Here is a 55,957-nt window from a genome sequence, read left to right on the forward strand (position 1 = left end):
CTCGGAGATCGCGGCCGTTCTTGTTTTCAGAGCCGTCAGTTTTCAGGGCCGTCAGTTCGGCGGGGTCCCCGCAGGCGGTGCGGGTTCGCCTCCGGGCGGAGTCGCATCCGGGGGAGTCGCGCCCGGTGCCGGGGCCGCCGGGGCTGCGGGGGATGCGGGTGCTGCCGGAGCCCTCACGGAACCGTCACTGATGTAGATCGTGACGGTCGAACCCGGGATCGCGGACCCGGACGGCGAAACTCCGGTAACCGTTCCCGCCCGTGCTCCGGACGCCGTGGTCACGGAATTGACCGTGAAGCCGGACGCCTGCAGGCGGGACGTCGCGGCCGACTGGCTCAGGCCGACAACCTCGGGAACCTGGCCGTTCTGTGATCCCCGTGCGTACTTCTCGTCGATCGGAGGCAGCGAGGTGGGCCCGAAGTTGTTGGCGACCGGGTTCATTGCCGCGAACCAGGATCTCGCCGGTTCGGTACCGCCGTACAGGTTGCCGCTGTAGCAGGGGCGCAGCGGGCTCGAGCAGATCTCGCCGGGCGTCGGGGAGTCGCCGAAGATGTAGACGGCTGCGGCGAGGTTGTTGGTGAAGCCGAGGAACGCCGAGGACTTGTGGGTCTCGGTGGTACCGGTCTTGCCCGACATCGGCAGGCTCCATCCGGCGCTGCTCGCGGCACCGGCCGACGTACCGGCGCCGACGTCGTCACGGCTCATGGCGTTGGCGAGTGTGTCTGCCAGGCCGGGCTCGACAACTTGCTCACAGCCCTGCTCGGTGACGGCCACCGGCTTGCCGTAGCGGTCGAAGACCGAATCGATGGGACTCGGCGGGCACCACTTGCCGTGCGAGGCGAGGGTGGCCGCGACGTTGGAGAGTTCGAGCGGGTTGATCCAGGTGGGGCCGAGGGTGAACGAACCGAGGTTCTGTTCCTTCTGGAAGTCGGCCATGCTGCGCTCGTCGAAGCCCGAGGTGTTGGGATCGGCGTACGAGCGCATGCCGAGACGGACAGCCATGTCGACCGTCGGCGTGACGCCGGTCGCCTCGATGAGCTTGACGAAAGCGGTGTTGGGGGACTGTGCCAGTGCGTCGGTCACGGACAGCGTCGGTGGGTAGTTGCCGGCGTTCTCCACGCAGTACGTCGAGACCGGGCAGCCGGCCGCACCACCGCTACCCATGCCCTTGGCTTCGAAGCGCTTGGGCACGTCCAGCGTCGCGTTGATGCCGAGGCCCTTCTCCATCGCCGCAGCCGTCGTGAAGATCTTGAAGACGGAGCCCGCACCGTCACCGGCGAGGGAGTACGGCTGCGCCTGGACGGTTTCGTCGGCGTCGGCATTGAGACCGTACGTGCGACTGCTGGCCATCGCGATGACCTTGTGTGAATCCTGGCCCGGCCGGATCACGTTCATCACGTTCGCGATGCCGTCGAGGTTGGCACTCGCGTTCGCATTCAGGCCGGCCTTGGTGGACGCCTGGACCTGCGGATCGAGAGTGGTCTTGATGAGGTAACCACCCTCGTTGATCTGGTCGCGCGTGATTCCGGCGTCCGAGAGGTACTTCAGTGCGTAGTCACAGAAGAATCCGCGATCGCCCGCAGCGATGCAGCCGCGCGGCAAGTTGTTGGGGGTTTCCAGGACGCCGAGGGGCTCTTCCTTGGCTGCGCGGAACTCGTCGGCACGATCCGGAATGTTCGTGATCATGGTGTCGAGCACGGTGTTACGACGCTCGGTCACGCCCTCGACGTTCGTGTACGGGTTCAGAGCGGAGCTGGACTGAACCATGCCGGCCAACATCGCCGACTGGGGAACGGTCAGATCTGCGGCATCGACGCCGAAGTAGGTCTGGGCCGCATCCTGGATGCCGAAGGATCCGTTGCCGAACGGTACGAGGTTGAGGTACCGGGTGAGGATCTCGTCTTTCGTGAGTTCCTTGTCCAGCGTCAGGGCCATCCGGATCTCGCGGATCTTTCGGGCCGGAGTGGTCTCGATGGCGGCGCGGCGCTCGGCATCCGTCTTGGCCACGACCAACAGCTGGTAGTTCTTCACATACTGCTGATCGAGTGTCGACGCGCCCTGCTGCACTTCACCGGTCGTCGTGTTGGTGAGGAAGGCGCGCAGCGTTCCCTGCCAGTCGACGCCCTTGTGGTCGGGGAACCGGCGGTCCTCGATGGAGACGATCGCCAACTTCATGTTGTTGGAGATCTTCTCGCTCGGGACTTCGAAGCGTCGTTGGTCGTACAGCCAGGCAATGGGATTGCCTGCCGCATCGACCATGGTGGACACCGCGGGGACCGTGCCTTCGACCAGTTCGGCCGAGACGTTGTCGACGGTATCGGCAGCGCGATTGGACGCGAATCCGAATCCGCCGGCCACCGGGAACATCACCCCTGCGACCAGGACACCCGCCAATGCGGAGCTTCCGGCGAGCTTCGCCACTGTTTTTGCAATCGACACGATCTACAGAGTACGTGTGCCCACCCATTGGAACCGGTTTCAGTGTTTTGGGGGTGTTCAAAACCTCCTGAACACGCGCTTTGTACTGCCGTACCAAAAAATGCCCCCGACCGTCTTGCGTTAGGGGCGTTCTTTACCTAAATTGTGATCAGTGTGATCGACGTAACACTCGATCACGAATGTGTCTCAGCTTTCACCGTGCTACCGCGGGGACGGCTGAGATGGTGCGCTGCTCGCCTCATGGCGACGGTCAGACTTTGTAGAGGGGACCCAGAATGTACACAGCCACCCCGAGTAGCCGTTTGGACATCGAGCAGGCCGAGGCACGAATTGCCTGGGTAACTCAGGCACGATGCCGCGAGGTCGAACCCGACCAACTTTTTGTTCGTGGCGCCGCGCAGCGTAAGGCAGCCACCATCTGCCGTCACTGCCCGGTCCTCATGCAGTGCGGAGCCGATGCGCTCGACAATCGCGTCGAGTTCGGTGTGTGGGGCGGAATGACCGAACGTCAGCGCCGTGCGCTGCTCAAGCAGCACCCCGACGTCGACTCCTGGTCCGAGTTCTTCGAAGACCAGCGCCAGCATCACTCAGCAGTCTGATCCAGGTCGATCGGGGGGATCAGCCCTTACGAGTGAGCTGATCTCCCACCGCGCGCAGCGCCTCGAGGTCCGAGACCTCGAACGGTAGCGACGGAACACCGATCAGCGGCACCCTCGGGTGAGCTGCGGTGAATCGACTCAGCAAGGCGATTTCTCGCTTCGCGATCACGGCCCGATGGGCATGGATGCGGAGAACGGCTGCGGTGAGGGCTTCGGCCTCGGTCGCATTTTCCTTCGCTTCCAGTTTGTCGGCGGCGGTCACTGCATGATCGGCAGGCAGAGCCGTCAACGTCGGGTGCGTGCGGTTGAGAACCAAACCGGCCAACGGCATCGAATCACCCGCAAGGCGATCGACGAAGAACGCCGCCTCGCGAAGAGCGTCGGGTTCGGCCGCTGCGATCACCAGGAAATGAGTCCCCGGCTGACGCAGCAACTCGTAGGTCTTCGTGGCGCGTTCACGGAAACCGCCGAACATCGAGTCCAGCGACTGTACGAATGCCGATGCATCCGAAAGCATTTGGCTTCCCACGATGGTCGAGACGCCCTTCAGTGCCAATCCCATCGCGCCGGCCACGAGCCTGGTCAGGCCACGGCCGGGTGCCGAGAGCAGCCGGATCATCCGTCCGTCGAGGAATGTTCCCAGCCTCTGTGGAGCGTCGAGGAAGTCGAGCGCATTGCGGGACGGCGGGGTATCGACGATCACCAGATCCCACGCGTCGTTCGACGCCAGCTGCCCCAACTTCTCCATCGCCATGTACTCCTGCGTTCCGGAGAACGATGTGGCAACGGTTTGGTAAAAGGGGTTCGCCAGGATCTGCTCGGCCTTCTCAGGGCTCGAATGTTCGATGACCATCTCGTCGAAAGTCCGACGCATGTTCAGCATCATCGCGTGCAGTTCGCCCGTGGCTTCGGGACCCAGCTTCACCGGCTGCGGAGTGTTGTCGAGTTCGGCCACACCCAAGGCCTGTGCGAGGCGACGGGCCGGATCGATGGTGAGTACGACTACGCGTCGGCCCTCTTCGGCGGCACGCAACGCCAGCGACGCCGCCGTCGTGGTCTTGCCGACGCCACCTGCGCCGCAACACACCACGATCCGGGCCGTCGGGTCCTTGATGATCGCCGAAATATCGAGGGCAGGAGCTGCGCGTCGGCCGGTCCTGGAACTGCCGACCGTCACGTTCTCGGTGGTCTCGGTCATCACACGCCCTGTTCCGTGAGGTATTCGGCAAGTTCGTACAGTCCACCGAGATCGACGCCGTCGGCGAGTGCGGGGAGTTGCACCCGAGCCCCGTCGATCTCGCGGAGCTTCTCGGCGCTGGATTCTTGAGCTTCGAGCACCGACGCGTGTTCGATCGTCTCGGTGAGCAGGCCGGCGAAGTCGTCGTCCGACAGATCGATGCCGACATCGGAGAGCGTCGACCGGATCGAAGCTGCATCGATATTGCCGGCTGCAGCACCGGAGAGTTGATCTTCGGGCAAGAACCTCGGGCTGGCGCGGTTGACGATGATGGCACCGAGGTTGAGGTCGTCACGCGCCAGTTCTGCGGCAGCGTCGGCAGTTTCCTGAACGGGCAGCGCTTCGAGAAGTGCAACCAGATGTACGACGGTCTCCGGCGAGTGCAGCAGCCGAACGACGCCTTCACTCTGGGAGTGCACCGGGCCGCCCTTGGCAAGATCGGCCATCGCCTTGGTGACGTCGAGGAAGCTGCCGATTCGTCCGGTCGGGGGAGCGTCGACGACAACGGCGTCGTACACGCGTTTGCCGGTTCGATCGGTGCGGATGACGCACTCCTTGATCTTGCCGGTGAGGAGAACGTCGCGAAGGCCGGGAGCGATGGTGGTGGCGAATTCGATGGCGCCGAACTTACGCATCGCCCGGCCGGCGAAGCCGAGGTTGTAGAACATTTCGAGGTATTCGAGGAACGCGGTCTCGATGTCGACGGCCAGAGCCATTACTTCACCGCCACCTTCGGCGGCCGCGACCTTGGTCTCCTGCGGTGGAAGCGGCGGTACGTCGAAGAGCTGCGCGATTCCCTGGCGGCCCTCGACCTCCACGAGGAGAACGCGCTTGCCGCCTTCGGCCAACGCAAGCGCCAACGCAGCGGCAACCGTGGACTTACCGGTTCCGCCTTTACCTGACACAAAGTGCAGGCGGGCCTTCGTCGCGGACTCGGGCCAGGTCCTGCTCAGCTCATCTTGGGATGCAACCACACCGCGAGCCTATAAGTCTGGGGCCGAAGATGTACGCGGGATAGGCTCACCGCATGAGCGAAATAACTTCCTGGGAATACACCGTGACTCCGTTGCTGGTCCACAATCCGAAGGCAATTCTCGACAACTGGGGTGTCGACGGCTGGGAGCTCGTCGCAGTCCTGCCGAGCGCGTCGGGCGAGCAGCACGTCGCGTACATGAAGCGTCCGAAGGGCTGAATCACATGGCAGAGGCAACACAGACCTGGTCGGAGCGTCTCGCCGAACTGGGCATTGCACTTCCCGCCGTCGCGGCACCCGTCGCTGCGTACGTTCCCGCGGTTCGCAGCGGCAACCACGTGTACACGTCGGGTCAGCTCCCGTTCGTCGACGGAAAACTGACGCTGACCGGCAAGCTCGGCGCGGGCGTGTCGGATGAGGACGCCAAGGCCGCGGCTCGCACCTGCGCGCTCAACGCTCTCGCTGCCATCGACGCCCTGGTCGGCATCGACAACGTCGTTCGTGTCGTCAAGGTTGTCGGCTTCGTGGCATCCGCCGAAGGATTCACCGGTCAGCCCGGCGTGATCAACGGCGCTTCCGAATTCCTCGGCGAGGTGCTCGGCGACGCCGGTATCCACGCTCGTTCGGCAGTCGGTGTGGCAGAACTTCCCCTCGGCTCTCCGGTCGAGGTGGAACTGATCGTCGAAGTTCGCTGATGTCGACGGTCCATCCCGCCTACGCGCAGCTTCGCCGCGTCACCGACATCGCTTCGGTCTTGCTCGAGAACAATCCGGGCATGATGACGCTGGACGGTACGAACACCTGGATTCTGCATGCTCCCGGCAGCGTCGAGTGTGTTGTCGTCGATCCAGGCGACAACGACGAGGAACACCTGCAACGTGTCGCTGGTATCGGTCCGGTAGCACTGACCTTGATCACGCACCGGCACTACGACCACACCGGCGGGGTGGACCGTTTCCATGAATTGACTTCGGCTCCAGTGCGTTCCGTCGACCCCACTTTTCTTCGCGGGGGCGCTTCGGCGCTTGTCGACGGTGAAGTGATCGAGGTGGCGGGCCTGAAGTTGCGGATTCTCGCGACGCCGGGCCATACCGCCGACTCGGTGTCGATAGTCGTCGAGAACGACGCGAGCGTGCTGACGGGCGACACCATTCTCGGCCGCGGCACGGCAGTCCTCGACGATTCCGACGGTGATCTGGGGGACTACCTCACCTCGCTGCGATCCCTGGCCGCACTCGGCGAAGGACTGACGGTTCTGCCCGGGCACGGTCCGGACCTACCCGATCTGCAGACGATTTCGCAGCAGTACCTGGCTCACCGCGAGGAGCGTCTGGACCAGGTGCGAGCCGCTCTGTCGACGTTGGGGGAGTCGGCCTCGGTTCGCGACGTTGTCGAGCACGTCTACTCCGACGTGGACCCGAAGCTGTGGCCGGTGGCGGAGAAATCCGTCAATGTGCAGTTGGCGTATCTGCGTCGCTGAGGCGTTCGGCGCCGACATAGCGGGCTGAGTTGTTTGACCGAACTGCCGCCATCTATGCCGATCGAGGTATAGCTGGCGGCAGTTTTTGCATTTGTTTGATATGGGTCACGGGCCAATAGTTAGTCCATGACCTCACAATGCGACGGATGGATCCGCAATTACGTGGACGGCTCCTATGTCGAACCCGACGAGTCGTCGAGCTTCGATCAGGTCGACCCGGCAACGGGCCGTGTTCTCGCCCGGGTCCACGAGGCCGACAAGGCCCTGGTCGATCGGGCCGTGACTTCTGCCAGACGCGCTCTGGGCAACGGTTGGGCCGATACGCCGGTTCGAGAGCGGACGGCTCTGCTGCGACGCGCCGCCGACCGGATCGAGGAGCGATTCGAAGAGTTCGTCGCCGCAGAGATGGCGGACACCGGCAAGCCGATCACGCAGGCACGCGAACTCGACGTCGCGCGCGCCCTGACGAACTTCCGCACCTTCGCCGACATCGTCGCCGCAGCGGGACAGGAATCGTTTGTCACGGATCTCGCGGGTGGCAAGCAGGCGCTGAACTACGCGATCCGCAAGCCGCTCGGCGTCGTCGCCGTGATCGTTCCGTGGAACTTGCCGCTGCTTCTCCTGACCTGGAAGGTCGCGCCCGCGCTCGCGTGCGGAAACTCCGTGGTGGTCAAGCCCTCCGAGGAAACCCCGGCGACTGCGTCGTTGCTGGCCGAGGTACTCGAAGAAGTAGGCCTGCCTGCCGGCGTCTACAACGTCGTCCACGGGTTCGGTGCGAACTCCGCCGGCGAGTTCCTCACCACGCACCCCGGCATCGACGGCGTCACCTTCACCGGATCTTCGGCAACGGGTTCGCATGTCATGAAAACCGTTGCGCCGCGGGTCCGTCCGGTCTCGTTCGAACTGGGAGGCAAGAACGCCGCGATCGTCTTCGACGACGTCGACATCGACGAAGCGTTGACGGGTCTGACCAAGTCGGTGTTCACCAACACCGGCCAGGTCTGCCTGTGCACCGAGCGGGTGTACGTGCACCGCAGTATTTTCGACGACATCGCCGGTGGACTCGTCGAGCGGGCAGCAGGATTGCGTCTGGGCGACCCGACGCTCGATGCAACGACGACCGGACCGCTCATCTCGCAGGCGCACCGGAAGAAGGTTCTCGACTACTTCGAGATCGCCGAGCAGGAGGGTGCGAAAGTGCTTACCGGTGGCGGCATTCCGGATCTCGGGCAGGAGCTTGCCGGCGGGTCGTGGATCGAACCCACCCTGTGGACGGGTTTGACCAACAAGGATCGCGCCGTGCGCGAGGAGATCTTCGGACCCGTTGCGGCACTCATTCCGTTCGAGACCGAAGCCGAGGCGATCGCACTGGCAAACGACACCGAGTACGGCCTCGCTGCCTCTGTGTGGACCAACGACCTGCGCCGTGGACACCGCGTCGCGCAGAAGATGAACGTCGGAATCTCCTGGGTCAACACGTGGTTCACCCGTGAACTGCGATCTCCCTTCGGCGGTATGGGCTTGTCCGGCATCGGACGTGAGGGTGGCGAGTCCTCGCTGCACTTCTACACCGAACCGACGAACGTATGTGTGCAACTGTGAACATCGAAACCGCAAAAGTTTTCCAGAAATGAGCGAGGCGTGATGACAGCCCAAGAAGACACCGTATCCGCACTCGCACGTCGCCTCGACGACGCTCAACAGAGTCGCACCGACACCCCGAGCCTCGCCGACGAACACACCATCGACATCGACGAGGCCTACCGGATCCAGAACGAACTCCTCGAACGACGCACCAGCCGTGGCGAATCGATTGTGGGCATCAAGCTCGGCTTCACCAGTCAGGCGAAGATGGCGCAGATGGGTGTGTCCGAAGTGATCGTCGGTCAGCTGACCGACACGATGTGCGTGAGCAACGGCGGCGAAGTCGACCTGAGGACGTTCATTCATCCCAAGATCGAACCCGAAGTGGCATACCGGCTGTCGAAGGACGTCGATCTCGACGATCCGAACGTCGACATCGAAAGCTGTGTCGACGCGCTGGCTCCGGCGATGGAGATCATCGACTCGCGCTACCGCGACTTCCGCTTCACCTACACCGACGTCGTCGCCGACAACACCAGCGCGGCCGGATACGTGATCGGGCGGTGGCTGCCGCTGCAGAACGTCGAGGACCGTTCCGTGCGTATGGAAGTCGGCGGCGAGACGGCACGCGGAACCACGGCGGCCATTCTCGGCGATCCGGCGCGAGCTTTGCATGCACTGCTCGACATCGCGCGTCGACGCCGAATTCCGTTGCGCGCCGGTCAGGTAATTCTGGCCGGTGCCGCCACCGCAGCTGTGCGACTCGACGAGGGCGTCGCCCAGTGCACCATCGACGGCCTCGGAACCGTCACGGTCAAAGGTGTGAAGCGATGAGTGGGGCGCAGGTCATCGAGAAGCTGGCAAAGCCGCGCGGAAAGTTCCCGCATGTCAAGGTGGTCGGTGACTTCGTCTACGTCTCCGGTACCAGCTCGCGTCGGCCCGACAACACGTTTGTCGGCGTCGAGGTCGACGAGATGGGGACGACGGCGCTCGACATCCGGGCCCAGACCCGTGCCGTCATCGAAAACATCGCGGCAATCCTCGCCGAAGTGGGCGGAGAACTCAGTGATCTGGTTCAGGTCACCTCCTACCTGGTGTCGATGAACGACTTCGGCGGATACAACGAGGTGTACGCCGAACTGTTCGACGAAAACGGTCCGACGAGAACGACTGTGGCTGTTCACCAACTGCCCCACCCTCACCTGCTCATCGAAATTTCCGGCGTGGCGTACGTGCCCGCCTCCAAGCGCTCGGCGTCCGAAGATACGGAGAATGCATCATGACCACGATTCCTCCCGTCATCGACTTCAAGAAGTGGATCGACGACAACCGCCACCTGCTGCAGCCGCCGGTGAACAATCAGACGATGGCGCTCGGAGACGACTTCATCGTGCAGGTCGTCGGCGGCCCCAACCAGCGGACCGACTATCACCTCGATCCGTACGAGGAGTGGTTCTACCAGCTCGAAGGCGACATCCACGTCAACGTGATGACCGAAGACGGTCCTCAGCGTGTCGACATTCGGGAGGGCGAAACCTGGTTGCTGCCAGGAGACATTCCGCATTCGCCCCAGCGTCCCACCGCGGGCTCGATCGGCCTGGTCATCGAACGCGTCCGCAAGGAAGGCACGCTCGAGAAGTTCCAGTGGTACTGCCTCGAATGCGACCACAAGATTCACGAGGTCGAACTTCAGGTGCGCGACATCGTGGCCGACCTGCCGCCGGTGTTCGTCAAGTTCTACGAGAGCGAAGAAGCCCGCACGTGTGACAAGTGCGGCACGCTCCATCCCGGCAAGGGCTGAGCTATGAGCAACCTGATCGACATCCACACCCATTACGTGCCCAACGGGTGGCCGGATCTGACCGAAGACGCGGGGCCGCAAGCGCCGTGGCTGAAGGTCGAGTCGGAAACCGAAGCAATGATCATGATGGGCACCAAGGAGTTCCGCCGCATCCAGTCCGATGCCTGGGACGCCGAGGTGCGGCTTCGGGACATGGATGCCGACGGCGTGCAGACGCAGGTCGTCTCACCTACTCCGGCGTTCTTCAACTACGGCCGGAGCGGTGAGCAGGCAAGCCGCATTGCACGGATCTTCAACGACCTCGCACTCGAGATCGTGGAGCCGGCGAAGGATCGGTTGATTCCGTTCTGCCAGGTGCCTCTGCAGGACACCGACGCAGCGTGCCGTGAGTTGGAGCGGTGCATCGCGAACGGGCACCGCGGTGTCGAGATCGGCAATCATGTCGGCGATCTGGACCTCGACAGCGAGGGCGTGGTGACGTTCCTGCAACACTGTGCGTCGCTGGACGTGCCCGTCTTCGTGCACCCGTGGGACATGGCCAACTCCCCGCGTCTCGACCGGTGGATGGCGCAGTGGCTCACCGCGATGCCGGCCGAAACGCACCTGTCGATACTCGCACTGATTCTCGGTGGAGTGTTCGACAAGATCGACGATCGCCTGAAGATCGGATTTGCGCACGGTGGTGGATCTTTCGCGTTCTGGTTGGGACGGATGGAAAACGCCTGGCACGGCCGCAACGACATCATCGGTACGTCGGAGTTCCCTCCTTCGCACTACCTGGGAAGGTTCTACGTGGATTCCGTCGTCTTCGACGAGCGTGCGCTGCGACTGTTGGTGGACACGGTGGGGGTGGACCGTGTGATGGTGGGTAGCGATTACCCGTACCCCTTGGGGGAGCGTCCGGTCGGTGAGGTGGTTCGCAAGAGTGAGTTCTTGGACGATACTGCGCGCCAACTGATTTCGCGGGGGAATGCCGAACGCTTCCTGGGTCTCGCCTGAGGCCCCGGCTATACCCTTTCCGGTATGGCGGACGGTGAATTCGGCATTTGTGAGTCATGTCTCGAGCGAGCACAATTCCAAACACAACGATCGACGACGCTCGTGATGCCGACAATCCCGAAGACGGGGTCGGTGACTACAGATTTCATCGTCCGCCTGCCCCATCCAATCGATAGGTTCCGCGATGTCAGACAAGATATCCAACAGCACGACGAGTGACGGAAAGCCGTTGCCGGAGAAAGCTGCCCGCAGCCGAGTTGCCATGGCAACCCTGGCCGGCACAACTCTCGAATGGTACGACTTCTTCCTCTACGGCACAGCCGCCGCGCTGATCTTCAACAAACAATTCTTTCCGAGCCTGAGCCCCACGGCCGGCACGCTGGCTGCCTTCAGCACCTTCGCCGTCGGGTTCATCGCACGGCCGGTAGGTGGACTCGTGTTCGGGCACTTCGGTGACCGCATCGGGCGCAAGGCCACGCTCGTGGTCTCGCTGGTGATGATGGGCGTCGGGTCCACACTCATCGGCCTCATCCCGAACTACGACTCCATCGGGTTCTGGGCACCCGTCCTCCTGGTGGCCATGCGCGTCGTTCAGGGCATCGGTCTTGGCGGTGAAGGCGCCGGCGCGACACTCATGTCGATGGAGCATGCGCCGGCCGGGCAGAAGAATCTGTATGCAGGTTTCCCGCAGATGGGCACACCTGCCGGACTAGTTCTCGCCAACGGCATTTTCCTGACGACCAACGCCGTGATGTCGGACTCCGCATTCGCGTCGTGGGGTTGGCGAATCCCCTTCCTGCTGAGCTTCGTTCTGGTGGCGATCGGTTTGGTGATCCGCCTGCGCGTCACCGAGTCGCCGTCATTTGCCGGGGTCATGGAGAAGGGCGAAATAGTTCGCTTCCCGCTGCGTGAGTCGCTCAAGGTCGGCTTCCCCCGTTTGTCTCTCACGCTTGCCGCGTGCTTGGCGAACTCCGCCGTGGCGTACGCCTTCATGGTGTTCACTCTGTCGTACGGCACGCAACATCTGGGCTACGACAAGCAGTTCCTCGTGCTCAGCGTGACCGCTGCCGCAGTCCTGTGGTTCCTTTCCATCCCGTTCTGGACCAAGATCGCCGACAAGTACGGGCGTCGACACATGTTCATCGGCGGATCAGCCGCAATCCTGTTGTGGTGCATCGTGTTCTTCCCGCTCCTCAACACCGAGAACAAAATGGTCGCCGTCATCGCGTTCCTGGGTATGGGCCTGATCGTTCCGGTCACACATTGTGTCCAGGGCAGCATCATCGCCGACACCTTCCCGGCCAAGGTCCGCTATTCCGGCTCGTCTCTGATCCTCCAGAGTGGTGCGATTCTCGGCGGTGGACTGGCACCGATGATCGCCACGGCTCTGCTCGACGCCACTGGATCTTCGGCAGGTGTGACCTGGTATCTCGCCGGGGTGTGCACGATCAGCCTGGTCGGCGCCATCGCCCTGTTCAAGATTGTCCCCGATTCGTCGCGGGGCTTGGAGCACGAGGAAATTCGCGTCTCCGAAAACGCCTGAGTACCGGATTGATCCGATCGGCCCGTTCCCCCTGGAGGGAACGGGCCGATCGGCGTTTCACGGTCGCATGAGCTCGGCTGCAAAGGACTCCAGCGTCGCGATGAGGGCCTGAGCGGACGGACTCGACGTGCGAGTCGCCGACGATGTGATGCCGACGCTGTGCCCGATCGGATCGAGTGTGATGGACAGGGTGGTCAAGCGCGCGTCGTCGCGGGGGATGAGGCTCGGCAGTACCGCGATCATGTCGGTCTCGACCAGCAGTTGACGCACGGTGAGGAAAGAGGTTGCCTCGACCCGATTTTCGGGCAACGGCAAGCCGTTGCGGGCGAAGAACTCCTCCAGCTCGCGGCGGAGCACTGTCTCGACCCCGGGCAGGATCCAGGGGAAGCCGCGCAACTCTTCGAGTTGGACGTCCTCACGAAGAGCGAGCGGGTGATCCACGCGGGTGACGAGTTCGACGGATTCGGCGTAGAGGTTCCGTCGTATCGCGGTGTCATCGGTAGGTGAGGTGAGCCGGCCGACGATCAGGTCGATTCGGCCCGCTTCCAGATCGGTGAGCAACTGTTCGGGCGTACCTTCGCGCACGACGACGGTGAGCAGCGGGTGGTGAACCTTCAGGCGTGCGATGGCGCCGGGAAGCAGCACGTTGGATCCGGCGAGATGTGTTCCCACGATGACCGTTCCGCGATTGGCGTCGGCAAGTTCGACGACGTGCCGCCCGGCTTCGGTCAGCTGCGCGATCACGGCCCGCGCATGAGTTGTGAAGGCCTCGCCGAAAATGGTCGGGGTGATTCCGCGTGGGCCGCGATCGAAGAGCGAGACACCGAGAATGGACTCGATGTCGTGCAGACTGCGGGTCGCGACGGGTTGTGTGATGTGAAGTGCAGCAGCGGCACCGACCACACTGCCCTGACGGCTCAACGCGTCGACGAGCAGTAGATGGCGGAGTTTGAGTCGCCCGTCGAGGAGCTTGGGCATGTCCATGGAGCAATCCTAGACGGGATTGCGGCGAGTGGGTAGGCGCCCGAAGTTGCTCAGGAGAAGGTGATTCCGATCGGTTGGGCCGAGGTGTACTTCTCCCACGTTTCGCTGTTGTCCGGACTTCCCGTGTGCGCAAACGACGTCCAGTGCCGGCGTATCCGTCGGCCCAGTGCGTCGATGCTCTGCCAGTCGCTGCTGCCCAGCATCGGTGAGCCCTGCCAGGACTGCTCGGTTCCCAACACGAAGGGTAGTTCGATGCAGTGGGTGGCTCCGAAGACGTCTTCCGTCGGTGCCCAGTCGAAGCGATACGTGTACACCGACGCGCCGGCCGTGGTGAAGGCATCGGCCAGCTCCATCGCCGGCTCGGCAAACATGTTCTGTGTCAGTGCTTTTTCGGCGACGCGTTCGGGATCGGGTGCTCCCGCCACGTCGCGCAGGAAAGCGGATCCCTCGTCGCGGGTGTATCCCACGATGACGTCAGGCGCTGCGTCGAAGGTCCGGGTCACGGGTTCCAGTTCGGAAATCGGTGCGAAGGGCGGCTGCACGACATTGGGGGACCGCCGGCTGAACTCGATTGCCGTGCCGCGGAATGCGTCGAGGATGTGGGAAAGTGGCGCGGTCCGAGGATCTCCGTCGAGCAGTCGGGCAAACGTTTCACCGTTCTCTATCGCGGCAGCCTGCGTGAAGTTGAGGTCCGGCCGCGGGGTGCTCTGCAGAATTGCTCGACGGAACAGAGTTCGAGAGTTGTTACTGCCCAACAGATTCACAATGGAATGAGCGCCGGCCGACTGCCCGAATACGGTGACCGAATCGGGGTCGCCACCGAATGCCTCGATGTTCTCGCGTACCCACTCGAGCGCCGCGATCTGATCGTGGACCCCGAGATTGCCTTCGCTGACGCCGTCGAGGAGGAGGTATCCGAGCACACCGACGCGATAGTTGACCGACACCACGACGACGTCGCCCGCGGCTGACAAAGCCCCGCCGTCGTACCAGGGGAGGGAGCCGCCGCCACTGGAGTATCCGCCGCCGTGCAGCCACACCATCACCGGGCGGCGACCGTTCAGCGACGGGGTTGTGACCGTGACGGTGAAGCTGTCCTCGCTGAGCTCCGGTTCGGGGAGCGGCGGTCCCATGATCCGTTCGAGACGTGAAGGTGGTTGGGGGAATACCGTTCCGAGAGCCGTGGCGTCGAAGACGTCGGAGAACGGTTCCACCGGGCGAGGTTTCTCGAAACGCCCCGCGCGGGCATAGGGGATCGCACCGAAGTAGTAGGAACCGTCACGCTTTCGGCCGCGGATCTTCCCCGAAGCCGTGGATGCGATCACCGTCTCGGACGAGAGCATGGGTTCCTTTCGTCTTGTGCGTGCCTTTTCGAGCATGCCAGGTGGATGCCGTGGCACAAATGCCTTTGCGGTCGTGCGGTATGCGTTACGGCGTGAGTGTCTGCATCAGTCGATCTTCGAGTTTCGTCGTCACTCGGCTGTATACGGCGCTGTCGTCCAGCGCTCGAGACATCACGATTGCGCCTTGGATCCCGGCCACGGCTTCTTCGGCGAGTCCGATGGAATCTTCGGCGCCGGCGAGTGCCGCCGCGAGAGCGACTGTCCACTCGTCGAAGTAGGTTCTCACCTTGGTACCGAAGCGGCTTCGCTCTTCACCGAGTGCAAATGCGCCGAACAGGCAAATGCGTTGCCCGGACCGAAAGTAGTCGGCCACGGTAACGAACATGCTCTGGACACGCTGACTCGGTGGAACCGACTCTGCTCGAAGCGGTTCGAAGACTTCGGCGCGAAACCATCCGGCGACCTCGTCGAGCACCGCCTCGGCCATTTCTTCCTTCCCGCGCGGAAAGAAGTTGTAGAGACTGCCTTTGCCCAACCCGGTGTGTTCGGTGATGACGGCCAGGCTTGCTCCGTCGAACCCGTAGGTGCGGAACACGTTCGCGAGCGCGGGAATCGTGTCGGAGCGTTCAGCTACCTGTCTGACCATGGATTCATCCTTCCATTACAGGCCCAGCTCGCTCAGGCCTGGATGATCCTGCGGGCGTGGTCCGGTCGAATCCCAGAAGAACTTTCGGTCGTTCTCCGCGATGGCGACGTCGTTGATGCAGGCATGACGGTGGTGCATGAGGCCGTCGGCGTCGAACTCCCAGTTCTCGTTGCCGTAGGAGCGGAACCACTGCCCGTCGTGATCGTGCCACTCGTAGGCAAATCGAACCGCGATGCGGTCGCCGTCGTGGGCCCACAGTTCTTTGATCAGGCGGTAGTCCAGCTCGCGGGTCCACTTCTCGGTCAGAAGTTCGACGATCTCGGATCGGCCGATGACGAACGTGGACCGATTGCGCCACCAACTGTCCGGCGTGTAGGCGAGTGACACCTTCTGCGGATCGCGCGAATTCCAGCCGTCCTCGGCGAGGCGGACCTTCTGGACGGCGGTTTCGTGGGTGAAGGGCGGAATCGGTGCTCGGACGGTCATGACATGGCCTCTCGGTTGGGCGTGTACCTATCGGTACAGACTTTACTGATAGGTACAACAAGAGTCCAGGAAACGACTTCGGCCGCCCACGCATAGTGCGGGAGCGGCCGAAAGAGTCGAGAAGGAAGAACTAGCGTGCGCGACGAGCCAGACGCTCGGAATCCGAGATCAGGACGCTCTTGCCTTCGAGGCGCAGCCATCCGCGGTGTGCGAAATCGGCGAGCGCCTTGTTGACGGTCTCGCGGGAAGCGCCGACGAGCTGGGCGATCTCTTCTTGCGTGAGGTCGTGAGTGACGCGCAGTGCGCCACCTTCCTGAGTGCCGAAGCGCTGCGCGAGCTGCAGGAGCGCCTTGGCGACACGGCCGGGAACGTCCGTGAAGATCAAGTCGGCCAGGGTGTTGTTGGTACGACGCAGTCGGCGGGCGAGAACGCGCAGCAGCTGCTCGGCGATCTCGGGGCGCTGCTGGATCCATGCCTTGAGAGCGTCGCGATCCATGCTCACGGCGCGAACCTCGGTGACGGTCGTCGCCGTCGAGGTGCGGGGGCCGGGGTCGAAGATGGACAGTTCGCCGAACATGTCGGACGGGCCCATGATCGTCAGCAGGTTCTCGCGACCGTCGGGTGAGCGTCGACCGATCTTCACCTTGCCGGACACGATGATGTACAGGCGGTCACCGGGCTCACCTTCGTTGAAGATGACATGTCCACGGGGGAAGTCGACGGGCTGCAGCTGCTTTGTCAGCGCCGCTACCGCTGAGGGCTCGACTCCTTGGAAGATGCCGGCTCTTGCCAGGACGTCGTCCACGTGCGCTCCTTGTTGGGATTTGTTCGTTTGTGGTGTCATTTTTGCGCTATCTATCTTTGTACCCGTGCTGCGCACAAACCGTCGTACACAGGCTCAGCCCTCATGAGTGAGACACTGTGTCCAATGCAATCTGTGTTCAATGCAACAGGTACGGCATCGAAGTCTACGTCCCGATAGCTCGCGGCGAGTGATTGATGCCACGTAAGAGCCGAAAATTCTTCCGGAATCCGCTGCGGTGACTACTTTGTATGGCCGTCAACTTGCCCGTTGTGTCCGGATTTCGCCCAGGCTGGCGCTCTCGGGAGCCTCCGACTGACGGCCCTTCCGCTTCCGGTGGAAGCGCGCGAAAGCATGGGGAAACCCATCGCTTGCCAGGCGGGCGACATCGTCGTGACTTGCCTGATCGAGGAAGTCTTCTACTTCGTGCTCTTGAACCGAGAGCCGACGCAATCGCCCTTCGACTCGTTCCATCGCCAGGGCAAAGAGCATCAGCAGTAGCGGAAAGAGAATTACTGCGAGTCCTTGCATAGGGGGAAGTAAACACGTCGAAGGTCTCAGAATCGACACGACGGAGTCTCCACTCATGTCGTATCCGTACAGTTGTCTGAGTGCAGACCACCCCGACAGGCAGTTCAGAGCAGCGGAAGAAACCGCGTTCGGGGGGTGCGCGGAAGGAAGAATCACACCTTGGATTGGTACGCCGGGCGCGTCGGATGAATCGTGAGCTCGCGGTAGCTTTCCCGCACGTGTACTGCGAACTCGACTTCACGACTCCGTTGGAACTGGCAGTGGCGACAATTCTGTCGGCGCAGTGCACGGACGTCCGCGTCAACATGGTCACCCCCGCGCTCTTCGCGCGTTATCCCGACGCGAAGGCATACGCGGAAGCCGATCGGACCGAACTCGAGGAGTACATCCGCTCCACCGGCTTCTACCGGAACAAGACGACGTCGTTGATCGGACTCGGTCAGGCACTACTCGAACGCCACGACGGTCAGGTCCCGAACAAGCTCGAAGATCTCGTGAAACTCCCAGGCATCGGACGCAAGACCGCGAACGTCGTGCTGGGCAATGCCTTCGACATTCCGGGAATCACCGTCGACACCCACTTCGGCCGGCTCGTGCGGCGGTGGAAGTGGACCGAGGAAGAAGATGCCGTCAAGGTGGAACACGCCGTCGGGGCACTGATCGAACGTAAGGAATGGACACTGCTCTCGCATCGCGTGATCTTTCACGGCCGACGGGTCTGCCACGCGCGCAAGCCCGCGTGCGGTGTGTGCGTACTGGCCAAGGACTGCCCGTCGTACGGGCTCGGCCCGACCGACAAAACCGAGGCCGCGGCCCTGGTGAAAGGCCCCGAGACCGATCATCTGCTCGCCCTGGCAGGGTTGTGATCGCCGATGACAAGTGCTGGAAGATGGTCTCTCGCTGCGCTCGTGGTCGTCGCGGCTCTCGTCGTGGCGATCTGGCCGCGTGGGGGAGACGACACGACGCCCACCTCGACAGGTCCGTCGTCGTCCGCGTATCAGCCGCCGACGTTCACTCCGTCGTCGGAATCGCTCGATCAACTCCGTAGCCAGGCGGCTCTGGCCCCCTGCCCGACTCCGACCGGTGAAGCGCCTGCCGGCTCGGCTCTCGCCGGAATCACCCTCGACTGCGTGTCCGACGGAGCGCCCGTCGACCTTGCCGCAGCGGTGGGCGGAAAACCGACTCTGCTCAATCTGTGGGCGTACTGGTGTGCGCCGTGTGCCGAAGAGCTTCCGTACCTTCAGGAATTCGCGGAGCGCGCCGACGGCAGCATCAACGTGCTGACTGTGCACTCGGATCCGAATCAGGAGAACGCTTTGACGCGACTCATCGACTACTCGGTGCGTTTGCCCGGCGTCCAGGACGGTGACGGCAAGGTGCGGATCGCGGTGGGCGCACCGCCGGTGCTGCCTGTCTCGGTGCTCGTGCGCGCGGATGGAACGGTCGCCAAGGTCTTGCCCCAACCCTTCCGCAGTGCGGACGAAATCGCCGCCGCTGCGGCGCAATATCTGGGAGTCGTCGTATGAGTACACCGGTTCCCGAGTGGTTGCGTGCTGTCGCCGACAATCAACCCACCGATCCCCACCGGATCAACCCCGTCCTCGAGCGTCGCGCGCCGCGCGGCACCGTAACGCGTCCGGCCGCGGTGCTCGTGCTCTTCGGCGGACCTCGCGAGGCCGACCCTCTTGCCGTCGGCGGATTGCCCGAGGGCGCAGACGTGTTGCTGACCCAACGTGCGTCGACGATGCGTCAGCACAGCGGACAGGTCGCATTCCCGGGCGGCGCCGCCGACCCGGGCGACGACGGCCCCATCGGCACCGCGCTGCGTGAAGCGCAGGAGGAGACCGGGCTCGATCCGAGCGGAGTTCAGCCGCTCACCGTGCTGCCGGAGATCTTCATCCCGCCGTCGGGTTTCGACGTGACGCCGGTGCTCGGCTACTGGGAGCAGCCGACGGCGGTGGGCATTCAGGACGAAGGCGAGGTCGGACGGGTGGCCAGGGTGCCGCTGCGCACGTTGCTCGACCCCGACAACCGGTTTCAGGTTCGCCACCCCCTCGGATACCAGGGCCCGGCGTTCCGCGCCGACGGCATGCTGGTCTGGGGGTTCACAGCAGGAATCCTCGCGGCGCTGTTCACGGTGTCGGGCTGGGAGATTCCGTGGAACTACGAGGACGTGAGAGACCTGGACACAGCGCTGTCCGAGTTCGGTGAAGGTGTCGAGGATTCGGCGGTGCCGCGATGACAGGTTCTCGTTGGGTGGACATCGCCATCGTTCTGGTCGCGCTCATCGCGGCCACGTCCGGATGGCGTCAGGGCGCGGTGGCGTCGGCGTTGGCGTTCGTCGGCGTGATACTCGGCGCCGTCGCCGGAATTTTGTTGGCGCCACACCTGCTCGTGCACGTCACCGAAGGCAAGCTGCGCATCCTCGCGGGCATCTCGCTGATCGTGGTGTTGGTCATCATCGGCGAGGTCGCCGGCATGGTGCTCGGCCGCGCGGCGCGCAGCGGAATGCACAGTCCGACGGCGCGATCCGTCGACAGCGTCATCGGTGCGGGTCTACAGGCGGTGGCCGTCGTGGTCGCGGCGTGGTTGCTCGCGATTCCGCTTACTTCCTCGTCGCAGCCGAATATTGCAGCCGCTGTTCGTGGTTCGGACGTTCTCGCCAGTGTGGACGAACTGGCGCCGCAGTGGCTGCGCCGCATCCCGACCGAGTTCTCGGCGTTGCTCGACACCTCCGGCCTGCCGGACGTCATCGGCCCGTTCGGGCGCACGCCCATCACCGAGGTCGAAGCACCCGACGCGAGCGTTCTGGCCAGTCCGTTGGCTGCGCAGTTGCGCCCGAGTGTTCTACGCATCAACGGCGTCGCACCGAGTTGCCAGCGCGCGCTCGAGGGATCCGGATTCATCGTCGCCCCCGAACGCGTCATGACCAACGCCCACGTGGTGGCCGGAACCGAGAGCATCACGGTGGACACCATGGAGGGCGCACTGCCCGCGCAGGTGGTTCTCTTCGACTCCGCCGTCGACATCGCGATTCTGGCGGTTCCGGGATTGGACGCACCGGTGCTGCCGTTTGCTCCGGAGCAGGCTCAGACCGGAGACAACGCGTTGGTGCTCGGTTACCCCGGCGGCGGTCCGTACACGGCCAGCGCAGCCCGCGTTCGTGAGGTTCTGAACCTGAACGGGCCGGACATCTACAAGGCCGGAACCACTCAGCGTGAGGTCTACACCGTCCGCGGATCCATCAGGCAGGGCAACTCCGGTGGGCCGATGGTCGACGATCAGGGGCGGGTCCTCGGCGTCGTGTTCGGTGCTGCCGTCGACGACAGCGACACCGGATTCGTCCTCACCGCCCAGGAAGTCTCGCGCCAGTTGAATGCAGCTGCGTCGGCTTCGACGCCAGTGCCGACAGGCGCCTGCATTCTGTAGCGATCAGTTCTCGTAGCGGTCAGTTCTCGTTGAGGAAGTCCCCGAGTTCGCGGTTGACGCGCTCGGGGGCTTCCTGATGCGCGTAATGGCCGACTCCGGCAATGGTGCGCAGTTTCTCGCCGGGAGCCCAGTGCTTGTCGCGTCGCACGGTACGGGTGAGCACGTACGGGTCGAGCTCGCCGTGAATCTGGACGATCGGAATGCGAAGAACCTGATCCATCAAACGCATGAAACGACGGCCCTCGGGGCGGAGCTGGCTGCGGAAGGCCCAACGCTGGTACTCCAGCGTGGAATGTGCGACGCCCGGAATCCGGATCGCGGACCGCATCTTGCTCATGGCGTCCGCGAATTCGGGTTGTTGCGGCCAGGTGGGGCCGGACCGCGAGCGAACCAGACGCTCCACTTCGGCGCCGTTGTCGGCCGTCAGCCGTCGCTCGGGGCGCAGCGGCACCTGGTAAGCCAGGAACGAAGGCAACAGCGCGCGACGCTGATACGGGTCGCGCACGACGGCTTTCTTGAGCGCCATCGGGTGTGGTGACGAGATCAGCGCGATCGATCGCACCAGGCGTGGATGCAGGAGCGCGGTCGCCCAGCACACCAACCCGCCGTCGGCATGACCGATCAGCGTGGCCTTGCCGTAACCCATCGCACGAATGAGGCCGGCCACGTCACCGGCGAGCGTCCAACCGTCGTAGCCGCGAGGGGGCTTGTCGGAATCGCCGTACCCACGAAGATCCATCGCGACGACGCGGAAGCCCTGCTCGGACAGTGCCGTCAATTGATGGCGCCAGGACCACCAGAAATCAGCGAATCCGTGCAGAAGCACCACCAACGGAGCATCCGGCTCCGCGTCGCCTACCTCGACGACGTGAAACCGGATGCCGTTGGCGTGAATGTCCCGGTGAATCCAGGGGCCGTCGAACCTGACGGTGGATGGATCTGGGGCTGCCACTTTCGATCAGACTCGCTACCGGCGCGCGTTGAAATCGACAGACGGCTTTGCGTCGTCATGGCTGCCGGGGATGACGTTCTTGGCCTGCTTGAGCGATTCGATCGTCTTCTCCGGGGCCCTCAGCTTGCGTACTCGCAGATAACCGAGCAGCGCCAGAATCGCGGTGGTCACCACCATGATCAGGAAGACGATGAGGAACGCCAGCCAACGCGGCACCCAGGTGTCGAGCATCTCGGCCAGGAAGAAAAAGAAGAAGAACGAGCTGAACAGCAGAACCGTGAAGGCCAGGATGAAGAAGACGCTGCCCTGCAGACCCTTCTTGACCTCGCCTGTCACCTCGGCCTTGGCAAGTTCGACCTCGGCGCGCACGAGGGTGGAGACCTGTGCGGTCGCGTCCTTGACGAGGGCCCCGATGGTGGCCTCGCCCGGCGTGCGGGCGTCCACATCGGTGAGAGGGATGGACGAGACCGTGTTCGGTACTCCATCTCCGGTGAAGCGCTGGCTCTCTCCGTTGGTCAAGCTCACTTGTCGACCTCTCCAGGTAGTTCTCTCGCGTCCGTGGCAATGGCGGTGGAAGCGTCGTCTCGAGCCGCATGGACCCGTCCACGTCGCCACAGCAGCGCTGATCCGATCAGCGATGCCACCAACGATGTCACGAGAACTGCGGCCTTCGCTATCTCGGCCTCGCTGCCATCGCCGACCCCGTCCAATGCGAGGTCTGCTACAAGCAGGCTAACGGTGAACCCGATGCCACCGAGAACTGAGAGGGCAAACATGTCTCTCAATTCCAGTGTCTTGGGTTTGGTTGCTATCCCCAATTTGATCGCGAGCAGGGAAATTCCGAAGATTCCGACGGTTTTGCCGACGAGAAGGCCGACGACAACCGATTGCCCGACGGGGTCGGTGAAAATGTCGCCGAGTACAGCCGCGTTGATCGGAACACCGGAGGCGAACAGTGCGAAGACGGGGACGCAGAAGCCTGCGGAGTAAGGCTGAATGCGGTGCTCGAGACGGCTACCGGGCGCGTATTCCTCGTCCGGATCGCGCCTGACCCGGGTGAGTAAGCCGAGCGCGACGCCCGCGAGTGTGGCGTGTATCCCCGCTTCGTGCATCGCGTACCAGGTCAGAAGTGCCAGTGGAACGTAGAGGAACGGCGTCGTGATGCGTTTGTGTTGGGCGTAGGCGTAGACAGCGAGGGCTGCGGCCGCGGTCAACAGCCACAACATCGCGAGGGAACCGGTGAACAGTACGGCGATGAGGATGATGGCGAGCAGATCGTCGACGACGGCCAGGCTGAGCAGGAAGACTCGGGCGCTCGCGGGGATCTTCGAGCCGGTGAGTGCGAGCACGCCGAGGGCGAAAGCGATGTCCGTCGCGACGGGAATGGCCCAGCCCTTGTCCATGCCTGGCGTGCCGAAACCGATGGACGCCGCGATGATCGCGGGGACCAGGACGCCGCCGCACGCCGCGATGATCGGGAGCATCGCGGCTTTGCGGTCCGCGAGTTCGCCGACCACCAGTTCGCGTTTGAGTTCGAGGCCGGCGACGAAGAAGAAGACGGCAAGCAGTCCGTCTTGCGCCCAGGTGCCCAGGCTGAGGTCCAGATGGAGTGCAGACGGGCCGATCTGGAAGTCGCGCAGAGCGATGTAGCTCTCACCGAAAGGTGAGTTCACCCAGATCAGAGCGACAGCAGCGGCGATGAGGAGTATCGATCCGCCCACCGTTTCGGTGCGGAGATAGCGGGACAGTTCGGAACGCAAAGTGGAGATCACGCGTGGGGACGACCTTTGTTCGTGCACCCGAGTTCGGATGCAACAGACATGAACGTGATCGACGTTGTAAAGCATCGAATGCACGTGCCGACCAGACTTCCCGGCTCACCTTTACGGGATTTTATCGCGGATCGCCCGCTGAGCCGAATCCGCGAACCGAATTTGCGCCGGAAAACCCCGCGGGTGTTCAATTCCTACTGATTGGGACAGGATCCCACCAATTGGACATCTTTCGTATATCGGCGCAGGAGCATGCTTTGAGCACGTCAGTCAGTGAGAACCCACCCAAGCCCGAGGGCGGCGACGCAGATACCGTCGCCGGAGTGCCGCGTAGCCGCATCGTGGTCGCCAGCATGGTGGGTACGTCCATCGAGTTCTACGACTTCTACATCTATGCAACAGCGGCGGTATCGGTGTTCCCGCACCTGTTCTTCCCGAAGGGCAACGACACCACCGCGCTTCTCGCCTCGTTGGCGACGTTCGGACTCGCGTTCGTCGCTCGTCCCCTCGGCTCGATCCTCTTCGGGCACTTCGGTGACCGCGTCGGGCGCAAGGCAACTCTGGTCGGCTCGTTGCTGACGATGGGCATCGCGACCTTCCTCATCGGTCTGTTGCCCACCTATCACCAGATCGGTCTGCTGGCCCCGGCGTTGTTGGCGCTCATGCGTTTCTGCCAGGGTCTCGGGCTCGGCGGTGAATGGTCGGGTGCGGCTCTACTCGCGACCGAGACGGCCAAGGAAGGCAAGCGGGCCTGGGCGGCGATGTGGCCGCAACTCGGAGCGCCCATCGGCTTCTTCATGGCCAACGGCCTGTTCCTGATCATCACGTTGTTCATGAACCACGACAATTCCAGCCCGGACCTCGAAGGTGCCTTCCTGAGCTGGGGATGGCGAATTCCGTTCCTGCTCAGCGCAATCATGGTGATGATCGGCCTGTACGTTCGGCTCAAGCTCGAGGAAACTCCGGTGTTCGCGCGTGCAGTCGAGCGCGGCGAGAAGGTCAAGACTCCGGTTGCCGAGGTGTTCAAGACCAGCTGGCGTCAGCTGATCATCGGTACGTTCGTGATGCTCGCGACGTACACGCTGTTCTACATCATGACCACCTGGGTTCTCAGCCACGGAACCGGCAAGACGCCGGCCGACGGCGGAACGGGCGCAGGCTTCAAGTACACCGATTTCCTTGTCCTGCAGCTGATCGCAGTCGTGTTCTTCGCTGCCGCCGTGCCGGTCTCGGGTTGGCTCGCCGACCGGTACGGGCGTCGTATCACACTGCTGATCATCACCGGCCTGATCATGGTGTTCGGCTTGACCTTCGGTGTCTTCCTCGAACCGGACGGAATGAACGACGGCCGCATGTTGGCGTTCCTCATCGTGGGCATGCTGCTCATGGGCCTGACCTTCGGCCCGATGAGTGCCGTTCTCCCGGAACTCTTCCCGACCAACGTCCGCTACACGGGCTCGGGAATCGCGTACAACACCGCCAGCATTCTGGGCGCAGCGGTGGCGCCGTTCATCGCCGTCTACCTCGCGAAGAACTACGGCGTCGGCTGGGTCGGCATCTATCTCCTCGTGGCGGCGACGTTGACTTTTGTCGCGCTGCTGGTCATGCGTGAGACGAAGGGTGAGTCGCTCGACGATGTAGGGGCATAACCTGCTGTGCGCCTTTATCAACCCCCGGCGGTTAATAAAGGCGCACAGCAGTTGTCAGGGAAGCTGAGCCGGCAGGACGTGCTCACCGGTCTTGTCGGTGCTCAAGGCCAAGGAGCTGATGTACTGCTTCTCGCCGTTCGGGCCGGGAACGTTCGACGCGAGCATGTCGGGACGCTCGAACTCGATTCCGCTGACGCAGCACAAAAGCGTTTCACCGGAGGGGTTTCCGTACTCGTCGAACATCGGCAGATCGATGCCGTCGTCGGTGCGTCGTAGGTAGTACTTGCCCTTGGTGGCGACGGCGAGGACCGGCGGCATCACCAGCGCGATGACGATCGCGACGATCGGGGAGAACGGCTTGATCGTCGAACCGAAAGCACCGAAGAACACCAGGATCGAAACTCCTGCAGCCAGCAGCATCGACACGAAGCCGACGGGGTTGACGTCGTAGAGCATCCCGCGTCGGAACTCGGGGACCTTCGGGGAGAGCTTCAACCAGTACTTGTTGATCGCGATGTCAGAGGCGACGACCACGACCCAGGCGATACCGCAGTTGGCGTAGAAGCCCAGGATCGTGTTGAGGAAGTCGAACATGTTGGCTTCCATCAAGATCAGTGCGATCGCCAGGTTGACCAGTACGAAGATCATGCGTCCCGGGTAGGTCTTGGTGACGCGGGTGTACGAGTTGGTCCAAGCCAGTGAGCCGGAGTACGCGTTGGTGACGTTGATCTTGATCTGGCTGATGACCACGAGGATCACGGCAAGGGTCATGGCCAGCCAGTGCGGCATCATGTCCTGGTAGATCTCGAGGAACTGGTGCACGGGTTGGTTGGCGATCGAGGAACCGTCGACGACGTTCGCGATGATGTACACGGCGAGGAACAGTCCGACGATCTGCTTGAACGCGCCGAAGATGACCCAGCCGGGCCCGGCGAGAATTACTGCAGCCCACCAACGACGGGTGTTCTCCGGTGTCTTGGGCGGCATGAAGCGCAAGTAATCGATCTGCTCGGCGATCTGCGCGATCAGCGACAGGCAGACACCCGCGGCCAACATCACCGAACCGAAGTTGACACCCTTGCCGTTTGCGCCGTCCTCACCGCCGAAGGCGAAGAACGCGCTCACCGAATCAGGGTGCTTGAACAGCAGATACAGGAACGGCAGCACCATCATGACGAGCCACAACGGCGTCGTCCACACTTGGAGTTTTGCCAGGGCCTTCATGCCGTAGATGACCAGTGGGATGACCATCAGCGTCGAGACCGCGTATCCGATCGACAGTGGAATCCCGAGCCCCAGTTTCAAACCCTGGGCCATGATGGAACCTTCGAGGGCGAAGAAGATGAAGGTGAACGTCGCAAAGATGACGTTGGTGACGACCGAGCCGTAGTAGCCGAAACCGCTTCCGCGCGTGATCAAATCGAGGTCGATGTTGTATCGCGCAGCGTAGTAGGCGAGCGGGAAGCCGGTGGCCATGATGACCACGGCAAAGACTGCAATGCCCAGAAGTGCGTTGCCGGTACCGTACGAGATGCCGATGTTGGCGCCGATCGAGAAGTCCGCGAGATACGCGATTCCACCGAGTGCGGACGTCGCGACGACTCCGGTTCCCCATTTGCGGTAGCTGCGTGGCGCGAATCGGAGGGTGTAGTCCTCCAGCGTCTCCTTCAGTGCGGTGTTCTGACCGGGATTCGCCTGGTCCGGTGCGACTGCGGACACCTGCTCGTTCACTGCTGTCATGACGTCACTTCCCCTGGGTGCCTGTGCATGTGCACTTTGTGGTGCAGGCACCCAACCTAGGGAGGTGGCGTTACGCGGACATGTTTGAAATGTGTCGCCCACGTTGCGGATTCGATCCGCAACGTGAGCGAGCACTCATGGGGCTTTCTTTACCTGTATCTGATCACCAACTGCCCGGGCCTGCAAGGCGAGTGGCTGTGTCCCGACCGGTCGTAGGTCGAGAACGGCGCCGGCCACCGGGTCGGCCAGGACGTTCCGGATGGTCCGACGCAGACCGCGTGCGCCGTACACCGGATCGAATCCGCGTCGTTGCAGGAGAGCGACGGCGCTGTCGTCCACCTCGACGTCGATGCCTCTCCGGGCCAGCCGAGTCGTGATCAGGTCGATCTCGAGCCGGGTCACCTGTTCCGCGGTCTGGTCGTCGAACTCGTCGAGGATCACGGTTTCGTCGATGCGGTTGAAGAACTCGGGGTCGAAGAACTTCTCCAACGCGCGTTGGACGAGGTGATGGCCATGGCGTGGTCGATCGATCCGGACGCGATCGGCGAGCTGCCGCAGGTGTGACCGTCGACGTTCCGCCACCGCGGCCGAACCGAGATTCGAGGTCAGGAACACGTAGCTGTTGCGGAACGAGATCTTCTGCTGACCGTTCGCCAACCTGAGTTCGCCGTTGTCGAGGACCTGCAGTAGCGCACGCAGCACGGTGGGGTCCGCCTTCTCCACTTCGTCGAACAGGACGATTCCGGGGGTGTACGGATCGCCCTCGACGGTGTTCTTGTCGAACAGTGTGAAGGACTCCTTGCTGCCGGCGTATCCGGGCGGAGCCCCGGAAAACGACGCCGCATAATGCTCTTGCGCCAGAGCATTCATGTCGATGCGGCACAGATCGTCGGGCCCCGACCGCAGTTCCGCGGCCACGCGCCGCACCAACTCCGTCTTGCCGACGCCGGTGGGGCCGACCAGAAGGATGTTGGCGAGTGGACGCGTCGGATCCGTGGCACCGACATGCGCGATCGAAATCGCACGAACCACGGCGTCGACGGCGGCCTGTTGTCCGACGATCTTGGAACTCAGGGCTTTCGAGAGCCTCCGCGCGTCGAAGGCCCCGACCGGTACGGGTTCGGACCGTTCCTCGGCCGGTGGTGCTGCTGCACTGTTCCGGTCGTGGAGCATGTCGGTGATATACGGCACAGCAGGATCCTTACGCTTCGACGGTCTTCTCGACCGGGAGATTTCCGACGCGGCAATCCGCGACGCCCACGGTGTCTCGTGTGATGGCCTCGACGCGTTCCTGAGCCTTCTGCGCATCGGTGACCCACAGCTTGTAGAACTCGAACGGGCAGTCCGCGACGCCCTTGTCTCCGTCGCCGGCTGCGTGGACTCCGGAGTAGCCCCGGTGGAGGAGCTTGAAGATGTGGTTCTGGGATTGGTCGTTCTCGCGTGCATCACGAATGGCCGAGACGGACAGCTGCGCGTACTGGATTCCGTATTCCTCCTCGCCGGTCTCACCCAGCGTTCGACCGTCGAATCCGATGATCGCGGAGTGCCCGAAGTAGGAGTAGACGCCATCGAATCCGGCCGCATTGGCAACTGCCACATAACAATTGTTGGCCCAGGCCATTGCCTTGGACATCATCACCTGCTGGTCCTTGGCCGGGTACATGTATCCCTGGCAGCGGACGATCAGCTCGGCGCCCTTCATTGCGCAGTCGCGCCAGATCTCCGGGTAGTTGCCGTCGTCGCAGATGATGAGCGAGATCTTCAGACCCTTCGGTCCTTCCGTGACATACGTCGTGTCTCCCGGGTACCACCCTTCGATGGGGCACCAGGGCAGGATCTTTCGGTACCTCTGAACGATTTCGCCCTTGTTGTCGATGAGGATCAACGTGTTGTACGGGGGCTTGTTCGGATGGTCCTCGTGCTGTTCACCGGTGATGGAGAAGATCCCCCACGTGTCGGCTTCGCGGCACGCGGCGGAGAAGATCGCGGTCTCGTCGCCCGGGATGGTGGCCGCAGTCGCGTACATCTCCTCCTCGTTGTACATGATTCCCTGAGTGGAGTATTCGGGAAAGACCACCAGGTCCATTCCGGGGAGGCCGGTCTTCATGCCGATCATCATGTCGGCGATCTTGCGCGCGTTCTCGAGGACGCCGGCGCGATCGTGCAGGCGGGGCATCTTGTAGTTGACGACCGCTACGCCGACTGTGTCGTTGCTCGAGGAGATGTCACCGTGTCGCATTGTCTTTCACTCCTTGGTTGTGTGGATCAGTTGAAGACTGGACGGGGTTGGGGTACTGCAGCTTTGGGTGCGGCAAGGATCTTGGCAAGCCCCAGGAGAACCAGAAGTGCTCCGGCCCAGCCGGCGGCGACCGCTGGCGTGGTGTGGAAGTTGCCGGTCAGGATCAGGAAGGCAGGAACCGTGCAGGTGGGCTGGCTCAGAAGGATCGCGGCCCAGCCGGTGAAACGGCTGAGGTTTTCGCGGCCGAGGCCGAGTACCAGGAAGAACAGCGTCCACAGCGCAGCCCAGGCGAGCCAGATGACTCCGAACACCGGGTCGTTGCTCACCGTGAACGAAAGGAAGGAATACGCGAGTGCGGCGCACGCGACGAACAGCGAGAACCACCCGATTCCTTCCGGTTCGAAGCCGGCGAGATTGCTGATTCCCACGTAGAGATAGGTGAAGCCGAACAGGTAGAGCCCCGAGGCCGCCAGGACGGTGCTCGAATCTCCCTGCGCCTGAATCAACATGACGGTGGGGACGACGCATTGAAGTGCGCCGACGAAGAGGTTGAGAACCGAGGCGGATCGAACGGGAACCGTGCCGAGCAGCATCAGTCCGTTGACGAAGAGGACGGCTCCCACGTAAAGCAAACCAACACTGCCCATCGGGCACCTCCGGTTACTTCGGGACGGGTTACTTTCAAATGAAATGATTCCAAATGAAACTAAGTGATGCGCGCCACAGAAGTCAAGAGGTGGATCTCAGGAGGAGATTTCAGAGCGTTGCGATGATCGAGAAGTCGAGTCCGTCGGCGACGGCGAGCTGAATCTTCTGTCGTGCAACACGATCACGAAACTCGACGGTTCCGCGAGGCCCGTCGTATGCGGCGCCTTCGACGACGGCGTCGAGGTCGTGTGGACGTGTGCTGTCGGCGCGTCGTACCAGGGCCGAAAGGGTGTGTATCCCTTCGTAACACGACTCGGCGGCGTTGTTCAATGCTGGGGCGTGCGCGCCGTGCAGCGCCACGTAGCGCCCGAGTAGATCCATCGAGTTGCCGTCGACCATCGAGCGGAAGTACGCGGCGGAGGCAAACAGGTTTCGGGTCGCTCTCGGCCCGCTCGCGAGCAGCATGTTCTCTTCCATCAACGGGCTGAACCGAATCATCGACTCGTCGAGGCCGCGGCGGGCGAAGGCGCGGTTGAAGTCGACGGCGTCCTGCCCGACGAGGAGCATGATCACGCCGTCGCACCCGGAGTTGGAGACGGTCTCGACCAGCTGTTTCATGTTGCCGCGCCCCCAGATCGACGAACGAACCGCCGACCAGGGTGAGATCGAGTTCGGTGGCGAATTGCCTCACGGCCCCGAGTGAGCTGTGGGGCCAGATGTAGTCGTCACCCACGACGAACCACTTGCGCGCTCCGACGTTGTCGCGCAGCCACTTCAGTGCCGGTGCGATCTGCTGTCTCGGGGTTTCGCCCGAACAGTAGATGCCGGACCTTTCCTCGCCGCCCTCGTAGAGCGAGGTGTACGAGTACGGAATGCGGCCCGCGACCACTGGCGCGAGTGCGTGGCGGACCGAGGAGATGTGCCAACCGCTGACGGCGTCGATGGCGCCTGCGTCCAGTAGCTGTTGCACGCGGGCGGCGACGGCGTTCGGCGTCGCGCCGCCGTCGATCACTTCGATCTGCACTTCGCGTCCCAGTACGCCACCGGAGTTGTTGAGGTCGAGGGCGGCCAGCTCGCTGATTGCTTCGCAGGAGGGGCCGAACAGTCCGGCCGGCCCTTGGAGGGGAACCACCATGCCCAGGCGCCATACCGCGCTGCGCGCGCGTTCGAGCGCGCTCGTAGCGCTCATGCGTCGCCGCCGGAATCGGAAGTCAGCGGCCTGGCCTGGGTTACTATCATTTCATTTGAAAGTATTGCCCGAGAAGTGTGAACTACGCAACAGCGGGGGAGCGATCAGTGGGAAAAAGTGACTCCGGAATTCTTGATGCGTCGCTGACGACCGCGCTGGTCCGAGCAGCCCGAATGGCCGCGGCGGCGGCGGAGAAGACGCTGGCCGCAGAGAATCTCACTCTCGATCACTGGATGACGCTCGAAGCCTTGGCGTCGACCGAGGGGCTGACGATGGCTGAGCTGCGCGATCGAACGGGAACACCGGCTCCGACGCTGACGCGAGTTGCGGACAAGTTGGTCTCGCTTGCGCTGATCTATCGCGAGGTCGGTGAGGACGATCGCCGGAAGGTGCGCGTGTTTCTCTCCTCGCGCGGAAAATCTCTGCACAAGCGGGTTGCCGCAGATATTCGCGTGGCCGAGGAGTCCTGGCTGACGTCGAAAGAGGAAGTGAAGTTGCGAGAGGGGCTCCGCCCCTGTGCGCCCTTCCGGTAGTGGGGACTACCAAAAAGGCGCACGGGGGCCGAAGGCCTTACTTGCCGCGGATTGCGTCGAATACCTTGGGGTCGACCAGGGTTGAGGTGTCTCCGAGGTCGCGGCCTTCGGCGACGTCGCGCAGGAGGCGGCGCATGATTTTGCCGGATCGGGTTTTCGGCAGTTCCGGCACGATCGTGATCTGACGTGGTTTGGCGATGGGGCTGATGTCGGTGGAGACCTGCGCCTTGAGCTCGGCGATGAGGACGTCGCCGGTGTTTTCGACGCCTTCGCGCAGGATGACGAACGCGACGATGCCTTGTCCGGTGGTCTCGTCGGCGGCGCCGACGACGGCGGCTTCTGCGACGCCGTGGTGGTTGACCAGTGCTGATTCCACTTCGGAGGTGGAGATGCGGTGGCCGGAGACGTTCATGACGTCGTCGACGCGGCCGAGGACCCAGAGTGCGCCGTCGTCGTCGTATTTGGCGCCGTCACCGGCGAAGTACCAGCCTTCTTCGGCGTAGCGGGACCAGTAGGTGTCGCGGTAGCGGTCCATGTCGCCCCAGATGCCGCGCAGCATCGCCGGCCACGGTTCGTCGAGGACGAGGTAGCCGTTGCCGCCGGGGCCGAGGGGTTTGGCGTCGTCGTCGACGATCTTCGCGGAGATGCCGGGCAGGGGTGCCATGGCGGATCCGGGTTTGGTGGCGGTGATACCGGGGAGTGGGGAGATCATGATCGCTCCGGTTTCGGTCTGCCACCAGGTGTCGACGATGGGTGCTTTGTTGCCGCCGATGACCTCGCGGAACCAGCGCCACGCTTCGGGGTTGATGGGCTCGCCGACGGAGCCGAGGAGGCGGATCGAGGTCAGGTCGTGGGCGTCGGGGATCTCGCGGCCCCACTTCATGAAGGTGCGCACGAGGGTGGGTGCGGTGTAGTAGATGGAGACGCCGTACTTTTCGATGATGTCGAAGTGGCGGTGCTCGTTCGGGGAGTTGGGGGTGCCTTCGTAGACGACCTGGGTGACGCCGTTGGAGAGGGGGCCGTAGACGATGTAGGAGTGTCCGGTGACCCAGCCGATGTCGGCGGTGCACCAGTAGACGTCTTGTCCGGCTTTGTGATCGAAGACGTTGTGGTGGGTGTAGGAGGCTTGGGTGAGGTAGCCGCCGGAGGTGTGGATGATGCCCTTGGGTTTTCCGGTGGTGCCGGAGGTGTAGAGGATGAACAGGGGATGTTCGGCGTCGAAGGCCTGCGCCTCGTGCTCGGGTGAGGCTTGTGCGACGGTTTCGTGCCACCACAGGTCGCGGCCGTCGGTCCAGTCGACGTCGATGCCGGTCCGGTTGACCACCAACACGTTCTGGACGGAGTCGGCGCCGTCGACGGATTCGTCGACCGCTGTTTTGATGGGTGCTGCGGCGCCGCGTCGCCACTGGCCGTCGACGGTGACGACGAGTTTGGCTTGGGCGTCGTCGATGCGTGAGCGTAGGGCGGTGGCGGAGAATCCGGCGAAGACGACCGAGTGGGTCAGTCCGAGGCGGGCGCAGGCGAGCATGGTGACGATCGCTTCGGGGATCATCGGCATGTAGATTGCGACGCGGTCACCGGCGACGAGGCCGAGGTCGGTGAAAGTGTTTGCGGCGCGGCTGACTTCGGCGAGGAGGTCGTTGTAGGTCAGATCGCGGGAATCGCCGGGTTCGCCTTCGAATGCAATGGCGACGCGGTCGCCGTTGCCGGCGAGGACGTGGCGGTCGACGCAGTTGTAGGCGACGTTGAGTTTTCCGCCGACGAACCACTTGGCGACGGGGGCGTCGGTCCAGTCGAGGACGTCGGTCCATTTCTCGTGCCAGTGAAGGCGCTGCGCCTGATTCGCCCAGAAAGCGAGGCGGTCGGTATCTGCGGCAGCCTGCAACTCCGGTCCCGCGTTGGCGGCCGCAGCGAACTCTGCGCTCGGCGGATATGCCTGGGGGACGTCTGTTTCGGCTGCGCTTGTCATGGCTGACGGCCTTCTTTCCACATTGATCGACACTTTTCTGACTCCGTGTGAGGGTAGTCACAAGCTCGCTCAAACGCACCGTTGCATCACGTTGCAACCCGTTGTCCTGCGACGATCGGTCGAATCGATGCGACGGGTGGTCGCTTCCGCCGACGAATGAATGTGCCCGAATTCGATTACCCCCAATTTTCCAACAATGGGTGCGGTGCGCGCTTCGAGCTCGATGTGTCTATTGTCAAACCATTATTCGACCGCAACTCGAAGTCACGTTCACTTTCAGTTGTAGGCGACACGACGCCGGCAGTTACGGCTGTCGGCAGGCCGCGAGCATGCTCGGGGTCACTTAGATGTGGAAGGAATTCCTTTGCGTATCTCACGCATAGCGACCGGCGCGGTCGCGCTCGGAATGACGGCAGTGCTGATCACGGCATGTTCGTCCGGCGATTCGTCGGGCGGATCGTCCAGTGGCGTCGTCAACGCCTGGGCGGGCGAGCCTCAGAACCCGTTGATCCCCACGAACACGAGTGAGAACATGGGCGGCCGCGTCCTCGACTCGCTGTTCTCCGGTCTCGTTTCGTACACCGCAGACGGCGGTACGGAGAACGAGGTTGCCGAGTCCATCGAGAGCACCGACGGTCAGAACTTCACCGTCAAGCTCAAGGACGGCTGGACCTTCACGGACGGCACCCCCGTCACCGCGAAGTCGTTCGTCGACGCGTGGAACTACGGCGCTCTCTCCACCAACGCTCAGCTCCAGGCTTCGTTCTTCGACCCGATCAAGGGCTACGACGAAGTTGCCGCCGAGGTTCCGACGGCACAGACCATGTCGGGTCTGAAGGTCGTGGACGATTCCACCTTCACCATCGAACTCAAGCAGCCCGAGTCGGCGTTCCCCGATCGCCTCGGCTTCACGGCGTACTACCCGCTGCCCGAGGTCGCGTTCAAGGACATGACCGCCTTCGGTGAGAACCCGATCGGCAACGGCCCGTACAAGCTCGACGGAACCGGCGCGTGGCAGCACAACGTCCGCATCGACACCGTCGTCAACCCGGACTACAACGGCAACCGTAAGCCGAAGAACGCCGGCGTCGACTTCATCATGTACAACAGCCTGGACACGGCGTACACCGATCTCCTGGCCAACAACGTCGACGTTCTCGACCAGGTTCCGCCGAGCGCCGTCACGACCTTCGAGTCGGACCTGCCCGGACGCACCGTCAACCAGCCGTCGGCAACCATCGAGACGTTCACGATCCCGGGTCGCCTGCCGCACTTCAGCGGCGAAGAGGGCATGCTCCGCCGTCAGGCGATCTCGATGGCGATCAACCGCGATCAGATCACCCAGCAGATCTTCAACAAGACCAGGACGCCTGCACTCGACTTCACCAGCCCCGCAATCAAGGGCTGGAACGACTCGCTGACCGGCAACGGCAACCTGAAGTTCGATCCCGAGGCAGCCAAGGCCGCTTGGGCGAAGGCCGACGCGATCGCTCCGTGGACCGGTAGCTTCGAGATCGCGTACAACTCGGACGGCGGACACCAGGAATGGGTCGACGCCACGGCGAACAGCATCCGCAACACCCTCGGCATCGACGCGAAGGGCAAGCAGTACGCCACCTTCGCTCAGATCCGCACCGAAGCCACCAACCGCACCATCCAGAGCTCCTTCCGCTCCGGCTGGCAGGGTGACTACCCGCAGCAGTACGGCTTCCTGGCGCAGAACTACCAGACCGGCGGCAGCTCCAACGACGGTGAGTACTCCAACCCCGAGTTCGACCGCCTCCTGCGCGAATCGGCCGGCCAGACCGATCAGGCCAAGGCTCAGGAACTGCTCGATCAGGCTCAGGAAGTCCTGCTCAAGGACCTGCCCGCAGTTCCGACGTGGTACCGCAACGCTGCCAGTGGATGGTCGGAGAACGTCTCCAACGTGACCATCAGCTGGAACGGTGTTCCGGTCTACGAAGACATCGAAAAGAACTGACGCGTAGAACGATCCGCATCTGAAACGTGAGTTCGGGGCGGCAGGCGCCCTGCCTGCCGTCCCGAACTCGTGTTCACACCGGACTGTCCGCTGACGTACACGATCATCGACAAGGAGGTGATCCGATGCTCTGGTACATCGGTCGCCGAGTGCTTCAAATGATCCCGGTTTTTCTCGGGGCCACTCTTCTGATCTACGCCATGGTCTTCCTGCTTCCCGGTGATCCGATTGCCGCGTTGGCGGGCGACAAGGCGCTCAGTCCGGCTGTTGCACAGCAGCTTCGGGAGCGCTACCACCTCGACCTCCCCTTCTATCAGCAGTACCTGCTGTACCTGAAGGGCATCTTCACGCTGGACTTCGGCACGTCGTTCTCCGGACGACCTGTCAGTGAAGTTCTGGCACAGGCATTTCCGATCACGATGAAACTTGCCTTCATGGCACTGATCGTCGAGACGGTCTTCGGTGTCGGCTTCGGCCTCATCGCCGGCCTGCGTAAGGGCGGATTCTTCGACAGCACCGTCCTGCTGTTCAGCCTCGTTCTCATCGCCATCCCGATCTTCGTGATCGGCTTCCTGGCTCAGTTCTTCATCGGCGTCAAATGGGGCATCGTCCCGCCGACGGTCGGTGGCAACACCAGTTTCACGAATCTCCTTCTCCCGGCACTGGTTCTCGGCTCGGTCTCGTTCGCGTACGTTCTGCGACTGACCCGAACGTCCGTGGCGGAGAATCTGACTGCCGATTACGTGCGCACCGCTACCGCCAAGGGACTTTCCCGCGGACGAGTGGTTCGCGTGCACGTGTTGCGCAACTCGCTGATCCCAGTGGTCACGTTCCTGGGTGCCGACCTCGCGACGTTGATGGGCGGCGCCATCGTCACCGAGGGCATCTTCAACATCAACGGCGTCGGCGGCACGATCTACCAGGCGGTGACCAGAGGTGAAGCGCCGACGGTGGTTTCGTTCGTCACCATCCTGATCGTGATCTACCTGATCGCGAATCTGCTCGTCGACCTCTTGTACGCCGCGCTCGATCCGAGGATCCGCTATGTCTGAGACCGTGAAGACCGGACGCGTAGTCCGGCAAAGCCATTTCGTGGCGCCGCCCGAAGTTGCGGCACCGGGGGAGACGGACGCCGTCAAACTCGATCAGGCGCCGACGAGCATGTGGACCGACGCGTGGCGCGACCTACGCAAGCGTCCCCTGTTCATCATCTCGACGATCATCATCCTCGCGGTCATTGTCATCGCAGCGTTTCCGAGCTTGTTCACGAGCACCGATCCGCGGTTCTGCGACCTGACCTACAGCATGCAGGGGCCGACCTCAGGGCACTGGTTCGGTTTCGACCGCCAGGGCTGTGACGTGTACTCGCGCACCATCTACGGTGCTCGCGCCTCCGTACTCGTGGGCGTCGGTGTCACGGCGTCGGTGCTGGTGATCGGCGTGATCTTCGGTGCGCTGTCCGGTTTCTACGGCGGATGGACCGATTCGATCCTCTCCCGTGTCGCCGACATCTTCTTCGGCATCCCGCTGATCCTGGCTGCCATCGTCCTGATGCAGCTCTTCACCGATCGCACGATCTGGACTGTCGTCGGCGTCCTGGCGCTCTTCGGCTGGCCGCAGATGGCAAGAATTGCTCGCGGCGCGGTGATCTCGGCGAAGAACAACGATTACGTCATGGCTTCGGAGGCATTGGGTGTCTCGAAGCTCAAGACACTGATCCGCCACGTCATCCCGAATTCGTTGGCGCCCATCATCGTGGTGGCCACCATCTCGCTCGGTACGTACATCGTTGCCGAGGCGACGCTGTCCTTCCTCGGTATCGGTCTTCCGTCCACCGAGGTTTCGTGGGGTGGAGACATCAGTAACGCTCAGGTGACACTGCGTCAGGGTTCGACCATTCTGTTCTACCCGGCAACGGCTCTGGCGATCACCGTTCTCGGATTCATCATGATGGGTGACGCTCTGCGCGACGCCCTCGATCCCAAGTCGCGGAAGCGGTGAGCACGATGACCACCAAGGAAACTCTCACCTCGGAGGAAACTCCGTTGCTCGAGATTCGTGATCTCGAGGTGTCTTTCCAGTCCAATTCCGGTCCGGTTCCGGCAGTTCGAGGCGTCAGCCTGACCGTGTACCCGGGTCAGACGGTCGCGATCGTCGGCGAATCGGGTTCGGGTAAGTCCACTACCGCGCACTCGATCATCAATCTGCTGCCCGGCACCGGCAAGGTGACGGCAGGCGAGATCATCTTCGACGGCAAGGACATCTCGAAGGTTTCGGAGAAGGACTTCGTCCACATCCGGGGCAGCCAGATCGGTTTGGTTCCGCAGGACCCGATGTCGAATCTGAATCCCGTGTGGAAAGTGGGCTTCCAGATCGAGGAAGCACTGGCTGCCAACGGGATCGCCAAGGGCAAGGCCGCCAAGGTTCGCGCCGCCGAACTGCTCGAGGAGGCAGGTCTCGCCGAAGCCGAGAGCCGGTTGGGGCAGTACCCGCACGAGTTCTCGGGCGGTATGCGTCAGCGCGCACTCATCGCGATCGGGTTGTCCGCTCGTCCGAAGCTCCTGATCGCGGACGAGCCGACGTCGGCGCTCGACGTCACCGTCCAGCGTCAGATCCTCGACCACCTCGACGGTCTGACAACGGAACTCGGCACCGCGGTTCTGCTCATCACGCACGATCTGGGCTTGGCTGCCGAGCGTGCCGAGCATCTGATCGTGATGAGCAAGGGTCGTATCGTCGAATCCGGTCCGGCACTGGAGATCCTGAAGCGTCCGCAGCATCCGTACACACAGAAGCTGGTTGCCGCTGCGCCGTCGTTGGCGTCGAAGCGCCTCAGCTCGTCGGTGGCGCGAGCCGAGATTCGCGAACAGGCGGAAGAGGTAGCCGAAGCGGTCAAGGCCGAGGAAAGTGCGGCAGAGTCCTTCGGCAAGGCGACCGACGACGTTCTTGTCGTCGATCATCTGACCAAGGTGTTCAAGCTGCGCAAGGGTTTCCGCAAGACCACCGACTTCACAGCCGTGAACGACGTGTCTTTCAAGGTCCGCCGCGGAACCACGACGGCGATCGTCGGTGAATCGGGTTCCGGTAAGTCGACGGTCGCGCAGATGGTTCTCGGCTTGCTCGAGCCCACCGCAGGCAACGTGGTCTTCGACGGCCAGGACGTGGCGAAACTCGGCGCGAAGGAAACCTTTGCGTTCCGTCGCCGAGTGCAGCCGATCTTCCAGAACCCTTACGGCACGCTCGACCCGATGTACTCGATCTACCGCACGATCGAAGAGCCGCTGCGTACCCACAAGGTCGGGACCAAAGCCGAACGTGAGGCTCGCGTCCGCGAACTTCTCGACAAGGTCGGTCTGCCCCAGTCGGTCATGCGACGGTTCCCGAACGAGCTCTCCGGCGGACAGCGTCAGCGCGTCGCAATTGCGCGAGCGTTGGCACTGCAACCGGAGGTCGTGATCTGCGACGAGGCGGTCTCCGCTCTCGACGTGCTCGTGCAGGATCAGATCTTGACCCTGCTCAACGACCTGCAGGCAGAGTTCGGGTTGACGTACCTCTTCATCACGCACGACCTGGCCGTGGTTCGTCAGATCGCTGACAACGTGTTGGTGATGTCGCGTGGCTCGATCGTCGAATCGGCACCGATCGACGACGTGTTCGGAAATCCGCAACAGGACTACACCCGCAAGTTGCTCGATGCGATTCCCGGCGGTTCCATCACGCTGGGAAGCTGAGGCAACAGGTAGGTAGGCAAGTCCGCAGAGGGGCTGCAAGGGTACCGTCGTTGATCGTGACGGACCCCTTGCAGCCCCTCGTCGATCTTCCAGGTGTACGCGCCGCTGCCGATCATGCGCGCGACGCTTTGGGGGAGGTTCATCGGCACAAGACCAACCGTCGCGGTTGGCCCACCACTGCCGCCGAAGCCGCGGTTCGCGCAGCGCGAGCCTCCGCGTCTCTGGCGGGTGGCACTACGGAATTGCCGGCCGAGGGCATGGCCGGTGATCCGATTCTCGCGGGTGCTCTGCGCGTGGCTCAGGCACTGGACGGCGACAGTCTTCCGCTCATGGAGTCGACGTGGAAGCGCGCCCCCTTGCAGGCTTTGGCCCGGCTGCACCTGCTGGCCGCGGCGGACCTCGTCGAGGACGCGGATCAACTGGGGCGGCCACGATCGGATCGCGGAGTGGGGGAGCGGTTGGACGCTCTCGCGCAACTCGTGACAGGCGGAACCAGTGCGCCGGCTCCGGTTCTGGCGGCCGTTGTACACGGAGAACTCTTGGCGCTGAGCCCGTTCGGCACGGCTGACGGCATCGTCGCCCGTGCGGCCTCGCGTCTGGTTGCGGTCTCGTCCGGGTTGGATCCGCACAATCTAGGAGTACCCGAGGTCAGTTGGCTTCGGCGGCCGCAGGCGTACACGGACGGCGCGGCTGGATTCGCTTCGGGAAATCCGGCGGGCGTCGGCAGCTGGGTGATTCTGTGCTGCGGCGCTCTCGAAGCCGGTGCGCGAGAAGCGACTTCGATCGCCGACGCGGCGACTGGATAATCTGCACCAGAGCGAGGCTGGAACATAACGAACGGGCGGCGCTGCCGATAAATCGACTTCGCCGCCCGTCAGCACGGACTACTCGTTACCAAGCGTGCTCGGTGGGTTGTGTGGGTGGCCTCGGCGAGGGATCACACTTTCTGAGGTCGTCCCCGCAACCGGTGCGGGGTCCTCGCTCAAATTGAACGAATCTCGCAGGCCCACAACGCTTCTGCCCTTATAGTGGCTTGTGCTCCGCGTGGGTGCCCTAGCGCCCGTGCTAGGAATTTCGGTTGGGGAAACGGTCCTTCTCTTCCGAGCCGTTCCTGGCCTTCCGTTCTTCCGTAACTCCTTTGTACCCTGTGTCCGGGCTCACAGCAAGTACCAATTTTTGTTTGTGGGCATTGGATTTCAGCGTTTCCGACGCAGTAGCCCGAAGGTCATGGCGCCGGCCACCAAAGCTGCGATTCCCACCGCTGCAGTTGTGGCCACCGTCGTCGTGGACTGCGCCGACAATCGCGCGCGAAGCGAGACTGGGTTCGAGAAAGTCAGTATGGGCCAACCGTTTACGGCCGCTTCCTTACGCAATGCACGATCGGGGTTGACTGCGGTGGGATGTCCGACTGCCTCGAGCATGGGCAAATCGGTCACCGAGTCGGAGTAGGCGTAACTGGCGGCGAGGTCGTAGCCGTATTCCGCGGCGAGTTTTTCCATCGCCTCGACCTTGCCCGGGCCGTAGCAGTAGAAGTCGACCTCGCCGGTGTAATGGCCGTCTTCTTCCCTCATCGACGTTGCCACGGAATGGGTGGCGCCGAGGGCTCGGGCGATCGGCGCGACGATTTCCTCGCCCGATGCCGACACCACGATGACGTCGTGTCCACGCAGCTTGTGATCTGCGATCAGATCGGCCGCCTCGGCGAAGACGAGTGGGTCGACGATGTCGTGCAGAGTCTCCGCGACGATGGCCTTCACCTGTTCCACGTCCCAACCCGCGCACATGGCCGTCAGGTGCTCGCGCATGCGCTCCATCTGATCGTGATCGGCGCCGGACAGCAGAAACAGGAATTGTGCATAGCTGCTCTTGAGAACCGAGCGTCGATTGATCAGACCCTGGGCGAAGAAGGGCTTACTGAACGCCAGGGTGCTCGACTTCGCGATGATCGTTTTGTCCAAATCGAAGAAAGCGGCTGTCCGCCCGGTATTCAGTCCGTTCGCAGGCTTGTCGGTCACAGGAACGAGGATAGTCCGACAGGCGGTTCGTGTGCTCCTCGGCAAGCGTCCTCTTGCGGCGAAAAACAGCAGTTCAGTGCAGCTCAGGCTTGCGTTTCTCGCCAATGTCGGGTGTAAGATCGTTGCTGTTCGATTCGTTCGAACTAGTTCAGCCCGACCCCCCGGGGCTGAACTCAGACGACCCCCGCCTCCTCCCCCCATTGGCGGGGGTCGTTCTCTGTCTCAGGCCCGTTTCTCCACAACTTCGTAGTTGTCCACAGGCTCTCTCGACCCACTGTTTTCGGTACTCGCGCTCGTTCAGGCTCTGCAGTCATGAACACGACGATCAACTCTCCGGAAGCCGGGGCTCACATTCTGGTTCTCGTCGACGACGCGAAGGTCCTCGCGAGCGTGCGACGGGTCGCTGCGGCGGTGGACCGCCGTCTGGACGAGGCCGAGCATCCCGTGTCCCGACAACAGTGGAACCGGGCCTCGGCGGTCGTATTGGACGCGTCGGCTGCGCAAGATGCTGTGGCTCGTTCCCCCAAACGGACGCGAGTGTTCCTCGTCTGCGACGGCACACCGACCGTCGACGACTGGAAGTGCGCCACCGCGATCGGAGCCGACAGCGTTCTGTCCTTGCCGGACGAAGAGAACGCGCTGGTCGCAGTTCTGGCCGACCACATCGACGTGAGTGGTGACGGCACCGTCGTGAGCGTGGTGGGTGGCTGTGGTGGCGGGGGAGCCTCGGTAACAGCTGCGGCTGTCGCGTTGACGTCGGCGGCACGTCACGTCCCGACGCTACTGGTGGACGTCGACGCACTCGGCTCGGGCGTCGACGTGCTGTTGGGTATCGAGACGACCCCCGGATTGCGTTGGGGTGCACTGACCGTCGAGGGCGGGCGGCTGGCCCCGGATGCGCTGCGCGATGCACTGCCCGCAAAGGGGAAGTTCCTGAGGGTTCTGGCGAGCAGTCGCCGCGAGATCGACGGTCCGTCGGTGACCGCCGTTCGCGCTGTGCTGGACGCAGGCCGCAGTTCCGGCGGACTGGTGGTGTGCGACGTGCCACGTCATCCTAGCGAGGTAGGTCAGGCAGTGTTGGAGATGTCGGATTCGGTCCTCGTGGTGGTTCCGGCCACCGTGGCTGCGTGCGTCGCTGCCGAGAAGGTCGGAGCCTGGGTGGTCCGACACAACTCCAACGTCGGGCTCGTCGTGCGTGGGCCGGCGCCGGGAGGCTTACGCGGTGCCGATGTGGCAGACATGCTCGGGCTGCCCCTGACGGCCGTGATGCGCGGCCACCGCTCGCTGGCACCGACGCTCGAGCGTGGTGGCCTCGAATTGACCCGTGGTTGTCCGCTGAGTGCGGTGGCAACAGCGGTACTCGACGCCGTCGAATCCGGCGCACGCCCGCGCAGGGCTGCAGCATGAGTGCGTTGGTCACGACGGAACTGCTCGACCGAGTTCGCGAGCGGCTGACGGCGTCGTCGGTCGCCGAGCCGACGGCGGCCACCGTTGCCGACGCCGTGCGAGCCGAGTCCTCCGGCGTTCTGGCGGACACGGATCTGTTGGAGGTCGTCAGGGTGCTCCAGACGGAACTGACAGGCGCAGGGCCGCTCGAACCACTGCTGCACGAACCCGGTGTCGCCGACGTACTGGTGACAGCGCCGGATCAGGTCTGGGTGGACCGCGGGGTCGGCCTCGAAAGGTCGGGGGTCCGGTTCACCGACGAGGCAGCTGTGCGTCGGCTGGCGCAGCGGTTGGCACTGTCGGCAGGTCGACGCCTCGACGACGCCCAACCGTGGGTCGACGGCCGACTGCGGGGCGTCGGCGACGGGCACTTCGGGGTACGACTTCATGCCGTGCTCGCACCGGTGGCCCAGGGCGGAACCTGCGTGTCACTGAGAGTGCTGCGGCCCGCAACCCAGGGTCTCGACGCGCTGTGTGCTCACGGCGCCGTGGAACCGGACGCCCGCGAACTCCTCGATGACATCATCTCTTCTCGCTTGGCCTTCCTGGTGATCGGCGGGACCGGCGCGGGAAAGACCACGTTGTTGTCCGCCATGCTCGGCGCGGTCGACCCTCGCGAGCGAATCGTCTGTGTCGAGGACGCGGCCGAACTAGCGCCGCCGCACCCGCACGTCGTCCGCCTCGTCGCCAGAGCTCCCAACGTCGAGGGTGTCGGAGAGGTGACGGTGCGCGATCTGGTTCGGCAGGCGCTACGGATGCGTCCCGATCGCATCGTCGTCGGTGAGGTCCGCGGCGCAGAGGTGACGGATCTGCTCACGGCGATGAACACCGGCCACGACGGCGGCGCCGGCACCGTTCACGCCAATTCGCCCGAAGAGGTGCCGGCCAGACTCGAGGCGTTGGCTGCGCTCGGCGGCATGGATCGCCACGCGTTGCACAGTCAACTTGCCGCGGCGGTTCAAGTGATCCTGCACGTGCACCGGTTGGCCGACGGATCGAGGCGTCTCGAACAGATCGGCGTCATCGACCGCGGTGCGGACGGATACGTACAAATCATGCAGGCATGGCCGGACGGCGGTTCGGGTCGTGAGCGGCTCGAGCGGATGTTCCGGCTTCGCAATCGGGAGGACGGGACGTGACAGTCTCCCTCTTGGCCTTCGCGTTGGCGGTCTCGATTGCGCCGGTGCGGGATTCACGTGCTCGGCTCGCTACGTACGCCCCGAGCGTCCGCAAGCCCTCCCGGCAGATTCCGTGGCAGTTCGTCGCCGCATTTCTCGCGATTTCGGCAACGTGGGTTCTCGGAGGTCTTCCGGCAGGGTTCGCGGCGGTCGTCCTCGGCGGAACTCTGATCTTTCGTAGGCGACGCGCGAAGGCGGCCGAAAACCGGGAACTCTCACAGAAGATGCTGCTCTCCGGTCTGGAGGTGCTGATCGCCGAGCTGAGCGTCGGTGCGCATCCTGCAGCGGCCAGTTCTGTTGCAGGCGAGGAATGTACCGGCGAAGTGAGCGCGGTGTTCCGGTCCGCTGGGGCCAGGGCACGTCTCGGGGGTTCTGCCGCAGCGGCCTTCGCGGTACCGGATTCGTGCATCGAGAGAGAGTTCTTCCGCATCGGATCCGTCTGGCGGGTCGCAGACCAACACGGTCTGGCTCTGGCTGAACTACTCGGAGCCGTCCGGACGGACATGTTGGGACGTAGACGCTTTCGTCAGCGCACCGAGGCCGGGTTGGCGGGCGCGCGGGCGACCGCTGCGGTGCTGGCTTTTCTACCGCTGCTGGGGGTCGGCCTCGGACAGTTGATGGGTGCGTCGCCTCTGCGCGTGCTGTTCGGCGGTGGGCTCGGCGGTGTGCTACTCGTGATCGGAACTGCCTGTGTCTCAGCTGGTCTGCTCTGGACCGATCGGATCACCGCGAAGGTGGCGTCGTGACCTGGATGTCGGTGGCGGTGATGGCGTTGTCGCTCGCGATCATTCCCACTCGGCGCGGCGCTTCGACCAGAGCAGCGGGGATTCTGGTCGCAGACACAACAACAGAAGTTTCGGGTTCGGTGCCTGGCAAGCCGGATCCACTCGCAGTTGCCGCAAGTCTCGACCTACTCGGGGCCTGCCTGCGAGCGGGGCTTCCAGTCTCCGCCGCGATCACAGCGATGGCGTCGACCGCGCCGAAACCGATGGCCGACTCGCTTCGCCGCGTCGCCGACCTCCTCGCGCTCGGTGCAGATCCCGACACCGCGTGGAGCGAAGCCGCTCTCGATCCCGATACCGAGGCGCTCGCCAGAATGGCTCGGCGTTCCGCCCGTTCGGGTTCGTCGCTGTCCGCGTCCATGGCCGAACTTGCCGAGCGTAGTCGAGGTGACGCCGAGGATCTGGCTGCTGCCGCGGCCGAACGCGCGGGAGTGTTGATCAGCGGTCCGCTCGGACTGTGTTTCCTGCCGGCCTTCATCGCCTTGGGCATTGTTCCGGTGGTGATCGGGCTTGCCACGACTGTGCTCGGTAACGGCCTGCTGTAAGCCGGATCCGTGTGAAAGCTCCTGCGGCAGAGGTGCTGCCGCAGGTTTCGATTGAAGGGGGAGAAATGATTTCGAAGACGCTCAGGACGGTGTCGGCCAGATTTGCGCTGTTGATAACGGAGGACGACGGCATGTCCACCGCGGAGTACGCGATCGGCACGATTGCGGCCGCCGCATTCGGTGCCGTCCTGTACACGGTTGTCACCGGCGACTCCATTGTCTCGGCACTGACAGGCATTATCGACAAGACGCTCAAGACAGCTGTGTGATGTTGTCCACGAGAGGTATTCGGCACGCCGACGACGGCGCCGTGACGGTGGAGGCCGCGATTGCTCTGGCTTCCATCGTCACGGTGGTCGTGCTGTGTATCGGTGGTGTCCTCGCGGTGTCGATGCAGGTTCGGTGTGTCGACGCCGCTCGTGAGGCCGCGCGGTTGGTGGCACGTGGTGATCGTGAGTCTGCGGTTGCCACGGCCCGTCGGATCGCACCCGAAGATGCGTCGATCTCGGTGGAGATCGTGGACGGCTTTGCCGTAGCCGTTGTCAGCGCCGAGAGTACGTTGCTGCCGTTGGTCGACATTTCTTCCGAGGCGGTGGCAGCTGTGGAGTCAGGGGTGGAAGAGGGGTGAACCTACGTGAGGACGAAGGTGTTGCCACGGTTCTGGCGTGCTGCGTTCTGGCAGCGATCGTGATGGTGACTGGTGGGATGTTGCATGTCGGGTCCGCGGTGGTGGCCCGGCACACGGCGCAATCGGCCGCTGATCTGTCGGCTCTCGGCGGCGCGGGCGCTTTGGACGGCGGTGACGACGCGGCGTGTGAGATGTCCGCGGCGATCGCGGAGCGTATGCGTACGGTGCTCGCGGAGTGTGAGGTGCAGGGGTGGGATGTAGTGGTCGAGATACGCGCACCGGTGTTGTTGTCGGGCTTCGGGATCAGTGATGCGCAGGCTTACGCCCGTGCGGGTCCGGTCGGCTGATCGCGTCTCAGCTGATCGTATCGATGACGGCGGTCAGAACCTTGACCGCGCCGTCTTTGTCGAGTGGGTCGTTTCCGTTGCCGCACTTGGGTGAATAGACGCAGGACGGGCATCCGTGAGCGCACTCGCAGGACAGTATGGCGTCGCGCGTCGCGGTGAGCCATCGTGACAGTTCGCTGTGCCCCCGGTCGGCGAACCCGGCGCCGCCGGCATGACCGTCGTAGACGAAGACCGTCGGGAGTCCGGTGTCCGCGTGCATCGCCGTCGATACTCCGCCGATGTCTCCGCGGTCGCAGATCGCCACCAGCGGCAGCAGACCGATCGCGGCATGTTCGGCGGCATGTAATGATCCGGGGAACCGCTCGGGCGGCACCCCGATGGATTCGAGCAGTTCCGGTGTGACCGTGTACATCACTGCCCTGGTGGGCAAAGTGTGTGCGGGCATGTCGAGTTCGATCGAGTCGAGGACTTCACCCGAAGTCAACCGTCGTAGGTACCCGACGACTTGATGTGTCACCTCGACCTGAACGAGAGCGACGGCGATGTCGCCGTAGTTCTTGTGCTCGAGTTGTTCGGTGATCGTGATTTCGGTGGTCTCGCGAGCCGAGGTGGTCCAGTCCGGATTCTCGGTGTGTACCAATGCGAGTCCGACGTCGAGGTCCAGTTCGTCGACGACGTAGGTCTCGCCTTGATGGATGTGCACGGCGCCGGGATGGACTGTTGCCGGTGCGCGGCCCGCGTCGACAGTGCCCAGCATCCGGCCGGATTCACCGTCGACAATGGCCACCTGAGTTCCGATACCGCCGCGAATGTCCAGAGAGCCGTGGGGGTTCGAATCGGCGGTGACGAACCATCCGTGCTTTCGGCGCCGGATCTTGCCTTCCTCCGACACTCTGGTGAGAACCTCGAGAGCGCCGAATGCGTCCACCTCGGCATCGGAGAGTGGGAGTTCCATTGCAGCACAGAGCAGTTGTGGGCCCAGGACGTACGGATTTCCGGGATCTGTCACCGTCGCCTCGACGGGTTTGTCCAGTACCGCCGACGGATGGTGAACGAGGTAGGTGTCGAGTGGATCGTCGCGTGCGATCAACACGACGAGTGAACCCTCGCCGCGTCGCCCCGAGCGACCGGCTTGCTGCCAGAACGAGGCGACGGTGCCCGGGAAGCCCGCCACGACAACGGCGTCGAGGCCCGCGATGTCGACGCCGAGCTCCAGTGCGTTGGTGGTGGCTGCGCCCAGCAGTGTGCCGTCGGCGAGTGCAGCTTCCAGTTCGCGACGGTCCTCGGCCAGATATCCGGCGCGATACGACGCGACTCGCTCGGCGAGGTCCGGGTCCACCTCGGCGAGTAGACGTTTGGCGGCCATCGCGGTCAGTTCGGCGCCGCGGCGGGAGCGGACGAAGGTGAGAGTACGGGCGCCTTCGATCATGAGGTCCGCCATGATCCGGGCTGCTTCCGCGCCCGCGGGACGTCGTACCGGGCTACCGTTTTCGCCGGTCAATGCCTCGAGTAGCGGCGGCTCCCACAGTGCGACGGTGCGTGGGCCGTGCGGCGATCCGTCTTCCGTGACCTCGGTGCAGTGTGCGCCTATGAGCCGCGAGGCCGCCGCGCCGGGATCTGCTGTGGTCGCGCTGGCCAGGATGAAGGTAGGTTCGGCGCCGTAACGGGCTGCAATTCTGCGTAGTCGCCGGATCACGAGCGCGACGTTGGACCCGAAGACTCCCCTGTAGGAGTGGCATTCGTCGATGATCACGTATTTCAGGTTGCGGAAGAAGTGCGCCCATCGCTGATGGGTGCGGAGCAGCGAAATGTGGATCATGTCGGGGTTGGTGAAGAGCCAGCGTGAGTTCTCGCGTGCCCAGGTGCGGAGTTCCTGCGAGGTGTCGCCGTCGTACGCACTGGCGTTCGTGCTGCGAAGTTCGACGTCGAAGTCGGTGAGGGACAGCACTGCTCGCAGTTGATCCGAGCCCAGCGCTTTGGTGGGAGAGAGGTACAGGGCAGTTGCGAGCGGATCGGTCGCCATGGCCGTCAGCACCGGGAGTTGGTATGCCAGTGACTTACCCGACGCCGTTCCGGTGGCCACGACCACGTGTTTTCCCTCGTACGCGAGGTCGGCGGCCTCACTCTGGTGGATCCACGGGGACCGCACGCTGTGCTCCGCGAGCGCGCGGACGACGCTGGGGTGCACCCACTCCGGCCATTCGGTGAACTCGGCTACGCGAGCAGGCAACTGCGCGGTGAACATCAGTGGTTTTTCGCTTCCACTGACCCCGGCGACGACGCGATCGAGCAGCATCTGCCCGTAGGTCTCGCCAGGCTTCCCTCCCGGGGCGGGGATCGGGGAAGGTGCGTTCACGTGACTCTCCGGGCTCGGCGTTGGGGTGTGGCGGCAATCGGAAACTGTCGCTACCTGCAGTTTTGATGATACGCAACGGCTGATGGTCTTGGTGGAACCGGGTGGTCGGCGCGCAAGCGGGAAACCACGATCGTGGGCTGTTTTTCTCGTAGCGAACTTTTAACGTTTTTAGTTCGCTTTTCGACTGTTGTGCACGCGGAGAACATGGTTGACTGACAATCGGTCGCAGCTTCTGTGTTCGTAGGCTTGAGAAAGTGCACGCTCGCAGGATCGTTGTTGCGGGCGCGGTGCTCTGCCTTTCCTGAGGGGGAAATAAAGACGTACAGCGGTCGGAACCGGCCCGGTGGACTGTAAGGGCTGTTCACCGAATCCGGTGTTAGAAAGAGAAGGAAAAGCATGGCACAGGGCACTGTGAAGTGGTTCAACGCTGAAAAGGGCTTCGGCTTCATCGCTCCCGAAGACGGTTCCGCAGACGTCTTCGTTCACTACTCCGAAATTCAGGGCAACGGCTTCCGTACCCTCGAGGAGAACCAGCGTGTGGAGTTCGAGGTCGGCCAGGGCACCAAGGGTCCCCAGGCTACCGGCGTTCGCGCGGTCTGATTTTTCCGCTCACTCGCTGAGCGATTAGTTCGGACAGTATTTGTCCCCCATCGCACCCGTGCGGTGGGGGACAAATCTTTTCGGGCTGATTCAGTACTTTCTCTGTCCGATGTAATACACGCAGCGGTTCGACCACGGCCGGTCGTCTATGCCGTCACTGCCTTCGTGGCTTACGTTTCACTCTGTGAGCCAACTGTCCTTTTTCTCTGCCGAGTCGATTCCACCTGCCGTGACGGACCTCGCCGGAATGCTGGCCGGACCAGGTCAGGTCGTGACCTCGGAGGACCGCGCCCGGATCTCGATCGTCGTGGATCGGGACTGGAGGGCGCAGGCCGTTGCGGAGTTGATCGCGCAGTGCGGACTCGGGGCCGAGGTGACGCGCAGCGAAGAAGGCAGCCCACTCGTCCGAACTCAGTCGACCCCCGCGCTCCTTCCGCTGTCCGTGCAGTGGACCAAGGGAGCAGTGAAGGCGGTGCCGGTCGGTTGGGTACCGAACTCCCGCCAACTCCGGGTGTGGGCCGTCGCGGCCGGCCGGCTCGAAGAAGGGGGCGAGCGATTCGTGTTCGGCCTCGACCCCCATGCCAAGGAGACGCACGCACCGCTCGCTCAGGCCTTGATGCGAGTGGGTATCGCGCCGACCCAACTGGGTAACCGGACACCGGGCCCGGGGCTCCGTGTGTCGGGAAAGAAGAGACTGACAAAGCTCGTCGAATACCTCGGTGAGGCGCCGAAACACGTCGACACTTCGGTCGCCTGGCCACACGTCTGACGGTGCTCATGCCACACGTCTGACGGTGCTCATGCCGCGTGTCCGACGGAGCCCATACTGTACTGATCTGCACGAATGTCTTGCGGGTATGTCACTCTGTAAAGAGAGACACGGGGTATAACTTGCTCCACACGTCTAGTTCTGAAGATCTGCCGACGGCAGTGAACGTCCAAAGGAAGGCTCGGGCAGCAGGTGGCTAAAGCGGACAACGGCAGCGGTCAGGGAGCGTCCGGTAACCCTCGTCGCCTCGTGATCGTCGAGTCACCGACCAAGGCGCGCAAAATCGCTCCCTACCTCGGTAAGGACTACGTCGTCGAGGCATCGGTCGGTCACATTCGCGACCTGCCGCGCGGCGCAGCGGATGTTCCGGCCAAGTACAAGGGCGAGTCGTGGGCCCGTCTGGGCGTCAACGTCGATCACGACTTCGAGCCGCTCTATGTCGTGAGCCCGGAAAAGAAGGGCAAGGTCGCCGAACTCAAGTCTCTGTTGAAGGACGCCGACGAGCTCTTCCTCGCAACTGACCCCGACCGCGAGGGCGAGGCAATCGCCTGGCATCTCCTCGAGACTCTCAAGCCCAAGATTCCGGTTCGTCGAATGGTCTTCCACGAGATCACCGAGCCGGCAATCCGTGCTGCTGCCGAAGACACCCGCGAACTCGACACCGACCTCGTCGACGCTCAGGAAACCCGCCGCATCCTCGACCGTCTCTACGGTTACGAGGTCAGCCCGGTTCTCTGGAAGAAGGTCATGCCGAAGCTCTCGGCCGGCCGCGTCCAGTCGGTGGCCACTCGCGTCATCGTCCAGCGTGAACGCGAGCGCATGGCATTCAAGTCGGCGTCGTACTGGGACATTTCCGCGACGCTCGACGCCGGTGCAGAGGCCAGCCCGCGTAGTTTCGGTGCTCGCCTGGTCTCCGTCGACGGTTCGCGTGTCGCCTCCGGCCGTGATTTCGGAGCTGACGGAAAGCTCAAGGGCAGCGCGGTCACCGTGCTCGACGAGGCGTATGCCCGTCGTCTCGCGGAGGCGTTGCAAGGCGTCGACCTCACGGTTTCCTCCGCCGAGGACAAGCCGTACACCCGCAAGCCGTACCCGCCGTTCATGACGTCGACGCTCCAGCAGGAAGCCGGACGCAAACTTCGTTTCACGTCCGAGCGCGCCATGCGCATCGCACAGCGTCTGTACGAAAACGGCTACATCACCTACATGCGTACCGACTCGACGACGCTGTCGGAGTCGGCGATCGCAGCCGCTCGTGCGCAGGCCACCGAGCTGTACGGTCCGGAATACGTGCATCCGACGCCGCGTCAGTACACCCGCAAGGTCAAGAACGCGCAGGAAGCGCACGAGGCGATCCGCCCCGCCGGCGACGTGTTCCAGACCCCGGGTCAGCTGCACTCCAAGCTCGATTCCGACGAGTTCAAGCTGTACGAACTGATCTGGCAGCGGACCGTCGCTTCGCAGATGGCCGACGCCCGCGGTACGACGCTGACGCTCCGCATCTCCGGCACGGCAGGTACCGGCGAGGACTGCACGTTCTCCGCTTCGGGTCGCACCATCGTGTTCGCCGGCTTCCTCAAGGCTTACGTCGAAAGTGTCGACGAAGAGGCCGGCGGTCAGTCCGACGACGCCGAATCCAGGCTTCCGGTACTGGTCAAGGGTCAGGAAGTCACGGCCACCAAGCTCGATCCGGACGGGCACAGCACCAACCCGCCCGCCCGCTACACAGAAGCCAGCCTGATCAAGACGCTCGAAGAACTCGGCATCGGCCGTCCTTCGACGTACTCGTCGATCATCAAGACCATCCTCGATCGCGGATACGTCTACAAACGTGGCAGCGCGCTGGTTCCGTCCTGGGTGGCGTTTGCCGTCATCGGACTGCTCGAGGTGCACTTCGGCCGGCTGGTCGACTTCGACTTCACCGCCGGAATGGAAGACGACCTCGACGCGATCGCCGGCGGCCGTGAGCAGCGTGGCAACTGGCTGAGCAGCTTCTACTTCGGTGGCGAGACAGGCGCTGAAGGTTCGGTGGCCCGCGAGGGCGGGCTGAAGAAGATGGTCGGCGTCAACCTCGAGGAGATCGACGCTCGCGAGGTCAACTCCATCCGTCTCTTCGACGACGCCGAGGGCCGCGAGGTTCACGTGCGTGTCGGCCGCTTCGGCCCGTATCTCGAGCGCATGGTTCAGAATCCGGACGATCCCGAAGGCGATCTGATCTCGCAGCGGGCAAATCTTCCCGACGACCTGCCGCCGGACGAGCTCACTCCCGAGTACGCCGAGAAGTTGTTCTCGACGCCTCAAGAGGGTCGCAAGCTGGGCATCGACCCCCTGACGGGCCACGAGATCGTCGCGAAGGAAGGCCGCTTCGGCCCCTACGTGACCGAAATCCTGCCCGAACCGCCGGCCGAGCCGGAACCGGACATCGTTCCCGTCTCCGCTCCCGAGCCGGAGGAAATCACTTCGGGCAGCACCAAGACTGCGGTGAAGAAGGCCGCGGCCAAGAAGGCGCCGGCGAAGAAGGCTGCCAAGAAGGTCGCGGGTCCCAAGCCGCGGACCGGATCGCTGCTCAAGTCCATGGACTTGGCGACGATCACCTTGGAAGATGCGCTCCGTTTGCTCTCGCTTCCTCGCGTCGTCGGTGTCGACCCCGAATCGAAGGAAGAGATCACGGCGCAGAACGGCCGATACGGTCCGTACCTGAAGAAGGGCACGGACTCGCGCTCGCTCGCCAACGAAGAGCAGATGTTCACCGTCACGCTCGACGAGGCACTCAAGATCTACGCCGAGCCGAAGCGTCGTGGACGTCAGGCGTCGGCAACGCCTCCGTTGCGTGAGCTGGGTGTCGATCCGGTCAGTGAGAAGCCGATGGTGATCAAGGACGGCCGTTTCGGTCCGTACGTCACCGACGGCGAGACCAACGCCAGCCTTCGTAAGGACGACGACGTCGAATCCATTTCCGATGCTCGTGCGTCGGAGTTGCTGGCGGATCGTCGTGCTCGCGGCCCGGTCAAGAAGAAGGCAGCGGCCAAGAAGGCCCCGGCAAAGAAGGCAGCTGCCAAGAAGACTGCAGCCAAGAAGGCTCCGGCAAAGAAGGCAGCAGCCAAGAAGGCTCCGGCGAAGAAGGACTCGTAAGGCTTCGTCGGTGCCGACGGTTAGGGTTTTTGCATGAGTACTGAAGTGGCCGAACGAGGTGTGTTCGGTCGGCTGGTGGGTCAGCACGACGTCGAGCAGAGCCTGCGCGATGCCGCACTGTCGGCTCGTGGCGATTCCAGCGGCTCGGAGATGACTCACGCGTGGCTCTTCACCGGGCCACCCGGCTCAGGTCGTTCGGTGGCCGCTCTCTGCTTCGCCGCGGCCCTGCAGTGCACCTCCGACGGTGCACCAGGGTGCGGCGAGTGCCATGCGTGTACGACCACGATGGGCGGCACCCACGGTGACGTACGACGGATCATCCCCGACGGACTGAGCATCAGCGTCAAAGGCATGCGCGAGATAGTCAACATCGCTTCCCGGCGGCCGACGACAGGGCGATGGCAGGTCATCGTGGTCGAGGATGCCGATCGTTTGACCGAAGGCGCGGCCAACGCCCTCCTGAAGGTTGTCGAGGAGCCGCCGGACCGCACGGTCATCCTGCTCTGCGCGCCCACGACTGATCCCGAAGACATGTCTGTCACCTTGCGCTCGCGGTGCCGGCACATGCCGTTGGTGACGCCGTCCGTCGAATCGATCGCTCAGGTATTGATCGACCGCGACGGGCTGGATCCCGAGCGGGCGAGAATCGCCGCATCGATCAGCGGCGGACATGTCGGGCGGGCTCGGCGTCTCGCCACTGACGAGAGCGCACGGGACGAGCGTCAGCGTTCGCTGCGGCTAGCTGCCGACGCCATCGGGGCGTCGACGGCGTACAAGGCCGCAGAGAATTTGGTGAAGTCGATCGAGGCCGACACCAAGGCGTTCTACGCCGAGCTCAAGGAACAGGAACTCGAAGAACTCAAGGTCGCCTTGGGCGGCGGTGGTACCGGCAAGGGAACGGCAGGGACTCTGCGCGGATCTGCTGGTCTGATCAAGGACCTCGAAGCGCGTCAGAAATCGCGCGACACCCGGGCCCGCCGTGATCTTCTCGACCGGACGCTGATCGATCTGGCCGGCATGTACAGGGATGCACTTTCGTACTCACTGGGTTCGACGTCGACGGCGACCCATCCCGACATGGCCCGTCAGGCCGCCGAGCTCGCTGCCCGAACGTCCCCGGAGGGGTTGCTCAAGTGCATCGAAGCGGTGCTCGAATGCCGCGAAGCTGTCGACTTCAACGTCAAGTTGCAGTGGGCGCTCGATGCGATGGTTGCCTCCATCGGAGCCGCTTTCCGACCCCCGTTTTCGCGATCCGGGGGTTGACCAGATAGACTCGCCACCGCCGAAAGGCACGCTGCCTTAGCTCAGTCGGTAGAGCATTTCACTCGTAATGAAAAGGTCGAGAGTTCGATTCTCTCAGGCAGCTCGGCCAAGAGCCCCACACCCGGAAATCCGGATGTGGGGCTCTTGTCGTTAGTTCTCAATTCTTGCGTATGTGCGGTTTATCCTGAGTTCGGCGAACACGTGCCTGAACAGGGGAGACCTCGATGTCGGATCAGAACTGGGGACCGGGCCAACCATCGCAGAATCAACCGCCGTACGGGCAGATGCCGCCGCAGGGTTATCAGCCGCCGACGCCCGCCTATCCGTACGCAACCTGGATCTCTCGCGTGCTCGCGTCAATCCTCGACGGCTTTGTCGTTCCGCTCCCGGGTGTCATCCTCGCGATCATCGGGGCGGTGATCGCGTTCTCCGGATCCGAAGTGACCACATACGACGACGGCAGCGTGAGCGCGGAAGGCGGCAATCCGGTCGGCGTGATCGTCATGGTCGTCGGAATACTGGCGATCTTCTTGATCGAGGTGTGGAATCTCGTCTTCAGGCAAGGGAACACCGGACAGACGCTCGGCAAGAAGTGGCTGGGAATTTCGGTGATTCGGGAGTCCGACGGTGTACCTCTCGGCCCGGTGATGGCGCTGCTTCGTTGGATCATGATGGCGATCCTGGGTGGCGCCTGCTTCCTCAACTACCTCTGGCCGCTCTGGGACTCGAAGCACCAGTGCTGGCACGACATGGTGGTCCGGTCGGTAGTCGTTCGCGCGCGCTAGTCGCTGCCGAGGTCTCATACAGTGGGTGTCATGGAGTTGGAAGCGGTCGCACGTCGACGACGCGCGTTGGCCGCACCCGTCGGAGTTGCTGCAGTGGCGGTGACGGCCGCCGCGGTACTCCACTTCCGTGATCCCCACAGCGCGGGTAGTTACGGCGTTTGTCCGATGTACGCGTTGACGGGATTGTGGTGCCCGGCGTGTGGTGGCCTTCGTGCGGTCAACGACCTGACTAATCTGGATCTTGGCGCCGCAGTGTCCAGCAATGTCTTGATCGTGCCGTTTATCGCGGTCTTGGTGATCGCGTGGATCGGTTGGACAGTGCGCCGTTGGAAAGGCACGCGGGATCGCATGATCGTGCTTCGGCCGACTGTGACGATCGTGGTGCTCGGAGTTCTCGTTGCATTTACGGTTGTTCGAAACACCCCGTGGGGGAGCTGGCTCGCGCCGGCGTGACGGTAAGAGGTCGACATGGCACTGCAGGTTTTTTCGCTCATCGTTCTGCTCGGCGCGCTGATCATCCTGATTCCGACGGCACGACGTGTCTTCGGCAAGAAGGACGACGAGTAGGTCTCGACAACTGGGCACGAGCGGCACATGCTGACGGTATGGCTGATTCGTTGAAAGCCCGCGTCAAGGAAAAGCTGCTGAGGCAACTCGCCGAGGACGGTCGGCACCCGATCCAGGAAGCTGAGGGTGACGATCCCCGGTTGGTGTCGATCAACGACGACCTCGAAGCGTTGGAACAGGCCGAGGAAGGCGATCCGATCGTCGAAGAACTGGCCGAGAGGTACTGGGTTCCGTGAAGTTTACCGACCGCAGTGCTCTGACCTGGCGA

General features: G+C 63.4%; 54 protein-coding genes, 1 tRNA gene and 1 pseudogene. 36 read left to right on the forward strand and 20 right to left on the reverse strand.

Going from position 1 to position 55,957, the window contains the following annotated elements; translation table 11 throughout:
- Nucleotides 1–51: 51 nt before the first annotated feature.
- Nucleotides 52–2,421, reverse strand: a complete 2,370-nt coding sequence (locus DBV08_RS05315; RefSeq protein ID WP_003943525.1) for a transglycosylase domain-containing protein — start codon at nt 2,419–2,421, stop codon at nt 52–54.
- 293 nt (nt 2,422–2,714) lie between these two features.
- Between DBV08_RS05315 and DBV08_RS05320 the strand changes: the two genes are divergently transcribed.
- Nucleotides 2,715–3,038, forward strand: a complete 324-nt coding sequence (locus tag DBV08_RS05320) for a WhiB family transcriptional regulator (protein WP_124566751.1) — start codon at nt 2,715–2,717, stop codon at nt 3,036–3,038.
- 19 nt (nt 3,039–3,057) lie between these two features.
- Here DBV08_RS05320 and DBV08_RS05325 read toward each other — a convergent pair whose 3' ends face one another.
- Together DBV08_RS05325 and DBV08_RS05330 are read right to left on the reverse strand one after the other, a co-directional pair.
- A complete protein-coding gene (locus DBV08_RS05325) occupies nt 3,058–4,236 on the reverse strand; it encodes an ArsA family ATPase (RefSeq protein ID WP_007732380.1) in 1,179 nt (392 codons plus the stop codon).
- Nucleotides 4,236–5,249 (reverse strand): ArsA-related P-loop ATPase, encoded by a 1,014-nt coding sequence (locus DBV08_RS05330; RefSeq protein WP_037130910.1) that lies wholly within the window; start codon nt 5,247–5,249, stop codon nt 4,236–4,238. Before DBV08_RS05330 ends, DBV08_RS05325 begins: the two co-directional genes overlap by 1 nt.
- A gap of 53 nt (nt 5,250–5,302) precedes the next feature.
- Between DBV08_RS05330 and DBV08_RS32220 the strand changes: the two genes are divergently transcribed.
- From DBV08_RS32220 to DBV08_RS05370, 9 genes are all read left to right on the forward strand, one after another.
- A complete protein-coding gene (locus DBV08_RS32220; protein ID WP_003943454.1) occupies nt 5,303–5,467 on the forward strand; it encodes a hypothetical protein in 165 nt (54 codons plus the stop codon).
- 5 nt (nt 5,468–5,472) lie between these two features.
- On the forward strand, nt 5,473–5,943 hold the full coding sequence (locus DBV08_RS05335) for a RidA family protein (RefSeq protein WP_095969665.1): 471 nt from the start codon (nt 5,473–5,475) through the stop codon (nt 5,941–5,943).
- Nucleotides 5,943–6,728: an MBL fold metallo-hydrolase gene (locus DBV08_RS05340; RefSeq protein ID WP_095969666.1), complete on the forward strand. Its 786-nt coding sequence runs from the start codon at nt 5,943–5,945 to the stop codon at nt 6,726–6,728. Before DBV08_RS05335 ends, DBV08_RS05340 begins: the two co-directional genes overlap by 1 nt.
- A 126-nt stretch (nt 6,729–6,854) precedes the next feature.
- Nucleotides 6,855–8,330 carry a 2-hydroxymuconic semialdehyde dehydrogenase gene (locus DBV08_RS05345; RefSeq protein ID WP_095973774.1) on the forward strand — a complete coding sequence of 492 codons (1,476 nt, stop codon included), beginning with the start codon at nt 6,855–6,857 and terminating at the stop codon, nt 8,328–8,330.
- Nucleotides 8,331–8,372: 42 nt separating this feature from the next.
- Nucleotides 8,373–9,146: a 2-keto-4-pentenoate hydratase gene (locus DBV08_RS05350; protein ID WP_124566752.1), complete on the forward strand. Its 774-nt coding sequence runs from the start codon at nt 8,373–8,375 to the stop codon at nt 9,144–9,146.
- Entirely contained in the window at nt 9,143–9,595 is a 453-nt protein-coding gene (locus tag DBV08_RS05355) for a RidA family protein (protein WP_019746612.1), read from the forward strand. Before DBV08_RS05350 ends, DBV08_RS05355 begins: the two co-directional genes overlap by 4 nt.
- Entirely contained in the window at nt 9,592–10,113 is a 522-nt protein-coding gene (locus DBV08_RS05360) for a 3-hydroxyanthranilate 3,4-dioxygenase (RefSeq protein WP_003943511.1), read from the forward strand. Before DBV08_RS05355 ends, DBV08_RS05360 begins: the two co-directional genes overlap by 4 nt.
- Before the next feature lie 3 nt (nt 10,114–10,116).
- Nucleotides 10,117–11,112, forward strand: coding sequence for an amidohydrolase family protein (locus DBV08_RS05365; RefSeq protein WP_124566753.1), 996 nt, complete (start codon nt 10,117–10,119; stop codon nt 11,110–11,112).
- Between the two features lie 184 nt (nt 11,113–11,296).
- Nucleotides 11,297–12,655: an MFS transporter gene (locus DBV08_RS05370; RefSeq protein WP_124566754.1), complete on the forward strand. Its 1,359-nt coding sequence runs from the start codon at nt 11,297–11,299 to the stop codon at nt 12,653–12,655.
- 57 nt (nt 12,656–12,712) lie between these two features.
- Here the strand turns inward: DBV08_RS05370 and DBV08_RS05375 are convergent, their stop codons facing one another.
- The 6 genes from DBV08_RS05375 to DBV08_RS32550 form a co-directional block, all read right to left on the reverse strand.
- Nucleotides 12,713–13,639, reverse strand: a complete 927-nt coding sequence (locus DBV08_RS05375) for a LysR substrate-binding domain-containing protein (RefSeq protein ID WP_095973490.1) — start codon at nt 13,637–13,639, stop codon at nt 12,713–12,715.
- A gap of 50 nt (nt 13,640–13,689) precedes the next feature.
- Nucleotides 13,690–14,982 (reverse strand): carboxylesterase family protein, encoded by a 1,293-nt coding sequence (locus DBV08_RS05380; protein ID WP_124566755.1) that lies wholly within the window; start codon nt 14,980–14,982, stop codon nt 13,690–13,692.
- Nucleotides 14,983–15,067: 85 nt separating this feature from the next.
- A complete protein-coding gene (locus DBV08_RS05385; protein ID WP_124566756.1) occupies nt 15,068–15,628 on the reverse strand; it encodes a TetR/AcrR family transcriptional regulator in 561 nt (186 codons plus the stop codon).
- A gap of 15 nt (nt 15,629–15,643) precedes the next feature.
- The gene (locus DBV08_RS05390) at nt 15,644–16,114 is read right to left on the reverse strand and encodes a nuclear transport factor 2 family protein (protein ID WP_124566757.1); all 471 of its coding nucleotides are present in this window, start codon (nt 16,112–16,114) and stop codon (nt 15,644–15,646) included.
- A gap of 130 nt (nt 16,115–16,244) precedes the next feature.
- Entirely contained in the window at nt 16,245–16,919 is a 675-nt protein-coding gene (locus tag DBV08_RS05395; RefSeq protein ID WP_003943506.1) for a Crp/Fnr family transcriptional regulator, read from the reverse strand.
- Between the two features lie 255 nt (nt 16,920–17,174).
- Nucleotides 17,175–17,447 (reverse strand): hypothetical protein, encoded by a 273-nt coding sequence (locus tag DBV08_RS32550; protein WP_019746620.1) that lies wholly within the window; start codon nt 17,445–17,447, stop codon nt 17,175–17,177.
- A gap of 80 nt (nt 17,448–17,527) precedes the next feature.
- On the opposite strand from DBV08_RS32550, the gene nth reads away from it, so the two are divergent.
- From nth to DBV08_RS05420, 4 genes are read left to right on the forward strand one after another with little or no spacing between them, the layout of a single operon-like run.
- On the forward strand, nt 17,528–18,313 hold the full coding sequence (nth, locus tag DBV08_RS05405; protein WP_003943471.1) for an endonuclease III: 786 nt from the start codon (nt 17,528–17,530) through the stop codon (nt 18,311–18,313).
- A 6-nt stretch (nt 18,314–18,319) separates the two neighbouring features.
- The gene (locus DBV08_RS05410) at nt 18,320–18,973 is read left to right on the forward strand and encodes a TlpA disulfide reductase family protein (RefSeq protein WP_095973494.1); all 654 of its coding nucleotides are present in this window, start codon (nt 18,320–18,322) and stop codon (nt 18,971–18,973) included.
- A complete protein-coding gene (locus DBV08_RS05415) occupies nt 18,970–19,689 on the forward strand; it encodes a CoA pyrophosphatase (RefSeq protein WP_124566758.1) in 720 nt (239 codons plus the stop codon). The genes DBV08_RS05410 and DBV08_RS05415 overlap by 4 nt, the downstream gene beginning before the upstream one ends.
- Nucleotides 19,686–20,876: a MarP family serine protease gene (locus DBV08_RS05420; protein WP_019746623.1), complete on the forward strand. Its 1,191-nt coding sequence runs from the start codon at nt 19,686–19,688 to the stop codon at nt 20,874–20,876. Before DBV08_RS05415 ends, DBV08_RS05420 begins: the two co-directional genes overlap by 4 nt.
- A gap of 19 nt (nt 20,877–20,895) precedes the next feature.
- Here DBV08_RS05420 and DBV08_RS05425 read toward each other — a convergent pair whose 3' ends face one another.
- From DBV08_RS05425 to nhaA, 3 genes are read right to left on the reverse strand one after another with little or no spacing between them, the layout of a single operon-like run.
- On the reverse strand, nt 20,896–21,828 hold the full coding sequence (locus DBV08_RS05425) for an alpha/beta fold hydrolase (protein ID WP_095973496.1): 933 nt from the start codon (nt 21,826–21,828) through the stop codon (nt 20,896–20,898).
- 15 nt (nt 21,829–21,843) lie between these two features.
- Nucleotides 21,844–22,353, reverse strand: a complete 510-nt coding sequence (locus DBV08_RS05430) for a phage holin family protein (RefSeq protein ID WP_007732413.1) — start codon at nt 22,351–22,353, stop codon at nt 21,844–21,846.
- Entirely contained in the window at nt 22,350–23,684 is a 1,335-nt protein-coding gene (nhaA, locus tag DBV08_RS05435) for a Na+/H+ antiporter NhaA (protein WP_019746626.1), read from the reverse strand. Before nhaA ends, DBV08_RS05430 begins: the two co-directional genes overlap by 4 nt.
- Nucleotides 23,685–23,857: 173 nt before the next feature.
- On the opposite strand from nhaA, the gene DBV08_RS05440 reads away from it, so the two are divergent.
- Entirely contained in the window at nt 23,858–25,249 is a 1,392-nt protein-coding gene (locus tag DBV08_RS05440; protein ID WP_003946096.1) for an MFS transporter, read from the forward strand.
- A gap of 54 nt (nt 25,250–25,303) precedes the next feature.
- Here DBV08_RS05440 and DBV08_RS05445 read toward each other — a convergent pair whose 3' ends face one another.
- From DBV08_RS05445 to DBV08_RS05465, 5 genes and pseudogenes are all read right to left on the reverse strand, one after another.
- A complete protein-coding gene (locus DBV08_RS05445; RefSeq protein WP_095973497.1) occupies nt 25,304–26,989 on the reverse strand; it encodes a cytosine permease in 1,686 nt (561 codons plus the stop codon).
- A 135-nt stretch (nt 26,990–27,124) separates the two neighbouring features.
- The gene (locus tag DBV08_RS05450) at nt 27,125–28,180 is read right to left on the reverse strand and encodes an AAA family ATPase (RefSeq protein WP_124566759.1); all 1,056 of its coding nucleotides are present in this window, start codon (nt 28,178–28,180) and stop codon (nt 27,125–27,127) included.
- Nucleotides 28,181–28,190: 10 nt separating this feature from the next.
- Nucleotides 28,191–29,228, reverse strand: coding sequence for an aliphatic amidase (locus tag DBV08_RS05455; protein WP_095973499.1), 1,038 nt, complete (start codon nt 29,226–29,228; stop codon nt 28,191–28,193).
- Between the two features lie 26 nt (nt 29,229–29,254).
- Entirely contained in the window at nt 29,255–29,875 is a 621-nt protein-coding gene (locus DBV08_RS05460) for an AmiS/UreI family transporter (RefSeq protein WP_124566760.1), read from the reverse strand.
- A gap of 109 nt (nt 29,876–29,984) precedes the next feature.
- Nucleotides 29,985–31,065 (reverse strand): annotated as a pseudogene (locus DBV08_RS05465) (substrate-binding domain-containing protein).
- Nucleotides 31,066–31,172: 107 nt separating this feature from the next.
- On the opposite strand from DBV08_RS05465, the gene DBV08_RS05470 reads away from it, so the two are divergent.
- Nucleotides 31,173–31,598: a MarR family transcriptional regulator gene (locus DBV08_RS05470; RefSeq protein WP_041815521.1), complete on the forward strand. Its 426-nt coding sequence runs from the start codon at nt 31,173–31,175 to the stop codon at nt 31,596–31,598.
- A gap of 37 nt (nt 31,599–31,635) precedes the next feature.
- Here the strand turns inward: DBV08_RS05470 and acs are convergent, their stop codons facing one another.
- The gene (acs, locus tag DBV08_RS05475) at nt 31,636–33,567 is read right to left on the reverse strand and encodes an acetate--CoA ligase (protein WP_124566761.1); all 1,932 of its coding nucleotides are present in this window, start codon (nt 33,565–33,567) and stop codon (nt 31,636–31,638) included.
- A 364-nt stretch (nt 33,568–33,931) separates the two neighbouring features.
- Here acs and DBV08_RS05480 point away from each other — a divergent pair, with 364 nt between their 5' ends.
- The 5 genes from DBV08_RS05480 (at nt 33,932) to DBV08_RS05500 (ending at nt 40,085) form a co-directional block, all read left to right on the forward strand.
- Entirely contained in the window at nt 33,932–35,548 is a 1,617-nt protein-coding gene (locus tag DBV08_RS05480) for an ABC transporter substrate-binding protein (RefSeq protein WP_095973516.1), read from the forward strand.
- Between the two features lie 125 nt (nt 35,549–35,673).
- On the forward strand, nt 35,674–36,600 hold the full coding sequence (locus tag DBV08_RS05485; RefSeq protein WP_095973503.1) for an ABC transporter permease: 927 nt from the start codon (nt 35,674–35,676) through the stop codon (nt 36,598–36,600).
- Entirely contained in the window at nt 36,593–37,549 is a 957-nt protein-coding gene (locus tag DBV08_RS05490; protein ID WP_095973504.1) for an ABC transporter permease, read from the forward strand. Before DBV08_RS05485 ends, DBV08_RS05490 begins: the two co-directional genes overlap by 8 nt.
- Nucleotides 37,550–37,554: 5 nt before the next feature.
- Nucleotides 37,555–39,279: an ABC transporter ATP-binding protein gene (locus DBV08_RS05495; RefSeq protein ID WP_095973517.1), complete on the forward strand. Its 1,725-nt coding sequence runs from the start codon at nt 37,555–37,557 to the stop codon at nt 39,277–39,279.
- A gap of 56 nt (nt 39,280–39,335) precedes the next feature.
- Complete coding sequence (locus tag DBV08_RS05500) at nt 39,336–40,085, forward strand: hypothetical protein (protein WP_020905979.1); 750 nt, start codon at nt 39,336–39,338, stop codon at nt 40,083–40,085.
- A 390-nt stretch (nt 40,086–40,475) separates the two neighbouring features.
- Here DBV08_RS05500 and DBV08_RS05505 read toward each other — a convergent pair whose 3' ends face one another.
- Nucleotides 40,476–41,294, reverse strand: a complete 819-nt coding sequence (locus tag DBV08_RS05505) for an HAD-IB family hydrolase (protein ID WP_019746641.1) — start codon at nt 41,292–41,294, stop codon at nt 40,476–40,478.
- A gap of 312 nt (nt 41,295–41,606) precedes the next feature.
- On the opposite strand from DBV08_RS05505, the gene ssd reads away from it, so the two are divergent.
- From ssd to DBV08_RS05540, 7 genes are all read left to right on the forward strand, one after another.
- Complete coding sequence (gene ssd, locus DBV08_RS05510) at nt 41,607–42,701, forward strand: septum site-determining protein Ssd (protein WP_124566762.1); 1,095 nt, start codon at nt 41,607–41,609, stop codon at nt 42,699–42,701.
- Nucleotides 42,698–43,879 carry a TadA family conjugal transfer-associated ATPase gene (locus DBV08_RS05515; protein ID WP_124566763.1) on the forward strand — a complete coding sequence of 394 codons (1,182 nt, stop codon included), beginning with the start codon at nt 42,698–42,700 and terminating at the stop codon, nt 43,877–43,879. Before ssd ends, DBV08_RS05515 begins: the two co-directional genes overlap by 4 nt.
- Nucleotides 43,876–44,664, forward strand: a complete 789-nt coding sequence (locus DBV08_RS05520) for a type II secretion system F family protein (RefSeq protein WP_124566764.1) — start codon at nt 43,876–43,878, stop codon at nt 44,662–44,664. Before DBV08_RS05515 ends, DBV08_RS05520 begins: the two co-directional genes overlap by 4 nt.
- The gene (locus DBV08_RS05525) at nt 44,661–45,245 is read left to right on the forward strand and encodes a type II secretion system F family protein (RefSeq protein WP_124566765.1); all 585 of its coding nucleotides are present in this window, start codon (nt 44,661–44,663) and stop codon (nt 45,243–45,245) included. The genes DBV08_RS05520 and DBV08_RS05525 overlap by 4 nt, the downstream gene beginning before the upstream one ends.
- A 65-nt stretch (nt 45,246–45,310) precedes the next feature.
- The gene (locus DBV08_RS05530) at nt 45,311–45,514 is read left to right on the forward strand and encodes a DUF4244 domain-containing protein (protein ID WP_124566766.1); all 204 of its coding nucleotides are present in this window, start codon (nt 45,311–45,313) and stop codon (nt 45,512–45,514) included.
- Nucleotides 45,514–45,873: a TadE family type IV pilus minor pilin gene (locus DBV08_RS05535; protein WP_124566767.1), complete on the forward strand. Its 360-nt coding sequence runs from the start codon at nt 45,514–45,516 to the stop codon at nt 45,871–45,873. The genes DBV08_RS05530 and DBV08_RS05535 overlap by 1 nt, the downstream gene beginning before the upstream one ends.
- Complete coding sequence (locus tag DBV08_RS05540; RefSeq protein ID WP_124566768.1) at nt 45,870–46,220, forward strand: Rv3654c family TadE-like protein; 351 nt, start codon at nt 45,870–45,872, stop codon at nt 46,218–46,220. Before DBV08_RS05535 ends, DBV08_RS05540 begins: the two co-directional genes overlap by 4 nt.
- A 7-nt stretch (nt 46,221–46,227) precedes the next feature.
- Here the strand turns inward: DBV08_RS05540 and DBV08_RS05545 are convergent, their stop codons facing one another.
- Nucleotides 46,228–48,516 carry a DEAD/DEAH box helicase gene (locus tag DBV08_RS05545; protein WP_124566785.1) on the reverse strand — a complete coding sequence of 763 codons (2,289 nt, stop codon included), beginning with the start codon at nt 48,514–48,516 and terminating at the stop codon, nt 46,228–46,230.
- Between the two features lie 456 nt (nt 48,517–48,972).
- On the opposite strand from DBV08_RS05545, the gene DBV08_RS05550 reads away from it, so the two are divergent.
- From DBV08_RS05550 to DBV08_RS05585, 8 genes are all read left to right on the forward strand, one after another.
- Nucleotides 48,973–49,176 carry a cold-shock protein gene (locus DBV08_RS05550; protein ID WP_003946117.1) on the forward strand — a complete coding sequence of 68 codons (204 nt, stop codon included), beginning with the start codon at nt 48,973–48,975 and terminating at the stop codon, nt 49,174–49,176.
- 184 nt (nt 49,177–49,360) lie between these two features.
- Nucleotides 49,361–49,945 (forward strand): hypothetical protein, encoded by a 585-nt coding sequence (locus tag DBV08_RS05555; protein WP_003946106.1) that lies wholly within the window; start codon nt 49,361–49,363, stop codon nt 49,943–49,945.
- Nucleotides 49,946–50,137: 192 nt separating this feature from the next.
- Nucleotides 50,138–53,074 carry a type I DNA topoisomerase gene (topA, locus tag DBV08_RS05560; RefSeq protein ID WP_124566769.1) on the forward strand — a complete coding sequence of 979 codons (2,937 nt, stop codon included), beginning with the start codon at nt 50,138–50,140 and terminating at the stop codon, nt 53,072–53,074.
- Nucleotides 53,075–53,107: 33 nt separating this feature from the next.
- Complete coding sequence (locus DBV08_RS05565; protein WP_095973514.1) at nt 53,108–54,337, forward strand: DNA polymerase III subunit delta'; 1,230 nt, start codon at nt 53,108–53,110, stop codon at nt 54,335–54,337.
- Nucleotides 54,338–54,367: 30 nt separating this feature from the next.
- Nucleotides 54,368–54,440, forward strand: a tRNA-Thr gene (locus tag DBV08_RS05570).
- Between the two features lie 121 nt (nt 54,441–54,561).
- Nucleotides 54,562–55,122, forward strand: a complete 561-nt coding sequence (locus tag DBV08_RS05575) for an RDD family protein (RefSeq protein ID WP_124566770.1) — start codon at nt 54,562–54,564, stop codon at nt 55,120–55,122.
- Nucleotides 55,123–55,152: 30 nt separating this feature from the next.
- On the forward strand, nt 55,153–55,575 hold the full coding sequence (locus DBV08_RS05580) for a DUF2752 domain-containing protein (protein ID WP_124566771.1): 423 nt from the start codon (nt 55,153–55,155) through the stop codon (nt 55,573–55,575).
- 152 nt (nt 55,576–55,727) lie between these two features.
- Nucleotides 55,728–55,925: a hypothetical protein gene (locus tag DBV08_RS05585; protein ID WP_003946112.1), complete on the forward strand. Its 198-nt coding sequence runs from the start codon at nt 55,728–55,730 to the stop codon at nt 55,923–55,925.
- Nucleotides 55,926–55,957: the final 32 nt, after the last annotated feature.

Source organism: Rhodococcus sp. KBW08 (assembly GCF_003852455.1).
GTDB lineage: Bacteria > Actinomycetota > Actinomycetes > Mycobacteriales > Mycobacteriaceae > Rhodococcus_F > Rhodococcus_F baikonurensis.

Excerpts from the sequence above, each read along its gene's own strand:
- DBV08_RS05320 (WP_124566751.1), top strand. The coding sequence starts at position 2,715 with ATGTACACAGCCACCCCGAGTAGCCGTTTGGACATCGAGCAGGCCGAG.
- DBV08_RS05325 (WP_007732380.1), bottom strand. The coding sequence starts at position 4,236 with ATGACCGAGACCACCGAGAACGTGACGGTCGGCAGTTCCAGGACCGGC.
- DBV08_RS32220 (WP_003943454.1), top strand. The coding sequence starts at position 5,303 with ATGAGCGAAATAACTTCCTGGGAATACACCGTGACTCCGTTGCTGGTC.
- DBV08_RS05335 (WP_095969665.1), top strand. The coding sequence starts at position 5,473 with ATGGCAGAGGCAACACAGACCTGGTCGGAGCGTCTCGCCGAACTGGGC.
- DBV08_RS05340 (WP_095969666.1), top strand. The coding sequence starts at position 5,943 with ATGTCGACGGTCCATCCCGCCTACGCGCAGCTTCGCCGCGTCACCGAC.
- DBV08_RS05345 (WP_095973774.1), top strand. The coding sequence starts at position 6,855 with ATGACCTCACAATGCGACGGATGGATCCGCAATTACGTGGACGGCTCC.
- DBV08_RS05350 (WP_124566752.1), top strand. The coding sequence starts at position 8,373 with ATGACAGCCCAAGAAGACACCGTATCCGCACTCGCACGTCGCCTCGAC.
- DBV08_RS05355 (WP_019746612.1), top strand. The coding sequence starts at position 9,143 with ATGAGTGGGGCGCAGGTCATCGAGAAGCTGGCAAAGCCGCGCGGAAAG.
- DBV08_RS05360 (WP_003943511.1), top strand. The coding sequence starts at position 9,592 with ATGACCACGATTCCTCCCGTCATCGACTTCAAGAAGTGGATCGACGAC.
- DBV08_RS05365 (WP_124566753.1), top strand. The coding sequence starts at position 10,117 with ATGAGCAACCTGATCGACATCCACACCCATTACGTGCCCAACGGGTGG.
- DBV08_RS05370 (WP_124566754.1), top strand. The coding sequence starts at position 11,297 with ATGTCAGACAAGATATCCAACAGCACGACGAGTGACGGAAAGCCGTTG.
- DBV08_RS05375 (WP_095973490.1), bottom strand. The coding sequence starts at position 13,639 with ATGGACATGCCCAAGCTCCTCGACGGGCGACTCAAACTCCGCCATCTA.
- DBV08_RS05380 (WP_124566755.1), bottom strand. The coding sequence starts at position 14,982 with ATGCTCTCGTCCGAGACGGTGATCGCATCCACGGCTTCGGGGAAGATC.
- DBV08_RS05385 (WP_124566756.1), bottom strand. The coding sequence starts at position 15,628 with ATGGTCAGACAGGTAGCTGAACGCTCCGACACGATTCCCGCGCTCGCG.
- DBV08_RS05390 (WP_124566757.1), bottom strand. The coding sequence starts at position 16,114 with ATGACCGTCCGAGCACCGATTCCGCCCTTCACCCACGAAACCGCCGTC.
- DBV08_RS32550 (WP_019746620.1), bottom strand. The coding sequence starts at position 17,447 with ATGCAAGGACTCGCAGTAATTCTCTTTCCGCTACTGCTGATGCTCTTT.
- DBV08_RS05410 (WP_095973494.1), top strand. The coding sequence starts at position 18,320 with ATGACAAGTGCTGGAAGATGGTCTCTCGCTGCGCTCGTGGTCGTCGCG.
- DBV08_RS05415 (WP_124566758.1), top strand. The coding sequence starts at position 18,970 with ATGAGTACACCGGTTCCCGAGTGGTTGCGTGCTGTCGCCGACAATCAA.
- DBV08_RS05420 (WP_019746623.1), top strand. The coding sequence starts at position 19,686 with ATGACAGGTTCTCGTTGGGTGGACATCGCCATCGTTCTGGTCGCGCTC.
- DBV08_RS05445 (WP_095973497.1), bottom strand. The coding sequence starts at position 26,989 with ATGACAGCAGTGAACGAGCAGGTGTCCGCAGTCGCACCGGACCAGGCG.
- DBV08_RS05455 (WP_095973499.1), bottom strand. The coding sequence starts at position 29,228 with ATGCGACACGGTGACATCTCCTCGAGCAACGACACAGTCGGCGTAGCG.
- DBV08_RS05460 (WP_124566760.1), bottom strand. The coding sequence starts at position 29,875 with ATGGGCAGTGTTGGTTTGCTTTACGTGGGAGCCGTCCTCTTCGTCAAC.
- acs (WP_124566761.1), bottom strand. The coding sequence starts at position 33,567 with ATGACAAGCGCAGCCGAAACAGACGTCCCCCAGGCATATCCGCCGAGC.
- DBV08_RS05485 (WP_095973503.1), top strand. The coding sequence starts at position 35,674 with ATGCTCTGGTACATCGGTCGCCGAGTGCTTCAAATGATCCCGGTTTTT.
- DBV08_RS05490 (WP_095973504.1), top strand. The coding sequence starts at position 36,593 with ATGTCTGAGACCGTGAAGACCGGACGCGTAGTCCGGCAAAGCCATTTC.
- DBV08_RS05495 (WP_095973517.1), top strand. The coding sequence starts at position 37,555 with ATGACCACCAAGGAAACTCTCACCTCGGAGGAAACTCCGTTGCTCGAG.
- ssd (WP_124566762.1), top strand. The coding sequence starts at position 41,607 with ATGAACACGACGATCAACTCTCCGGAAGCCGGGGCTCACATTCTGGTT.
- DBV08_RS05515 (WP_124566763.1), top strand. The coding sequence starts at position 42,698 with ATGAGTGCGTTGGTCACGACGGAACTGCTCGACCGAGTTCGCGAGCGG.
- DBV08_RS05530 (WP_124566766.1), top strand. The coding sequence starts at position 45,311 with ATGATTTCGAAGACGCTCAGGACGGTGTCGGCCAGATTTGCGCTGTTG.
- DBV08_RS05535 (WP_124566767.1), top strand. The coding sequence starts at position 45,514 with ATGTTGTCCACGAGAGGTATTCGGCACGCCGACGACGGCGCCGTGACG.
- DBV08_RS05545 (WP_124566785.1), bottom strand. The coding sequence starts at position 48,516 with ATGCTGCTCGATCGCGTCGTCGCCGGGGTCAGTGGAAGCGAAAAACCA.
- DBV08_RS05550 (WP_003946117.1), top strand. The coding sequence starts at position 48,973 with ATGGCACAGGGCACTGTGAAGTGGTTCAACGCTGAAAAGGGCTTCGGC.
- DBV08_RS05565 (WP_095973514.1), top strand. The coding sequence starts at position 53,108 with ATGAGTACTGAAGTGGCCGAACGAGGTGTGTTCGGTCGGCTGGTGGGT.
- DBV08_RS05575 (WP_124566770.1), top strand. The coding sequence starts at position 54,562 with ATGTCGGATCAGAACTGGGGACCGGGCCAACCATCGCAGAATCAACCG.
- DBV08_RS05580 (WP_124566771.1), top strand. The coding sequence starts at position 55,153 with ATGGAGTTGGAAGCGGTCGCACGTCGACGACGCGCGTTGGCCGCACCC.
- DBV08_RS05585 (WP_003946112.1), top strand. The coding sequence starts at position 55,728 with ATGGCTGATTCGTTGAAAGCCCGCGTCAAGGAAAAGCTGCTGAGGCAA.